This window comes from Candidatus Laterigemmans baculatus, assembly GCF_010367455.1.
GTDB classification, from domain to species: domain Bacteria; phylum Planctomycetota; class Planctomycetia; order Pirellulales; family Pirellulaceae; genus Laterigemmans; species Laterigemmans baculatus.
Genome location: NZ_WRPR01000007.1, coordinates 1 through 57671, shown reverse-complemented (window position 1 = coordinate 57671; position 57671 = coordinate 1). Strand labels below are relative to the sequence as shown.

Sequence of the window (57671 nt, the reverse complement as noted above, 5' to 3'; positions counted from 1 at the left end):
TCGGAGCGGCGGGGCTGAGCCGTGGGAGCGGGACGATTCGCCTCCGGCGGCCGCACGCCGTACCGCCGGTGGACCGCCCGGATGGATTGCCTCGAGATCATGGTGCTGCAGTGAGTGATCGATGAGAAATTCCCGCACGGTCGCTTGCTCGATCGACCGGCCAACACCAAATTGCAAAACACGGAGTCGTCGCTCGTCGGTGCCATGGATCTGGTAATTATTGTTGGCGAGGCTAATACATGGTCTCTGCCGTGACTCGCACGCTCATCCTCCCAGCCGCCACCACTGGTCGGCTTCCGAATCCTGCGAGGGCTCGCCTGCTTCTTCTCTCCGTCTCCGAATTTGACGTTGTTCCACGCGGATCGCCCACGGGAGGAGCACCACCATCACCGCCATTGGCAGAGCGAGTGACGCGAACCAGAGCGCCGGAGCGAGCCCTGCCATCTTCCACAGGTGGAACGCAGCGTAGAGCAGGAAACCGATGCAGATGGTCCCGAGGACCAAGAGTTTGCAGTAGTCATACAGCTTCACGCCGCCGCCCCTCGTGGAGAATCCCCGCCATAGCCAGCAGCCGTGGGATGTTTTCAGGACCGATCACGCGCAGAAATGGGGCAGCCATGGCGAACAGGAGTGCCGCCAAGGTGACGATCGCGAACAGGTCGCTCAGGCTCAGCTGTCGCGGACTCGTCGATGCTCCAGTTGCCGGTGGTCGTCCAGTGCTCGGCGAGCTCGTTGCCGGCGAGCAGGTCGATCCACTCCCCTTCGGCGGGCTGCTCGGCTGCGTCCGGCTCGCTGGCTGCGTCCGGCTCGCTGGCTGCTTGTGGGAACGCGGGATGCGGGGAAGCGGGCTGGGGGGGAAGCAGCGGTGGCACGGGGCAGGGCGGCGAGGCAGAGCAGCCCGGCGACCAACGCCGCGGCGACGGGTGCGAGCCGCGTCGAGGGAAGCCGCGTGGGACGATTCAGCGGAGAGCGACGCAGGAGCGGAAGCGACATCGGGAACTTTGCGACCGAAGGGAACGAGCGGAGCCTACGCAGGATCGCTCAGTTTAATCGCGGCGGGGGCTCGGGGTGGGTCCTTAAAACGGTATGATGGCCCATGTAGTTGCATCCACGCGACGGTGGCAGGAAAGTGAAGCATGGCAAAGAAACTTTGGCCCGAGGGAGAACAGACCGAAGAGCTACTTTCGGCAGCGCGCAAGGGGGACGATGCGGCGGTCAACGAGTTGCTCGAGAAACATCGCAATTCGGTGCGGCGGCTGGTCCAGGTTCGTCTCGATCGCAAAGTGCAGCGCCGCGTTGATGTCAGCGATGTCGTCCAGGAGGTGATGACCGAGGCGAGCAAGCGGCTGCAAAAGTATCTCGAGAATCCCGAGATGGCGTTCCATCTCTGGCTGCGGCAGATCGCCTGGGACCACATCATCGACACCTACCGCCGCCACCGCGTCAGCGCGAAGCGGAACATCGACCGCGAGCAATCGATGACGGCCAACGCGGGCCCGGATCGCTCGGCGGTCGAGCTGGCCGTGCAGCTTTGCGATCCCGGCATGACTCCGGCCGCCGCGGCTGCGCAGCGGGAGATCGCCCGCCGCGTCGAAGGGGCCATCGAGCGGCTCGACGATCCGGACCGCGAGGTGATCATGATGCGGCACTACGAACATCTGACCAATCTGGAAATCGCCACCGCCCTGGATCTCAACCCTCCGGCGGCCAGCATGCGGTACCTGCGGGCCGTGCGACGTTTGCGGCAGCTGCTCGAGGAAGAATACGAGGGGATTGGGGACTGAGACGAGGCTGGAGCAAGGGTTGGAAGATTGATCGGGGATCCAGAGCAGGACGAGGCGGACGAGCGGGAGCAGCGGCTGGCGATCCTGCTCTCGGAAATGGCCGATGAAGTCGCCCGCGGTCAGCCGGTCGACCTCGAACGGGTCTGCCGCGCTCAGCCGGATCTGGCGGACGATCTGCGAAATCTTTGGGGCGCCGTGCTGGTGACCGACGCGGTCGGGGTCTCGCAGGACGAAGTGCCAGCGGCTGAGGGGACCGAGCGGTGGCGGGGGCTCGAGCTGCCGATTCTGATCGGCGACTACGAGCTGCTCGAAGAGCTCGGGCGGGGGGGCATGGGGGTCGTCTTTCGAGCGCGGCAGGTCAGCTTGAACCGCGAAGTGGCGGTGAAGATGATCCTCCGCGGGCGGCTGGCCAGCGAAGCCGACCTGCAGCGTTTTTTCGCCGAGGCGACCGCCACGGCGAGGCTCGAGCATCCGAACATCGTTCCGGTCTACGACGTCGGCGACGTGGACGGCCGGCCGTACTTCAGCATGCAGATGATCCGCGGGCAAACGCTGGCCGAGCGATTGGCCGAAGGTCCGCTTCCGGAGCGGGAAGCAGCTCAGCTGGTGGCTCAGGCGGCGCGGGCAATCGGCTACGCCCACCGTCAAGGCGTCCTGCACCGGGACGTGAAGCCCTCGAATATTTTGCTCGACGAGCAGGGCATTCCGCACTTGACCGATTTCGGACTCGCCAAGCAGGGCGCCAACGACGCGCAGCTGACGCGGAGCGGGATGGTGCTGGGGACGCCGGCGTACATGGCTCCCGAGCAGGCGGCGGGAAAGCGGGGCACGGTCGGACCGGCCAGTGATATCTATGCCCTCGGATGCGTCCTCTACCATGCCTTGACCGGGCGACCGCCGCTGGCGGCCGACTCGCCGGTCGAAATGATGCTGTTGATCCTCGAGCAAGACCCGCCGCCGCCGCGAGCGCTGCGGCCGCAGCTCGATCGCGACCTGGAGATGATCGTCGTCCGCTGCCTGCAGAAGCCGGTCGACCTGCGATATGAGACGGCCGATGAACTGGCCGACGATCTGGAAGCGTTCCTCAAGGACGAGCGGGTCTCGGCTCGCTCGGGTCGCTTCAGCCAAGTTTTCGCCCGGCTGTTTCGCGAAACCCATCACGCGGCCGTGTTGGAGAATTGGGGACGGCTCTGGATGTGGAACAGCCTAGTCCTGTGGATCGTCAGCATGGCGACCTGGATTTTCGAGTACGTTGACGTGAACCACCGCGCCGTCTACGCGGCCCTCTGGACCATCGGCACCGGAGCCTGGGGAGTCGTCTTTTGGCGACAGCGACGGCGGATGGGGCCAGTGACGTTCGTCGAGCGGCAGACAGCTCATGTCTGGGCGGCCGCTCTCATTGCCATTGGGACTCTGTTTCTGCTCGAGTGGTGGTTGAGCCTCCGAGTCCTCACCCTTTCACCCTTGATCGCTGTCACCGCATCGGCGGCCTTTATCATCTCGGCCGGTATTTTCAGCGGCGCTTTCTACGCCCAGGCCGTGGCGCTGCTGGCAGCGGCGGTCGCTATGGCCGTGTTCCCCCGCTTCGACCTGCTCATCTTCGGCTTCGTGATCGCTCCCTGCCTGTTCCTTCCCGGGCTGAAGTATCATCGCCAGCGGACGCTCAATGCCTCGTAGCCGCCGCGGCGCGGTATAAAATGGCGAGCCGGGCTACCGCAGCGATGCGGCGCCGGTTCGCCTCCACCTTCGGCAGCAATCGTTCCACCGCCAGGTTCGCCCCACGTGTCGCCACCTCACCGCAAACCGCCGCAGATGAGCCTCAGCTTTATGTTGCTGATGAACGTCATCTTCTGCGTGCTCGCCGGAGCGGTTTATTGGGCGTCGCGGGTGCCGGCGGTGGCCAGTGAGGTGAGCGTGCTGCTCGGCGGAAGCGGCGGCGGCAGCGGCTCGGGGAGCCGGAAGATGCACGTCATCTTCGTGATGTTCACCTACACCGCACCGCTGCTCTTGGCCGGAGTGCTCTCGACCCTGCTCGGGTTCTGGCGGTACTTCGAACGCCGCCGCTCGGGGTGAAGCACAACTGGCAACTGGCGGGTCTTGGGCCTTCACGTCAGCCGCCGGGTGCTAGCCGAATGCCATCTACTTTTGAGCCGACGGCGCTAGCCGCGGGTTCGGTCACGCTGCTGAACGGATCGAACTCGGAGTTAAACGCCGCGGCCGAGCAACGTTTCTCCACGGCGCGGACCGCAGCGGGCCCGAGGCTAGCGCCTACGGCTCAAGCCGGGGAAACCGGACGCTAGCGCGTTGCGGCTGATGAATGATCGGACGCTAGCGCGGGGCGGCTATGGCTGCGAACGGATGATGAGGAACGTCATCGCGGTGATGTCGGTCTCTTCGCCCGAGGTCATCCCGCCCAACCCGGCCATGGCCTGGAGCGCGTCGCGGTTGAGTGGCGTAAAGCTGCGGCTGCCGGCGGTAAACCCGCCGACGCGATCGGCCAGCCCCTGCGGTGCAAGCGGTTGGGCAAGCACGCTCGCCGCGTCTCCTCGGATCTTGGTCGGGTCGACCTCGCGGAGCGAATCGATCGCCGCCATCACCGGCGGATCCATGGCCAGCGAAAAGCCGACGCTGTGGACTTCCTCGGTCGCCGCAAGCAGCGTCAGCATCAATTTTTCGAGCCGCTTCCCGGAACCCTCCAGAAACAGCACGCTGACTTCGCTGCCGTCGCTCGCCGTCTGCCTCTCTTCGATTCCTCCGATCACGCCTCCGCTACGGAGGTAGCTGACGAGCGACTCGTCGATTTCCCGCTGATCGGCGGTGCGGATCTGCGCTTCGCGAAACGCGCGGTTGACGACGTTCTGCTGGCGACCGAGCGGCGTGAGGTTCACTTCGTACACCAGCACCGCCCGCAGCGCCACTTGATCGCTCGCAATCGCCGCCGCCCGAGACGCCTCGGCCTCCGCCGTGCGGATCCCCGGAGAAGTGGCAGCCGGAGAAGTGGCCGCCGGAGCGTTTGCTGCCATCCGCGGCGCCTCGGCGGCACTCGCCGCAGGCTGCTCGGCGGCTGGTACAGGACTGGCGGCGACCGCGGAGTCGGGTCCAGCCTCGGGAAGCAGGTCCTCGGCCTCGGCGAGTTGGTCCACCGCTTCGAGCAGCGGAGCTTGAGGGAGCTGCTCGACCTCGAGCGGGCCGTGGCCCGGCACGTCAACTTTGGCAAGCGGCCGCTCGCCGTCTTGCCCCCGGTAGAAGACGGCGGCTAAGGCCAAGCTGGCAGCGATCGCCAACCCAGCGATGTAGTGCCGACGGCCGAAGGCACTGCCCCCGACGCGGCGATGCGAGGGCTCGCGGAGTCCGCCGGAGCGATCGGGGCGGCGAACCGGGAAGGAGTGCCCGGGTGCGGGTTGCTGCGGCGCCGGCTGGGCGGCCGCTTTTCGGACCGGGTGGGCCGGATCGAGCGATTGCCGCTGGGCTTCGGCGAACGTGGCCGCCAGAACTCGCTCGGAAAAGTCGCAGCCGAGCCGGGGAGCCGACTGGAGCGAGTGGCGAATCGCCTCCGCTTGCTTCTCGAGCAGCCGCAGCGATTCGCGCAGCTCCGGATCGGCCGCCAGCATCTGTTCGACGCGGGCGTGCTCGTCGGCGCTCAGCTCACCATCCATGTATGCGCTGAGCAATTCATCGAGGAGTTCCCGAGGGAGACTCATGACAGGGCTCGGTTGGCCGAAGTAGTGGAAAAGCAGCGATTCCGACCTGCGGGTCTCTACATCCCCCGATTCCCGTTCAGGAGGATCCCGCAAGTCAACAAACGGTGCAGGAAGATTTCAACTCGGTGTCGCTGTTGAATCGCTCGTCCCGATGCGGGTCCGGATCGCGACGGGACCGTGATCGATCGGTGAAAGCGAGGATTCGATGCAGTACAAGGGGGTAAAGTTCCTCCCGAAAATCTCGATTTTCCTGAGTACGAACCGGGGGCGATTCGCTTATGCCGGATTATCCGCCAGAAAGTCGCGAGGAGGGAGATCGAAGGTCCGCTCCCTGCTGCAAAGTTTTCTCACGGATTGGTCAGCCGCGGGGCGTCTGGTTCTGTCAAAAAATTATTCGTCACCATCACCCTCCCGCCGGGAGGGTCGGGCTCTCAGGCCCGGGGAGGGCTCGCTGGATCCATTCCTCTTATGTGCCCCACATCGCGAATCTCCCTCCCCGCTCGTCCCTCGCGACCCTCCCGGGGGGAGGGTGTCGCACGCAAGGAGCCCGGCGGCTGATGGATTGACCGTAGTTAGTCGAGTGATTCGTCTCCCTCGCTGGGGGCATCGATGGCTTGACCGGGGAGTTCTCCGGTGTACTCGGCAACCTCGAGGAAAGCTTCCAGTAGCACCTGGGCGGCGACGGCGTCAATCCTCTGCTTGCGGTGCTTGTGCGTCAGCTTGGAGGGGCGAAGCCGCCGCTGGGCCTGGGCGGTCGTAAACCGTTCGTCGAACAGTCGAGTCGGAAGACCGGTCAGTTCGTGCAGCCAACGGGCGAACGCGCGAGCCTCGATCGATTTTGGGCTCTCCCCTCCATCGCAGTGAATCGGCAGCCCCACGACAAACCCGGCCACCCGCTCCTCGACCGCCAAGCGGCGAAAAAACTCAGCCTCGGCTTCGGCACGACCACGGGTATGCACCGCATGCGGGCTGACCAAAATCCGCCCGGGATCGCAGATCGCGATCCCGATCCGCACCGTGCCGTAATCAACCGCGGCCAAACGTCCGCTCTCGGGAAAAGCGGCCAGCGTGCTCGGGTGCGGCGTGCTGGTGGGAGGCATATTCTCGGGAGATGTGCTCAAGGGACTCCGCTCTCAGAAGGAAACCATCAAAACGGCGGCCATGGTAACCGGCGAAGCGGTGGTCGGGTATGTTTTGAAGCTCGTTCCATCCGCCTCGCGCTTTCAGTGACGCTCGGCTTTCGTTGGGACTCGACACGAGGAACCGATATCCATCATGACGCTCCCGGGGATCCAACAGTTCGATTTGAGTGGGCGAGTGGCAGTGGTCACTGGCGGCTCGAAAGGGCTCGGGGCGGCGATGGCCGCGGGGCTCGCTTCGGCCGGCGCCCGGACGGTGCTGGTCAGCCGCAACGAAGCGGAGGTCCGCGAGACCGCACGTCAATTGGCTGCCGATTATGGCACGGAGTCGATCGGGCTCGCAGGAGACATCACCGCGGCGGAGGACGTGGAGCGGGTGGTCGAGCAATCGATCGAACGGATGGGAACGCTCGACATCCTGGTCAACAATGCCGGGATCAATCTTCGGGGAGCGATCGAGGAGCTGAGCTTTGAAGAGTTTCGCCGCGTCCAGTCGATCAACGTCGACGGGATGTGGCTGATGACCCGCGCGGCGGTGCCCCATCTGAAGCAAGCCGGCAGGGGGCGAATCATCAACATGGCCAGCACCCTCGGCTTGGTCGGGTTGGCCAACCGCACCCCCTATGCGTCGAGCAAAGGAGCGGTCGTCCAGATGACGCGGGCGCTCGCCCTGGAACTGGCTCCAGCCGGAATCAACGTCAACGCGATCTGCCCCGGCCCCTTCCTGACTCCGATGAACGAACCGATCGCCGATTCGGAAGAGGCCAAACAGTTCATCCTCGGCGCCACCGCCCTGAACCGCTGGGGTCGGATGGAGGAGATCCAAGGAGCGGCGATCTTTTTGGCGAGTGATGCGTCGAGCTATGTGACCGGAAGCATGCTGGTCGTCGACGGTGGCTGGACCGCCCGCTAGTACTACGCTGCGGGTTCGGCGATTTGGGTGGCTTCCTTGAGATCGATCGTCCCTTCATAGAGGGCGCGGCCGATGATTGCGGCGTAGGTGCCCGACTCGGCGAGCATCCGCACGTCGTCGATCGTGGTCACGCCGCCGCTGGCGATCACGGGAATATCGGTCGCCGCTTCCATCTCTCGCAGCGCTTCGACGTTCGGGCCGCTCATCATTCCGTCGCGGGCGATGTCGGTGTAGATGATCGCCGAGATCTCGCTGGTCCGCCGCCGCAAGTCGCGAGCCAGTTCGGTCGCTGGCGTGGAACTGGTCTCGAGCCAACCATCGGTCGCGACCATGCCATTGCGAGCGTCGATTCCGGCGGCCAGCTTTCCCGGATTAGCATCGCAGGCGTTGGCAAACCAGTCGGGGCGTTTGAGTGCAGCGCTACCGACAATCAACCGTTCGAGCCCGAGATTCAGCAGCGAGCGGATCGAGCCGTCGTCGCGAACGCCGCCGCCGAGCTGGCAGGGAACTCCGGCGGCTTCGACGATCGCAAGGATCGCTGCCCGATTCTCGTCGCTCGGCTCCCCGCGAGCCGCATCGAGGTCAACCAAGTGCAGACGACGCGCGCCGGCTTCGACCCAGTGCCGGGCCATCGCCGCGGGATCCTCCCCAAAAACCGTCTCGCGGTCATAGTCTCCCTGCTTCAACCGCACACAGCGACCGTGTCGCAAGTCGATGGCGGGCCACAGTTCCATAACGCGTCGCTCCGGAGTGGTTCGTAAACGGAAGCATGCAAGTCTACGAGCCTCGAGCGATCGGGGGAGGGGAGGGTGGTACGCGAATTGCCAGATTGCCCTCTGTCTAAGTGCTCCCTCCTTCCCTGTGGATACCCAGCCATGCAACGGCGAACCAGTCGTCTTCTAGCCGCAGCCTTCTGCGGATGTTTTGCCCTTCCCGCACTCGTCGGCTGCGACGCCGGGGATCAGCAAGTCCGCGACGACGTGATCCGGCCCGAAACGTTCGAGGGCGAAAACGTCGAGGTCGACGAACTCGATCCAGACGCCCCAGTGAATCTCGACGTGCAGAACCCGGACGGTGAATGAGGGGCAGGGGCTGCGTGAGCGGGTGAGCCGACGGCGCTAGCCGCGGGTTCCGTCGCGCTGCCGACCGGCTCGAGCCTTGAGGTAAAATGCCGCTGCAAGGCAAAGATTCCCCGCGCCGCGAACCGGAATGCACCCGAGGCTAGCGCCTTCGGCTCACGAATTCGATTACCGCAGCGGCGAATGCCTTCGGCTGCTCCATTGGGGAGAGATGTCCCGCTGCGGGGATGACGACCAAGCGTCCGTTGCGGGCCCGCCGCGTGAACTCGTCCATCATTCCGGGCGAAGTCAGGCTGTCGCTCTCTCCGACAATGCTCAGTAGCGGGATCGTGAGTCCTGCGACCACGTCGCTCGTATCGCGGCGGGCCGCCATTCCTCGGGAGACCGCAGCGACCGAAGCCGGATCGCTGTCTAGCATCATCTTTTGCACCGACGCGACCAGCGGCCGGTTGTCGGCGAGCGTTTCCGGAGCGACCAGTTTCTCCAGCATCGTCGCGGCCACCGGTTCCATGCCCGTTTCGCCCACCGAATCGGCGAGCGCCAGCCGACCGGCTCGCGCTTCCTCGGTATCAGCCGCTGTCTTGGTGTCGCACAGCACCAGGTGCGAGAGCCATTCCCGATGGCGGGCGGCGAATTCGAGCGCGATGTAGCCTCCCATCGACAACCCGCAGAGGATGATCGGCGAGTCGATCTCGGCCGCCGGCAGCACCCGCGCGAGCCAGTCGGCCAGCATCGGCATCGTCTCTGAGTCCGCGATCCGCGCGCTGCCACCGAACCCCGGCAGATCGAACGCGTAGACGTGGAACTGCTCCCCTAGCCGGTCCAGCGCGGGAGTCCACATCCGCCGGTCCAGCGGAAAACCGTGCAACAACACGAGCCGAGGTGCGTCGGCGCGACCGGCGATTTGGAAGCTCACCTCGAGAGAATCGACAGCGATCGTGCGGGGTTCGGTCATCGACATCAGGGTTGACTCTCCCTCGAGATCCAGCACCGGCTATGCACGGACGTCGAGCTGCCCGGCGGCCAGCTGACGACTCATTTCGACCGCTTGGCTGAGCATTTCATTGACCGCGGCGCCAGCCTGCTTGGTGGCTTCTTGCTGCTTGTTCAGCACGGCAAACGCGACCTCGTTCGCCGTCTTCTCGCGCTGCTCGACAACCTTCAGTAATCCGCTCACATTCTGGCGGACATTGCTCAGCGGTTCCATCGGTGGGGGATTCCCAAAAGCGTGGATGAATCGGGGGTTCATCCGCATTGTCGACGGCGAAAGAAGCACCACCACAGTTTTTTTTAATCCGCCGTTGTCACCGGACGCAGCATGAACCGCTGTGATCGTTTAACGGCAAGCCGAAGGCGACTGCTTTTCGAAACACAGTCGCCTTCGGCTTGCCGTTAAACGAAGGAAAGTGCCCACCACAGGAACGAGGCGGCGACGAGGGCGACTCCGATTCGCCACTCGAGTTGTCCTGTTCGCCAGACCGGCTGGCCGCGCACCGTCTGCCAGCCTTGCCACAGCCGCCAGGGAATCTGCAGCACCAGCAGTAAGAACAGCAGCGTCCCGATGGGGTGCATCGCCCACGCGCGAGCCAATTCCCCGTCCGCCGCCAACACGAAACTTCGAGTCATTCCGCACCCCGGACAGTTGATCCCCAACATCTGCTGGGCTGTGCAAGTCTCTGGCAGCGAGAATTCGAGGAGCGGAACCACGATCGTTCGCGGCGGGCGAAACTCGAGAACCGCCGCCAACAGCAAAATGCCTCCGCTGCCGACGAGCCACACGAGCCAGCCGTAGGCGAGCAGCCGATGCGCGGTCGGCGCGAGCGGATGGTCGGCACAAGCCCTCGCCGCGACGGGCTCGGCGGCCGGCTCTTCGACGAGGGCCGCTTCGACGAGGGCCGCTTCGACTCCGACATCAGAAGTCATTGCTCGACCGGCGGGGTATCGGCTTCGGGGAGATCCGCCGGTGGTGCGGCATCGTCGCCGGTCGTTTGCATTCGCTCGCGTTCACTCCGCAGCCACTCCATCTGTCGCTGCAGCGGCACCGTGTGCGGCTCGAGCCGCAGAGCCCGCTCCTGGCTGGCGATTGCTTGATCGATCTGTCCGTTGGCATAGTAGCAGCGAGCGAGCGTATCGAGGAAAGCGGCTTCGCCGGGCATCAACTCGACCGACCGCAGACTGCACTCGAGCGCTTTCTTCGCGTCTCCGTCGGTATTGCTGACCAGCCACGCGTATTGGTTGCAGGCGATCGCCAGGGCGAATCGTTCCTGGCTTCCCCCGCGGCTCTCGCGAACGACCCGCTCGAGTTGCTCGATGATCAGCTCGAACCGCCTCGTGACTTTGTCGATGGCTTGCTGGACCTCCGCCTTCCACGCTGCGTCACCCGGCTGGCGATGCATCGCGATCAGCACATCGGCATCCTCGGGACTTTGTTGCAGGGCGAGCCGGAGCGCTTCGCGGGCGGCATCCCCTTCGGCGGCCAGTCCGCGGTGGTAGAAGAGTCGGCTGCTGACGTATTCCGGGTCGAGCAAACCCTGTTGCTGGAACCGGGCGCGAAACGTCTGGTCCCGCTGCAGCCGCTCGACCAGCGGTTCCAACACCTCGACCACGTCCGCATGCCGCTCGAGGTGCCCGAGCATCGTCGCCAGTTGAGCGCGAACGACTGCCGAAGCGATTGCATCGACCGGCATCCGTTCGATGACGTGCCGGTATTCGCCTTCGGCCCAGTCGAAGCGACCGCGGGTCTCTAGCACGCGACCGATCTCCCGATGGCGGCGGGCCCGCTGTTCGATCTCATCGGCTGGCAGTTGCGAGTCGGCCGCCGCGTCGGCCAAGGGCAGGGCGTCGATCTCCAGAGCCCGTTGCCGATAGGTCTCGACCCTTTGCTCCTGCCCCATCGACTCGTAGGCTTCGGCGGCGGCATACATCAATTCGGGTTCGCTCTCGAACCGCTCGGTCTCCCGCTGCTGCAGCTCGAGCACGACTTCGTAGAGCTGGGTGTCGAGGGCCCAATCGACTGCGTCCATCAGCTCTTCGCGTCGCGGCAGCACCGAATCGAGGCTGTCGATCGCGAGCCTCAACGCCTCCTCCCGCTCCTCGTTGCCCAAGGCTCGTTCGGCCGACAACCGATAGAGTTCGAGCAAGATTTCCGCGTCGGTGTGCGTCGTGCGACGCTGCTGGTCGCTCTCGCCGACCGCCAACGCCCGCTCCGCGTCGATCAGCGCTCGCCAAGCCCGCGCGTCGTAGTCGCCGGCAGCAGCGTCGGCGGCGTACTGGGCGAGCCACTGGGACGCCGCACGTTGGCTGTCACCGATCACGTCGCGAACCACGGCCGCTTCGACTTCTCCCGGTGGAGACAGCCGAGTCCCGGGACGCATCGCCAGGAGCGCGGCGAGCCGAGAGAGCCGCAGATTCCGCTCGAAGCGAGCCAGCCGGGCCAGCGCCCGCAGCCCCTGGCGGTCGGGCAGCCCGGCCAGCTGATCCATCCGGCTCTTCCGCTCCGCGTCGGGCTGGGCTCCGTACTCGTCGAGGATCTGCCGCACCGCGAGCGGGTCGGATTCCTTCGACCAGCGGACTTCCAGGCTGCTCATCAGATAGCGAGCGGCCAAGGCGATTTCGCTGTCGGCCGAGTCCTCCGCCTCGCGAATCGCATCGAGCGCGATCAGTCCCAAGCGTTCGAGTTCCCCGCGGGCGCGAACCCGACGAGCGTAGCTGGGATGCCCGAGCTGTTCGATCAACTGGCGGATCTCAGCCGCTAACCCGGCTTCACCGCGCGCCGGCGGGTCCGCCGCCTGAGCCCGTTCGGTCGCGACCCCTACCGGCAAAACGGCCAGCGAGAGAGCGAAGCATGCGGTGCGAAAGTAGGTCGTCGTTCCCATCCAGCCCCCCACTCCATCTCGATCTGCCGCATTCTAGAAGACGCGGTCTTGCACCCCTGCGCTCCCGAGCCCACACTCCGACCGGCAGGAACCGCGCCCCATGCCGCTCGCGCCCTGTTTCAGCATAGGCCCTCGGCCGCCGGTCGGGCAACTCGGATGCCGCCGGAACCGAAGCGACGGCAGGCATGGGAGTTGCCGCCGGCGAAATCGCTTTCCAACTCCTCCCACGCCCCCGTTCGCGTGGCACTAGATTCAGCATGCGAGCTGCCTCGATGAAATTGTGGGTCGATGCCGACGCCGCACCCCGCGACGCTAAGGAGGTCATCTACCGCGCAGCCCGTCGGCTGAAGCTGGAGACGATCCTGGTGGCCAACGGCCCCTTGAGCATCCCGGCCAACGCCGACACGGTGTCGACGATTCAGGTCGCCGCCGGTGCCGATGTCGCCGATCGCTATATCGCCGAGCAGAGCGAGCGGGGAGACATCGCGGTCACCGCCGATATTCCGCTCGCTTCCAAGCTGGTGGAGAAAGGCGTCGTGGTGATCGATCCGCGGGGCGAGGAGTACACGCCGGCGAACATCCGCGGCCGGCTCGCCGCCCGCGACTTCATGGACGCGGTTCGCGGGGCAGGGATTCAGACCGGCGGAGCCGCCCCGTACGACGCGAAGGATAAAAAGGCTTTCGCCGGAGCCCTCGACCGCGCGCTCACCCGCGCCCTCAAAAACGCCAGCCGCTCGTGAAGCCGCTTGGGCCATCGTTTAACGGCAAGCCGAAGGCGTCGGTGTTTTGAAAAGCAGTCGCCTGCGGCTTGCCGTTAAACGAATTTCTCGCGAACGTTCTGCTGTGATACTGGCAGGCAGAGGCCCGCCAAAACGAACTCAGAGTGCATCGAATGGATTATCAATATTCCGACATCGCCAAAATGATCGACCACGCGTTGCTCGCTCCGACGACGACCGTCGACCAGCTCGAAGCGGGGATCGAGCTGGCGATCGCCTACGACGTGGCCAGCGTCTGCATCCTTCCCTACTACCTGAAGCGGTGCAGCGAGCGGCTCGCTGGCAGCGGAGTCTTGCCGAGCACCGTGATCGGCTTTCCGCACGGCGGACAGACCACCGCAATCAAGCTGGCCGAGGCCGAGCGGGCAATCGCCGACGGCGGCCAGGAATTGGATCTGGTCGTCAACATTTCCAAAGTCCTCAGCGGCGACTTCGCTTACGTCCGCGACGAGATCCGCGCGATCTGCGACGCCGCCCACGCGGCTGACCGGAAAGTCAAAGTCATCTTCGAGAACTGCTACTTGCAGGACTCCGACAAGCGGCGGCTGTGCGAAATCTGCAGCGAGCTGCGAGCCGACTGGGTGAAGACCTCCACGGGCTACGGCAGCGGGGGAGCGACGCTCGACGATCTGCGACTCATGCGGCAAGCGGCTGCGTCGCACGTGCAAGTCAAAGCCGCGGGCGGAATTCGCGACCTCGACGCCTTGCTCGCCGCCCGCGAGATCGGGGCGAGCCGCTGCGGAGCGAGCGCCACTGCAGCGATCCTCGACGAGGCCCGGCAACGGCTCGGCCTGCCCCCGATCCGCAGCGGCGCGGGCGAAGCGGTGGGGGGATACTGAGCATAATCAGCCGCCGGGCGCTAGCCCCCGGTTCTCGAAAATGCCGTGAGAACCGGACGCTAGCGCGTGGCGGCTGATGAATAGACACCGCTCCGATCACGCTCGCGAGAGAAACTCGCCGGTGCGGGTGTCGACTTTGATCCGTTCCCCTTCCTTGATGTATTCCGGGACTTGCACGACCAGCTTGGTCTCGAGCGTCGCCGGTTTGGTGCGGGCAGTAGCCGAGTTGCCTTTGATGCTCGGGTCGCACTGGATGATTTCCAGCTCGACCGAGGCGGGCACTTCGAGCCCCACGCAGTTGTCGTTGTAGATCAGGGCCCGCATCCCTTCGATTCCTTCGGTGATGTACGGCAGCTGCTCCTCAGCATCCTCGAGCGGCAATTCGTACTGGTTGAAGGTTTCGGCATCCATCAGGTGGAGGTGCGAGGTGTCGGTGAACATCATCGTGACCGGCCGCTTGGAGAAATCGGCCATCGGCAGCACATCGCCCCCTTTGAGGGTGATGTCGGTCTTCTGCCGGGTCAGCACGTTGCGTCCGCGAAACTTGTAGAGCGTCGCCGCTCCGCGAGCCGAGGGCGTCTGGACCGTCATTCCTTCGATCAGAATCGGCGCGCCGTCGCTGACCACGACCACACCGGGCTTAATTTCCTTAGCTTGCAGCACTTTCGCAGCTCTCCAAACGCGAGCAGAGGGGGAGGGGGGTTGGGCAGTCGCCCGGACTATCCATCAGCCGCCGGGCGCTAGCCCCCGGTTTCCCAACATGCCGCGATAACCGGACGCTAGCGCGTGGCGGCTGATTTCGAAACAACGCCGACCAGCGGTGCGCTACCAGGGGGGGCCGTCTTCTTCGGCGTCGCTATCGGGCTCGGGCCCTTCGCCGCACCACACGGTCAGCGCCTGCAGCACCTGATCTCGCTCGTCACCGTTGGCCCACAGCGACTCGTCCATCTCCAGACGAACCTCGTACTGCCCCTCACGGGCGCAGTCTTCTTCGCCGCAGAAATGGGGCGTCGCCGCGACCCACATGATGCGGTACAGCGGAACGTGCTTGTCGTCGACCAGAACGAATGGTGAATCCATCGGACTCCCGAGGGGACTGTATGGGATTGTCGCTCAACCGCCACTGAGTTCACGGCTTCGATCAGCCGAAGCTTTGACGGCATCGATCACGGCGGCTCGAAATGCATTGTGTTCGAGAGTCCGGAGAGCGGCAATGGTCGTTCCCCCCGGGCTGGCGACTGCGTCTTTGAGCTGGCCGGGGTGCTCGCCTGTTTCGGCGACCATTTGGGCTGCCCCGAGCACGGTCTGGGTGGCCAACTGCATCGCGGTCGCCCGCGGCAAACCGGCCAGGACCCCGCCGTCGGCGAGGGCTTCGATGAACAAAAAGACATACGCCGGGCCCGAGCCGCTGACGCCCGTGACGGCATCCATTTGGTATTCAGGAACCGCGACGACTTCGCCGACCGACTCGAGGATCGTCCGCAGATCGCGATCATCCGCCTCGCTGACCGCCGCGCCGCTGCAGTAGGCGCTCGCTCCAGCGCCGACCAGCGAGGGGGTATTGGGCATCACGCGGACCACCCGCTCGCTGGCGAGCAGCTCGGCCAACTGCTCCAGCCCCACGCCGGCGGCCACGGAAATCACCAGCGACTTTTGCCACACGGTCTCGTCGCTCGAGCGGATCTGCCGAATAAGCGACTCGATCCGGTTCGGCTTGACCGCCAAGAGCACGATCCGCTCTTCCGCTTTGCCGCTGTCGTCGGCAAACGCTTCGGCGGCCGACGGAACGACGGTGGCTTGGGGAACGTTTTCGGCCCACCAGCGTTGTGACTGCTGATTGTGGTCGGCCACCACGAGCCGCTCGGCAGCCAGAGCCCCGCCGCGGATCATGCCTTGGGCCAGAGCGCGGCCCATGCGGCCGCCACCGATCATCAATACGCTTCGCTCGATCATGGGCTTGTGAGAGAGGGGTTACGAGGATTGACAGCTCTCCACTCCGCTGCCTAGCTTGAGCGGTTTTTCCCGAGCCAAAGCGACCGGAGAGAGCAACCCTTGGACGAAGCGATCGCCAAAGCGAACGTCTTGATCGAAGCGATGGGATGGATCCGTCGGTTCCGCGGCAAGACGACCGTGATCAAGCTCGGAGGCAGCGTGTTGGATGACGCCGAGGCGCTCCGCCACATCTTGCTGGACGTCATCTTCTTGGAAACCGTAGGGCTCCATCCGGTGGTTGTCCATGGTGGCGGCAAAGCAATTAACCGCGCCTTGGCCGAAGAACAGATCGAGCCGCAGTTCATTCGCGGCCGGCGGGTCACCGACGCCGCCACGCTGAAAGTCGTCGAACGCGTCTTGGCGACCGAGCTCAATGCGGCCCTGACGGCGGAGATCGAGGCGCTCGGCGGGCGGGCGATGAATCTCAACTTCGCCAACGGCAACAACATCCTGTTCGGCGAAAAGCTCCGCACCGACGGCGACGACCTGGGCTTCGTCGGCGAAGTCACCCGCGTCGACCGCCAACCGATTGAGAGCCTCTCCTACACCAATCAAGTCCCGATCATCCCCTCGATGTGCGAAGACCCGACGGGGCAAAAGCTGAACGTCAACGCCGACACCGCGGCGATGGCGGTCGCCCAGGCACTCGGGGCCGAGAAGCTGGTCTTCCTGAGCGACGTCAATGGCGTTCGCCGCAATCCGGAAGATCCCACCTCGATCATCCACTCGCTCTCGGCCGCTCAGTCCCGCGAGCTGATCGCCGAAGGAGTGATCGCCGGGGGGATGATCCCCAAAGTCGAAGCCTGTCTCGAGACCCTCGACCGGGGCGTCGGCAAAGTGCATATCATCGATGGCCGGCTGCGGCACTCGCTGCTGCTGGAAATCTTTACCACCGAAGGCGTCGGCACCGAGATCGTCCGCGACACTTCCGTGGCCTCACAACCATCAGCCGCCGGGCGCTAGCCCCGCTCAGAAAAGGTAAAACGACACCCTCCCCCCGGGAGGGTCGCGAGGAACGAGCGGGGAGGGAGATCCGCACCGTCGAGCCCTCTGCGAAATGAATTCAGCTAGCCCTCCCCGGGCCTAAGAGCCCGACCCTCCCGGGGGGAGGGTAATGATGAAGAAACCATCAGCCGCCGGGCGCTAGCCCCCGGTTCCCGAAAACACAACGACAACCGGACGCAAGAAGCGTGGCGGCTGAATCGACACACTGCTTCGCTGACTCCATCCCACAGCCCTCTGCTCCCGACCGCCCATGCCCGCTTCGACCGACACCGCTCCGCTTTCGACCGACGCCACCATCGAGTTATTCGATGACTACGTGATCGCCAACTACCGTCGCTTTCCGGTCAGCCTCGTGCGGGGCGAGGGCTCGCGGGTCTGGGACAGCGAGGGCCGGGAATACCTCGATCTGTTCCCCGGCTGGGGCTGCAATCTGCTCGGCCACTGCCCGCCGCGCGTGGTCGAGGCGGTCCAGCGACAAGCCGCGACGCTGATCCACGTCCCCAACACCTGGTACACCGAGCAGCAGGGACGCTGGGCGGAGATGCTCAGCACGCGGACCGCGTTTGGCGGCCAAGCGTTCTTTTGCAACAGCGGCACCGAAGCCAACGAGGCGGCGATCAAACTCGCTCGCCTGGCCACTCCGCCAGAGCGGTACAAGATCATCACCTTCACCGGCGGATTCCACGGTCGCACCCTCGGCAGCCTGACGGCGACCGCCCAGCCCAAATATCACGAGGGGCTCGGCCCGCTCGTGGCCGGCTTTACCTACTGCCCGTTCGGCGACATCGAAGCGGTGCGGGCCGCTGTCGACGAGAGCACCGCGGCGATCCTGCTCGAGCCGATCCAAGGCGAAGGGGGCGTGCGGATTCCGCCCGAAGGTTTCTTGGCCGAACTCCGGGAGATCGCCGACCAGAACGAACTGCTGCTGATCTTCGACGAAGTCCAAACCGGCTGCGGGCGGACCGGCCAGTGGTTTGGCCACCAGTACTTCAACGTCACTCCCGATATCATCACGCTCGCGAAATCGCTCTGCGCGGGGGTGGCTGGTGGCGCGATGCTGGCTCGCCCCGAAGTCGCCACCAGTTTGCGCCCGGGGACCCACGCGGCGACCTTTGGCGGCAACCCGATCGCCGCGGCGGCGGGAATCGCAATGATCGAAACGATCGAGGCGGAAGGCTTGCTCGAGCGAGCCCAACAGATCAGCCAACGGCTGGTCGAAGGGCTGCAGGCAATGGCTGAGCAGTTCGAGTTCGTTCGCGAAGTCCGCGCGGTTGGATTGATGCTCGGATTAGAGTTGGAGATCGAAGGCAGCTCGATCGTGGAGGAGTGCATGCGGCAGGGCCTGTTGCTCAACTGCACCCAACAGACGACGCTCCGGCTGCTGCCGGCGATGAACTTGAGCGACGAAGAGGCGGATCGCGGATTGGAAATTCTGCGAGGCGTGCTCGAGAGGGCCGAAGGCGAACCGGCCGAAGTCTAAACCCCTGCTTTTCTTATAATCTTGGAAGCGACGCCGATGAACGGCATGCGTCATCTACTGACCCTGTTCGACCTGACTCCGAGCGAGACCCGACAGATCTTGGCCACCGGCCAACGGCTTTGCGATTTGCACACTGCCGGCGAGCGTCCTTCGATCCTCGAGCGGCGGTGCATCGGGCTGCTGTTCGAAAAGCCGAGCCTGCGGACGCGCGTCAGTTTCGAAGCAGGAATGGTGCATCTCGGCGGCAGCAGCCTGTTCCTCGGCGAAGACGTCGGCTGGGGCAAGCGCGAATCGCCGGCCGATTTCACCCACGTGCTCGGCCAGTTCCTGGACGCCGTCGTGTGTCGCGCCAAATCGCACCAGCGAGTCGAGGAGCTCGCGCAGTTCAACGCGTTGCCCGTGATCAATGGACTGACCGACCTCAGCCACCCCTGCCAATCGCTGGCCGACGTGCTGACGATCCGCCAATCGTTTGGCGACGTCACGGGTCGGCATGTCGTATTCGTTGGCGATGGCAACAACGTCGCCCGCAGCATGGCGCTGGCCTGCGCGATGCTCGACATGCGCTTCACCCTGGCCTGCCCGAGCGGTTATGAGATCGACCAGGCGTGGCTGGACCGAATCCACCAGCAGTACCCCAACGCCAAAATCGAACGCGCGTGCGATCCTCGCGACGCCGTGCGAGATGCCGACGCGATCTACACCGATGTCTGGACCAGCATGGGGCAGGAGGCGGAGCGCGAAGCGCGGCGGAAAATCTTCTGCAACTTTAAAGTCGACCAGCCGCTGATGAAGCTCGCACCGAAGCACGCCATCGTGCTCCACTGCTTGCCCGCGGTCCGCGGAGAAGAGATCGCCGCCGCCGTGATCGACGGCCCGCAAAGCGCCGTGATCCGCCAAGCGGCCAATCGGATGCACGCTCAAAAAGGCCTGCTAGCGTGGCTCTTGAATCGCAACTGGGTCGAACAAAATGTGCCAGAGTACTGAGAATTTTAAATCTCATCCCTCATCCCTGCTCCCTGCTCCCTGCTCCCTGCTCCCTGAAACCTCGCATGCTTGATCCTCGTGCTGCCAACGCTCTTCGTCCGGTTCAGATCGAGCGAAACTATTTGGGCAATGCGGCTGCTAACGTGCTCTATCGCAGCGGCGAGACGGTTGTCCTCTGCACGGCCAGCGTGGAAGAAAAAGTCCCGCCGTGGATGGAGGGCAAGGGCAAGGGCTGGGTGACTGCCGAGTACAACATGCTGCCCGGCAGCACGCCGACTCGCAAACGCCGCGACCGAGACGGCAAAGTCGACGGCCGGACGACCGAGATCCAGCGGCTGATCGGCCGCAGCCTGCGGGCAGTCGTCAATCTGTTCGCGCTCGGCGAGCGGACGGTGACGGTCGACTGCGACGTGCTGCAAGCCGACGGCGGGACGCGGACCGCAGCGATCACCGGCGGCTTCATCGCCCTGGCCGAAGCGATTCGCACGCTCGCCCCGCCGGAGGCTTACGCCAGCGGCTCGCCCGGGGCTAGCGCCCACGGCTCACTCGGGGCTAGCGCCCACGGCTCACCCGGGGCTAGCGCCCACGGCTCACCCGGGGCTAGCGCCCACGGCTCATGGGGCGAGATCGGGCATGGTCCGCTGGTCGATAGCGTGGCCGCGATCAGCGTGGGGGTGGTCGACGGCAGCGTCCGGCTCGACCTCGACTATGCCTTGGACGTGGCGGCCGACGTCGACATGAACATTGTGATGACCGGCAGCGGACGGTTTGTGGAAATCCAAGGCACCGGCGAAGAGGCGACGTTCGACGACCAGCAACTGAGCGAGATGTTGGCCCTCGGCCGCAAAGGGATCGCCGAGCTGACCGCACTCCAACGCAAAGCCCTCGGCCGCTAGAGGCGGCCTGAAAAAGAGTCGCCTCTCGCTCCGTCATAGTCGCCTTTCGCTCCGCGAAAGTAGCGTGCTGACACAACTTTCGCGGAGCGAAAGGCGACTATGCTTGCGCTACTTTCGCGGAGCGAAAGGCGACTATGGTCCGCCGCTAGGCGCGGCCGATGACCAGCGTGGCATTGTGGCCGCCGAACCCAAAACTGTTGGACATCACGGTGCGGAGCGCCATCGGCCGTGCAGTTCCAGCCACATAGTCGAGATCGCAGCCTTCGCCCGGGTTCTCGAGGTTGATCGTGGGGGGGGCGATCTGGTGCCGGAGGGCTTCGATGCAGGCGACCAGTTCGACCGCTCCACTGGCTCCGAGCAAATGCCCCACCTGGCTCTTCGTGCTACTGACCGCCAATCGCCGGGCGTGCTCACCAAACACGCGGTGAATCGCCCGCGTTTCGGCTAAATCGCCCATTGGCGTGCTGGTGCCGTGGGCGTTGACGTAGTCGATCGCCTCGGGGGCAAGCCCGGCACAGCGGAGCGCCAACTGCATCGCCGCCGCGGCCCCTTCGCCGCCGGCCAAGGGGGAAGTGATGTGGTACCCGTCGCTGCTGATCCCGCTGCCGAGCAACCGGGCGATCGGCTGCCGACCGTGGGTGCGGGCGTGCTCGGCCGTCTCGAGAATGAACGCGGCAGAACCTTCGGCCATCACGAAACCATCACGCGCCTGATCCCAGGGACGCGAGGCGGCGGCCGGATTCTCGTGGTGCGTCGAGAGGGCCTGCATCCGGGCAAACCCGCTGATCGCCGACGGCACGATCGCCGCTTCGGCACCGCCGGCAATCATCACGTCAGCCATTCCACTGCGGATCATCTGAAACGCGTCGGCGATCGACTGGTTGGCCGAGGCACAGGCCGTGGCGACGCAAGTCGTCGGCCCTTGCAGCCCGTAGCGGATCGAAACCAAGCCGCTCGCGCTATTGGCCAAGAGCTTGGGGATCATGTAGGGAGAAACCTTCCGCGGCCCCCCGTCGAGCAGCCGCGTGTGCTGCTCCTCGAACTCTTCCATCCCCCCGATCGCGCTGCCGATCGCGACCCCACACCGCGTGCGGTCGACGGCGGCAAAGTCGATCCCCGCGTGGGCGACCGCGCGATCGGCCGCCCAGAGGGCAAACTGGCAAAAGCGGTCGAGCCGCTTGCGTTCCTTGCTGTCGAAAAACTGGTCGCTGACCCCCTCCCAGTCCTTCACCTCGCCAGCGAATCGGACCGGCAACCCGGCGGCGTCAAAGCGAGTGATCTCCGCGACGCCACTTTCACCGGCGGCAATCGCCTTCCAAAACGCTCCCAGCTCACAACCGAGCGGGCTGGCCAGCCCCATTCCAGTGATCACGACGTCGCGGTTGCTTGGCATTGCGGGTGGAGCCTGAAGGATTCGAGGGAGCGAAAAGCGGAGACGGAAAAGTCTGAGGCAATCGTAGAGGAGAGGAGGAGCGGCGAGAAGCGAGCGGCGAGTGGAAGGGGGGCCACGGAAGGACACGGAAGCGAGGGCTGGTGGGGGAAGGGGGGCCACGGAAGGACACGGAAAAGCACGGAAGCGAGGGCTGGTGGGGGACGGGGGGAGGGGAAATCCTTTCGTACTCGTACTCGTACTCGTACTCGTACTCGTACTCGTACTCGGATCGCCGGCGCTGGATTCGAGTACGAGTACGAGTACCGCTTCGCTGAGTACGAGTACGAGTAGGAGATAGGAGTGAAGGGCACTCGCCTCACCCCGGGTGACAAAAATTGGGGAGGGCGGTCACAATCGACCTCGTGGATGGCCGCCCCGCGTCCGCCAGTCCAGAGTTATGAGCACGCCCATGTGAAGCAGGTAACCGCCGATGAGTGCCAGGCCCAACCGCGTGACCACCCGCACGCTGGCCGCGATGCGTCTGGAGAACCAGCCGATCAGCATGCTGACCGCCTACGACTATCCCACCGCGCGGCTACTCGATGCGGCTGGCGTCGATGTGCTGCTGGTGGGCGATTCGTTGGCGATGGTCGTCCAGGGGCATTCGACGACGTTGCCGGTCACGCTCGACCAGATGATCTATCACGCCGAGATGGTCGCGCGGGCAGCGGAGCGGGCGATGGTCCTGGTCGATCTGCCGTTCCCCGAAGGCCAGTTGTCGATCGAACGAACCGTCGAAGCGGCAGCTCGGGTCCTCAAGGAAACGCGGGCGACGGCGGTGAAACTCGAAGGGGGAGCGGAGCAGGCCCAGCGGATCGAAGCCCTGGCGGCCGCGGGCATCCCTGTGATGGCGCACGTCGGCCTGCGTCCCCAAAACGTCCACGTCGATGGCGGCTACCGCGTGCAGCGGGATGCCCAGAAGTTGATCACCGACGCCCGCGTGGCCGAAGCCTCGGGCGCTTTCGCGGTGCTCATCGAGTGCGTCCCGGCGAAGGTGGGCGAAGAGATCACCCGGGCGATCGAGATTCCGACGATCGGGATCGGCGCCGGACCGGACACCAGCGGTCAGGTACTGGTCTTCCACGACCTGGTCGGACTCAGCGAGGGCTATTTGCCGCGGTTCGTCAAACCCTACGCGGCCACCGGAGCGACGATCACCGAAGCCGCCAAGAATTACTGCGAAGACGTCCGCTCCCGCCGTTATCCGGGCCCCGAACACACTTTCAAGTGATCGACATACCTGCAAGTGATCGACACACCTTCAAGTGACGCACACTCTTTCAGGTGATCGACACTCCTTCAAGTGATCCGAATTTCTCCTTCGCGATGGGAACGATTCATGCAACCTTCGGTCGGCACGCTGCACACTTACGACGCTCCGCACTCGATGCTCGACGCGATCCACCGCGAGCTGGTGGCGCTGATCGAGAAGACGGTCGAGGCGCAGGGCGTGTGCCGAATCTCGCTCTCCGGCGGCTCGACCCCCAAACAACTCTACCAGCGGCTCGGCGCGAGCGAGCTTCCTTGGGACCGGATCGAGTGGTACTGGGGGGATGAGCGAAACGTGCCGCCGGGGGATGCTGAGAGCAATTACCGGATGGTCCGCGAAGCGATGCTCGACCAGGCCAGCGTCCCTGCCTCCCAAGTCTTCCCGGTGCCGATCCAAATCGAGGACCCCGCCGCCGCGGCCCGGCAGTACGAGGCGACGCTGCGGGAGCAGTTCGGCGATGGTTCGTGGCCGCGGTTCGACCTGATCTTGCTCGGGATGGGAGACGACGCCCACACCGCATCGCTGTTCCCCGAAACCGACGCCTTGAGTGCCGACGGCCGCTGGTTTGTGGAGAACTGGGTGCCGAAGTTCGACGCCTACCGGCTGACGATGACCGCCCCGGTGATCAACGCCGCGGCGAACGTGTGGTTCTTGATCACCGGCGAGAACAAACGCACGGCACTCGCTCAGGTGTGGGGCAGCGAGCGGAACCCAGAACAGTACCCGTCGCAGCTGGTCGCCCCGAGCGACGGCGAACTCCGCTGGTTCGTCGGCCGCGAAGCGGTGCCAGAGTAGCTTAGGTTTGGCAACGTCAGCCGCCACGCGCTAGCGTCCGGTTTCCGCGGCGATTTGGGGAACCGGCGGCTAGCGCCGTCGGCTCAGGATTCACAGAAACGCTACTTTCGCGGAGCGAAAGGCGACTATGTGACCGCTACTTTCGCGGAGCGAAAGGCGACTATCGTTAAGCAATCTTTCCGCGGCCGGTCAATTCATTAGCCACGGACCCGAGCTCACGCGAACCTCCAAAACCCGGAAGCTGATGACTTTGCTGTACGAATCCCACAGCCATACGCCTCTCTGCAAACACGCCCAAGGCCTGCCGATCGAGTACGGTCTGGCAGCCAAGCGAGCCGGGCTCGCGGGGATCACGATCACTTGCCACAACCCGATGCCCGACGGCTTTTCGGCCCATGTCCGGATGGATCCCGAGGAGTGGGACGAGTACCAGCGGATCGTGGCCGAAGCGACCGACCACTGGCGGGACGAGGTCGATGTGCGGCTGGGGCTGGAAGCCGATTTTTTTCCGGGGTACGAACCGTGGCTGGAGCAGCAAATCGCTTCGGCGCCGCTGAGCTACGTGATCGGCTCGGTGCATCCGCAGATTGCCGAGTATCGCGAGCGGTTTGGCAGCCCCGATCCGGTTGAACACCAGCGGACCTATTTTCGGATGTTGGCCGAGGCCGCCGAGACGGGTCTGTTCGATGCGATCTCCCATCCCGACTTGATCAAGAACGAGACGGCCGACGCCTGGGAACCGGAGCGGGTTTTGGACGTGATTGCCGAAGCGCTCGACCGGATCGCCGCGAGCGGCACCGCGATGGAGCTGAATACCAGCGGGCGGCTGAAGCGCATTCCGGAGATGAATCCCTTCCCCGAGATGCTGCGGATGATGCGGGAGCGGAACATTCCGGTCGTCATCGGGGCCGACGCGCACGTCCCGCACCGCGTCGGTGAGGGTTATCCGGAAGCTCTGGCGCTGCTCGCGGATGCTGGCTTCGAGCACGTCACCTACTTTGTCGACCGCCAGCCGCGGCAGGTTCCGATCGCAGCGGCCGCGGCCAGCCTCAGCGACGCGGCGCGGCGCTGAACCGGCGGGGACAATCCTCCCTTGCCCAGAGCTTTAAAAAGCCGACAATTCACCCTCAACCGCCCGCACCCTCCGTCGCTCTAGGTAGCCATGAGTATTCTGCAGAGCCAAGATCCCCAGATCTGGGAAGCGATCGCCTCTGAAGCCGTCCGTCAGCAGGAAGGCTTGGAAATGATCGCCAGTGAAAACTACACCAGTCCGGCGATCATGGAAGCGGCGGGCAGCATCCTGACGAACAAGTACGCCGAAGGCTATCCCGGCCGTCGCTACTACGGTGGCTGCGAGTTCGTCGACGTCATCGAGCGACTGGCGATCGAGCGGGCCTGCAGCCTGTTTGGTGCCGACGCGGCCAACGTCCAACCCCACTCGGGCTCGCAGGCCAACACGGCGGTCTACCTGGCGGCTTTGGAAGTCGGCGACACGGTGCTCGGATTGGACTTGGCTCAGGGCGGGCACCTGACGCACGGGATGAAGCTGAACATCAGCGGCCGGCTGTACAACTTCATCAGCTACGGCGTCGATCCCGAGACGCACCGACTCGACTTCGACCAGATCGCGCGGCTGGCTCGCGAGCACAAACCGAAGCTGATCGTCGCCGGAGCGAGCGCTTACCCGCGGGAAATCCCGCACGACCGGTTTGCCGAAATCGCCGCCGACGTCGGGGCGAAGTTGATGGTCGACATGGCGCACTACGCGGGGCTGGTCGCCGCCAAAGTGCACAACAACCCGGTGCCGTATGCCGATTACGTCACCACCACCACCCACAAGACTCTCCGCGGGCCCCGCAGCGGCTTGATCCTCTGCCGCGACGAGCACCTGAAACTGGTCAACCGCAACGTCTTCCCGGGAACCCAGGGAGGGCCGTTGATGCACATCGTCGCCGCCAAGGCGGTCTGCTTTGCCGAAGCGGCCAGCGAAAAGTTCCAGGCCTACGGACGAGCGGTCGTGGAAAATGCCCGCACGCTGGCCGAAGCGCTCAGCACCCGCGGACTGCGGCTGATCAGCGGCGGCACCGACAACCATCTGCTGCTGATCGACGTGACCCCGCTCGGGATCGGCGGCAAAACGGCCGAGTCGACCCTCGGTCGCTGCGGGATCACGGTCAACATGAACATGATTCCCTTCGACACGCGCAAACCGATGGATCCTTCGGGGATTCGCATCGGCACCGCCGCCCTCACGACGCGCGGCATGGGGACCGACGAGATGCGGCAGATCGGCGACTGGATCCACACCGCGCTGTCGCACCCGGATGACGAGAGCGTGCTCGGCGAGATCCACGGCCGCGTCCGCGAACTCTGCCAAAGCTTCCCGGTCCCCGCCAACCAGGCCCCGACGGTGGCCAGCGTCTGAGCACTCAGTACTTTGTACTCAGTACTTCCTTCGCTTGTCGGCGGGCGGCCCGGGCCCGGAGCAGCTCGTAGATGAAGAGCACCGGGACGGCGATCAGCAACGGCGCGACGTAGTACATCAGCCGGAAGATCAGCAGCGAGCCGATCACCGCTTTGCCGACCGAGTCTTCGAGCAGCTTGAGCAGAATCAGCTCGAGGACGACCAGCCCGCCGGGAATCTGCGTCAGCAGCGAAGCGGCGATGCCGACCAAGTAGGCGGCGAGCACGAGTGCGAACGGGACGGTCGCCGTCGGCGGCAGGACCAGGTACAGGGCGGTCGCCGAGATCGTCAAATCGAGCATCGCCACCGAGGTCTGCAGCCCCATCAAACTCGGCCTCGGCGGCCGCACGTGCAGCGTGCGGATCGGCAGCGGACGTTGCCAAAAGATGCAGACCGCAGCGTAGAAAATGCCGAGCGAAAGCAGGCAGCCCCCCAGCACGCGAGTCGAAACCGGCAGATCGATTCCCGCCGGCAGCTCCAGAGGAACCGCCAGCAGCACGATCCCGCCGAGCCAACTCACGCCGCTCCAGAAGGTCAGCCCGAGCAGGATGCAGATCGCCATCACCTGCCGCGGCGGCACCCCCCAGGAAGAATAAAAGCGAAACCGCAAGGGAGTCGCGGCAATCAGGGTGCCCAGATTGTTTCCGAGGGCATAGCCGAGAAAGCCCACCAGCGCCACTCGACGCAGCGGCAGCGCTCGCCGCACATAGCGGAGCGCCAGCAAGTCGTAGGTCATCAGCAGGCAGTAGTTCAGCGCGATCAGCAGCGCGGCGAAGGCCAGATAGATTCGCGGCACGCCGGTCAGCCCGGCCACGAAATCTTCCCACTCGATCTCCTGAGCTTCGCGGACCAGCAGCACGATCGCCGCGGCAAACAGGATCAAGCCGAGCAGAGGTCCGGCGATGGCGCGGAGGCGTTGGAACACTCGCGAATTGCTTTCGGCGGAAAAAAGGCTGGGGAAAGAGGGCGCTCCTCCCAAACGCGCGCCCCGCGAGGCACGCGAGGCACGCGAGGCACGGCGAGGCACGCGAGGCACGCGAGGCACCGCGGGGCACGCCAGCGGCGCGCGAAGCGATGGGCGTGGGAGGCGGTCGGTTATAGCGACCGTGGAGTGCGAGCGAGAGGGGCACTGGGGCTCTCCCGGGGGGCACTGGGGCTCTAGCCTGCACGTTGGGGCTCTCCCGGTGTGCGCCTCGCGCCCCTCGCGCTAAACTTTACCAAACCCGCGATCGTTGGTTCTCCGCCCCCGTTATCTCCGCTCCTCTGTTTTCGCCTCGAAGGTCGGTTTCCGCATGAAGACTGTTCGCCATGATCTCGTTGTGCTCGGTGGTGGCCCGGCCGGTTATGTCGCCGCGATTCGAGCCGCTCAGCTCGGCATCAATACCGCTGTGATCGACGAGAATAGTCGGCTCGGCGGCACCTGCGTCCGGGTCGGCTGCATTCCCAGCAAAGCGCTGCTCGAATCGAGCCACCTCTATCACGAAGCGAAAACCAAATTCGGCGAGCACGGGCTGTCGGTCGGCGAAGTCACGCTCGACGTGTCGCAGATGCTGGCCCGCAAGGAAGCGATCGTCGACACGCTGACCGGCGGCATCGACATGCTCTTCAAAAAACACAAGATCTCGTTCTACCGTGGCCGCGGTCGGATGCGAGACGCCGAATCGATCGAGGTCGAGCCGACGGTCGACGAGTCGACTGGCCCGATGCTGGTCCAGGGCGATCGAATCCTGCTGGCCCTCGGCAGCCGTCCGGCCCGGCTTCGCGGAGTCGAGGAGGATGGACGGCGGATCGGCAACAGCACCTCAGCGCTCTCCTACAGCGAAGTTCCCGAGCGGCTGATCGTGATCGGCGGCGGCTACATCGGGCTCGAGCTCGGCAGCGTCTGGAACCGGCTCGGCAGCGAAGTGATCACGCTCGAAGCGCTCGACCGGATCCTGCCGGGGATGGATACCGAGATCGGCCAGATCGCCCACCGGACGTTCAAGAAGCAGGGGATCGAGTTCCGCACCGGGACGTTCGTCGATTCGGCGAAAGTCGAAGGCGAGCGGTGCGTCGTCAAAATCAAAGACGGCGAGACGCTCGAAGCCGACCGCGTGCTGGTCGCCACCGGGCGCGTCCCGGCGACCTTCGAAGCGGGACTCGAACAGGCCGGGCTGCAGACCGACGGCCGCGGTTTCCTGTCGGTCGACAAGAACTACTGGACGGGTGTCAAAAACATCTACGCCATCGGGGACTGCATCGGCGGAATGATGCTCGCCCACAAAGCGATGGAAGAGGGCGTGGTCTGCGTCGAACGCATGATCGGGATGCAAAGCCACTGCAACTACGACGTCATCCCAGCGATCGTCTACACCCATCCGGAAATCGCCAGCGTCGGCAAGACCGAGGACCAGTTGAAAGAGGCGGGCGTAAAATATCGCAAGGGAGTCTGCCCCTTCGGTGCCAACGGCCGCGCTCGCACGCTCGGCGATCCCGAAGGGCGGGTGAAGATCCTGGCCGACGCGGATACCGATCGCGTGCTCGGGGTCCACATCATCGGGGCGCGGGCCGGCGACCTGATTGCCGAAGCGGCCGCGGCGATGGAGTTCGGTGCCAGCAGCGAAGATATCGCCCGCACCTGCCACGCCCACCCGACGCTCGCCGAAGCGGTCCACGAAGCGGCCCTGGCCGTCGACGACCGAGCGATCCACACCGCGTAAAGGGGAAGTGGATGCGGCGCCAGCCTTCCCTGTCACCCGCCCGCTTGCGGGAGGGTCGGGCTCTTAGGCCCGGGGAGGGTCTCCCGTCCGGCGTTTCCCCGCGAACTGAGCGAACTTCACCCCGCAGCACATTGCCCCTCCCCGCTCGTTCCTCGCGACCCTCCCGGGGGGAGGGTGAGAGTTAGGGGGGAGGCAATCTCCTTATGAGGATGCTCCACGATGCTCCGCCATCTCGTGCTGATCGGGCTCTGCTTGTGGGCGACTAGCCTGCAGGGGCAAACTTCCGCGCAGACCCCACCAGCCACGGCGGAGCGCGCACCAGCGGAGCAAGTCCCGCCGCTCTCGGTGCGGACGCTGTTTCATCCCGACGACCGCTTCAATTACTTCAGCAGCCCACCTCCGGCGACGCAGTGGACGGCCGATTCCCAGCTGGCGATCCGCGGCCGCGACCAGTGGCGAGTGATGGATCCGGGCAGCGGTGAGACGCGGCCCTGGGATCTGCCGGAGCGGCTCCGCGAAGAGCTTGCGAAGATCAGTGGCCTCTCGGCGACCGCGATTGAGGCCGCGGTCCGCGCGGCCGCTCAGCAGATCAGCCGCATCGACCGCCCGGTGATGATCGAGGTCGGCGGCGGGCTGGCGGTCGTCGGTGGCGGCAAGGCTCCGCGGCTGGTCACGCGCGATGCGGCGAGCTGGCAAACGCCCACGCTCAGCCCGGACGGATCGGCCGTGGCCTTCGTCCGCGAAAACGACCTGTACGTCGTCCGCGTCGAGACTGGCGAAAGCCTGCGGCTGACCCACGACGGTTCGCCAACCCGGCTCAATGGTCGCCTCGACTGGACGTACCAAGAAGAGATCTACGGCCGCGGCAACTTCAAAGGCTTTTGGTGGAGCCCCGACAGCCGGCGGATCGCGCTGCTGCGAATCGACACGAGCGACGTGCTCTCGTTCACCGTGACCGGGAGCGAGACGCCGCGCGGCAGCACCCACGTCGTGGCCTATCCCAAAGCGGGCGATCCGATTCCCCGCGCCGGGCTGTGGGTCGTCGGCCTCGACTCGCTGCAGCTGACGCCGATCCACCAGCCGCGAGGCGACGAAGCCGAGACGTTGGTGGTGCGGGTCACCTGGCGGCCCGACGGCGATGCCCTGACTTACCAGATTCAGAACCGCATCCAGACGTGGCTGGAGCTTCGCGAGGCCGATCCGGCGAGCGGCTCGCGACGCGTGCTGCTCCGCGAGCAAGGTCCGGCGTGGATCGAGATCCTCGGCGAACCGCGCTGGTTGCCCGGCGGCGATTTCCTCTGGCTGAGCGACCTCCCCGCTGGCCGTCGCCATCTCTGGAAAGTATCCGCCGACGGCAGCCGCCGGACGCCGGTGACCAGCGGCGACTGGGACATTCGCGAGCTGGTCGCGGTCGTGCCCGAACAACAGGAAGCCTTTGTCACCGGCGATCGCCAGCGGGGCGTCCGCGGCCAGCAGCTGTACCGCGTCCACTGGCGCGACGCGGCGGAAGGGCAGGGCTCCCGCCGAGGGCCAGCACTGCCGCTCGGCGAAGTCACTCCCCTGACCACTGCCCCCGGCTGGCACGCCGTCGACGTCTCACCCGATGGCGCGTGGTTCACCGATACGTTCAGCACGCTGCGGAGTGAACCCGACAAGACGCTCGTCGGCGTCGACAGCGACGTTCGCCGCCCACTCCAGAACGCCACCCGGGAACCGCAGCCGACCGACCCCCATGCGGCAACCGAAGAGACGCCCACCGAAGAGACACCCACCGAAGAGACACCCACCGAAGAGACACCCACCGAAGAGACACCCACCGAGGAGACGAGCCCGAGTGCGGCGGCTTCGGGCGGCGCCGACGAGCCTGCCGCGGCGACCGATAAGGCGGCGACCGATGAGGCGACCGACGAGGCGGAGGCCGACGCGCCCGCTCCTTGGCAGACGCTGGAGCTTCCCCAGCCCCAGTGGGTGGAGATCACGACCCGCGACGGCGTTCCCTTGCCCGCTTACCTGATCCCTCCGAGCCCGCTGGCGGAGGCTGGAGGGGGTGAAGCGGCATTGGGCGAGGACTCGGATCGCGAAAGCCCCGGCGGCGATTCGGAGCGCCGCTATCCGGTGCTGGTCTACACCTACGGCGGCCCGCAAGCGCCCGCGGCGGTCGATCGCTGGAACGGCCGCAATGGGCTGTACCACCAATTCTTGGCGTCGCGGGGGATCGGGGTGTTGGTCGTCGACAACCGCAGCAGTGGAGGGCGGGGGATCGCCGACACGTGGAGCATTCACCGGCGGTTGGGCGTGCAGGAGTTGGCCGATCTGCTCGACGCAGTCGCGTGGCTCAAGTCGCAGCGGTGGGTCGATGGCGAGCGATTGGCGATCCGCGGCTGGAGCTACGGTGGGTACTACACGGCATACGCCCTGACGCACAGCGACGCCTTTGCGGCGGGGATTGCCGGTGGCAGCGTGACCGATTGGCGGAACTACGATGCGTTCTACACCGAGCGGTACATGGACACGCCGCAGAACAATGAAGCGGGGTATCGCGACGCGAGCGTCACGGCCAGCGCGGCCGATCTGCACGGCCGGTTGCTGCTGATCCATGGCGAGCTCGACGACAACGTCCACCTCGGCAACACCTTGCAGCTGGTCGCCGCGCTGCAGCGAGCGGGCAAGCAGTTCGACCTGATGCTCTACCCGGGAGAGACGCACGGGGTGGCCGACGCCAAGCAGCTGTACCACCTGTACGAGCTGATGACGCAGTTCCTCGAGCGGGAGCTGCTCCGGACTGGTCTTTCCTCGACTTCCGCCTCCGGCATACCCTCGGCGGCCGTCTCGCGCTTTGCGGGTTTCTCCCCGAGTTCGTTCAAGGATGAATGACCATGATGTTCCGTCTGATCGCCATCGTGCTCCCGCTGTCGATCGCCGCTTCGCTGGGCTCGCTGCCGTCGGCCTCGGCCGCCACCCCGGCCGTGGCCTCCCCCGCTGCGTCGAAAGAGATCGTTCGCTACCGGCTGGCCGACTGGCGGGCGGTGCATACCAGCAACGAAGCGCAGGCAAAGAAACTGGCCGCGACGCTGAGCCAACTCAAATGCGAAGTCCAGCAGTCAAGCCACGGCAACCACATCGACGTCCGCTACCGCTGCAAAGGGTGGCAGGAGCTGCAACTGAAGGATCACGCTTCGGCCCACCAGTGGGAACAGTGGCTCAAGAAGTACGGTTTCGAAACCACTCACCATCACTGAAGTCGCCGCGCGATTCCGCGAGCTAGGTTATCTGTGCGGGCCCTTTGAGCCGAAGGCGCTAGCCTCGGGCCCAATCCGGTCCGCGCCGTGGAAGAACGTTGCGCCGCAGCGGCGTTCCACCACAAGCTCGATCCGCTCGGCAGCGCGTCGGAACCCGCGGCTAGCGCCGTCGGCTCAAGAGTTGATGAGGTTGATGGTGGGCGCAGGTCCGCTGGGTCCGCGCGACGGAACCCGCGGCTAGCGCCGTCGGCTGAAGGCGTGGCGCTCGTGCGCTACAATGGAGCCCTTCCTGCTTCCACCTCTCGAGCCGACGAGCGAACCGATGCAACAGATCGAGCAACTGAAGAACCTGGTCGTGATGGCGGTCGCCGATGGCTCGCTCGGCGAACCCGAGTTGGCTTTGCTGGCCGAGCGATGCTGCGAGCTGGGGCTCGACGAGAACCAATTGCAAACGGCGATCGCGTTCGGGTTATCGAACCAGGCTGCAATCCAGTTACCACAGGAGCCGGCGGAGCAAGAAGCACTGCTCGCCGACTTGATGCGGATGATGGCGGCCGATGGACGCCTGAGCGAACCGGAAAAGCGGTTGTTCTCGGTAGCGGCTGCGAAAATGAATTTTGATGCCTCGCGTGTGAATGAGCTGATCGACCGGCTGACCCATTGCCCATGACTGTTCCCTGTAGCGATCGAGACCTTTTCCGGAGTACCGAAGATCACCGCCTTGCGCTGAGCGAGCACCGCGAGGAGAACTGGCAGCGGTGGGGCCCCTACCTCTCGGAGCGGCAGTGGGGAACGGTTCGCGAGGACTATTCTCCCCACGGTGATAGCTGGAACTATTTTCCGCACGACCATGCCCGCAGCCGCGCGTACCGCTGGGGCGAAGACGGGTTGCTCGGCTGGAGCGACCGCGAGTGCCGGCTGTGCGTCTCGCTGGCCCTCTGGAACGGTCGCGATCCGATCCTCAAGGAGCGGCTGTTCGGGCTCAATGGTCCCGAGGGAAACCACGGCGAGGACGTCAAGGAATGCTACTACTACCTCGATAGCACTCCCACCCACTCCTACGCCCGCGGGCTCTACAAATACCCGCAAGCTCGGTTCCCCTATGAAGATCTGACCGAGATGAATCGGGCGCGAGACCGGAGCGACCCGGAGTACGAGCTGACCGACACCGGGCTCTTCGATGGCGATCGCTACTTCGACGTGCTGATCGAGTACGCCAAGGCGGCGCCAAACGATATTCTCTTCCGCTACACGATCACCAACGCGGGACCGCAGGCCGCGATCCTCCACGTCTTGCCGCAGGTCTGGTTTCGCAACACCTGGACCTGGGAGTGCACCGAGGAGGGCCGCCACGAGCGGCCCCGGATGTGGCTCGACGGTGACGTGGTGCGGGGCGAGCACCAAACGCTTGGCGGCTTCGAAGTTTTTGCCGAACCGCCCGGCGGTGCCAGCAGCACCGAGTGGATCTTCACCGACAATGACACCAACCCGCACCGCCATCCAGGGCTGCCGAGCGGTTCGGAGTATTTTAAGGACGCCTTCCACCAGTACGTGATTCGCGGCAACACGGCGGCCGTGAATCCGCATCGCCGGGGCACCAAAGCCGCCGCGTACAGCCTGCTGGTGATCCCCGCTGGCGAGCGGCGTCAGATTCGGCTGCGGCTGCGGGCCCAGGAGTCGCTCCCCAGCGAAGCGCCCAAACCGAGCGGCGAACCGAACGGCGAACCGGCCCTCCACGTCCCCGCGATCGAACGCGAACTGGACCACGAGCCCTCAGCGGAAACGGCTGTGAAAACGGCTGTGAAAACGGCCACTCCAACGGCTGCCCAAGCCTCTGCGGTGAAGTCCTCGTTGGGGCCGCTCTTTGGAGCCGAATTCGAACAAGTTTTCACGCTTCGGCAGCGAGAGGCGGATGAGTTTTATGCGCTGCGAATTCCGGAGACGCTCGACGAAGAATCGCGGCGGACGATGCGGCAAGCGTATGCCGGGATGCTGTGGAGCAAGCAGTTTTATTACTACAGCATCGAGCCCTGGCTGGAGGGGGATCCGGCGGGTCCCGAGCCGCCGCCGGAGCGAAAGCATGTCCGCAACTCCGACTGGCGGCACCTCTTCAACCGCGATTTGCTGGCGATGCCCGACAAGTGGGAGTATCCCTGGTACGCGGCCTGGGACAGCGCTTTTCACATGGTGCCGATGGCCGACCTCGATACGCACTTTGCCAAGGAGCAGCTGATTCTGTTCCTTCGCGAATGGTACATGCACCCCAACGGTCAGATCCCGGCGTACGAGTGGAAGCTCTCGGACGTGAATCCGCCGGTGCATGCTTGGGCGTGCTGGCAGGTTTACAAGATGACCGGGCCTCCCAAGCAGCGCGACACGCTGTTCCTGGCCCGGGTGTTTCAGAAGCTGCTGCTGAACTTCACCTGGTGGGTCAACCGCAAGGATCCTCGCGGGCGGCACGTCTTCACCGGCGGCTTCCTGGGGCTCGACAACATCGGGATTTTCGACCGCAGCAAACCGCTCCCAGGCGGCTATTTGGAGCAGGCGGACGGCACGGCGTGGATGGCGTTTTACTGCGGCTCGATGCTGCGGATCGCCCTCGAGCTGGCCGACGGCAACCCGGCGTACGGCGACATGGCGAGCAAATTTTTCGAGCACTACATCGCGATTGCCGAGGCGATGAATTCGCTCGACGGGACCGGATTGTGGGACGAAGAAGATGGTTTTTACTACGACCATCTGTATTTGGAGGACCACGGGATCCCGATGCGGATCCGCTCGCTGGTCGGGCTGATTCCGCTGCTCACGTCGGTGATCATCGAAGACGCGGTGATCGAGCAATTGCCCGGCTTCAACCGCCGCACCGAGTGGTTCGTCGCCAATCGCGGGCATCGCACCCAACATATGACTTACATGGAGAGCGAGGACGCAGGCCGCGAGGGGTTCCCGCGGCGGCGGTTGCTCGCGATTCCCTCGGAGGATCGCTTCCGGCGGTTGCTCGCAGTGATGCTCGACGAAGCCGAGTTCCTCTCGCCCCACGGGATCCGCAGCCTTTCGGCGGCCCATTTGCACGAGCCGTTCGTGTTCGAGCTCGGCGGCCAGCGGCACGAGGTGCGGTACGTTCCGGGGGAGAGCGACAGCGGGATGTTCGGCGGTAACAGCAACTGGCGAGGGCCGGTTTGGTTCCCGCTGAATTATCTGATCGTCCAGTCGCTCCGCCGCTACCACAGCTTCTACGGCGACAGCTTCCAGGTCGAATGCCCGACTGGCAGCGGCAACATGATGACGCTGCTGGAGGTGGCTCACGAGCTGGAACGGCGGCTGATCTCGATCTTCCAGCCGAACGCCGAGGGAGATCGTCCGGCGCATGGCGGCGATCCGCGGTATCGCGACGATCCGCGGTGGAAGGATTTAATTTTGTTCTACGAGTACTTCCACGGCGACGACGGTCGGGGGTTGGGGGCGAGCCACCAAACGGGGTGGACGGCGCTGGTCGCGACGCTCCTGCGAAGCCAGGGAGCGGTGATGAGTTCGCACGACCATATTCGGCCGACACCTCCGCCGCGGCGGCGAAAGTCGGACCGCGTGGCGGGTGCGAATCGGGGATAACTGCCTCGCCCCGTCTCGCCAATCACCCTCGGCTACCGTAAAACAAAGGCTATTCGTCGCACTCACTCAATTGACGACTGGCTAATGGACAAACCCGCCGGACCAGAACCGACGCGGTTCGCGGACCTCGATCTTTCGCCGATCATGCTCAAGGCCCTCGCGCGAGCGGGCTTCGAGACGGCCACGCCCATTCAAGCGGGGCTGATCCCCCTTGCGCTCGAAGGCTACGACGTGATCGGCCAAGCGCGGACCGGGACGGGCAAGACGGCTGCGTTCGGGATTCCGATCCTCGAGCAGCTCGATCCGCTCGAGGAATGCCACGATCCGCAAGCCTTGATCTTGGTTCCGACCCGCGAGCTGGCCGACCAGGTGGGCCGCGAGCTGGAACGGCTGGCCTGGGGCGTGCCGACGCGGATCACCGTCCTCGCGGGCGGCAAAAACATGAACAGCCAACTCCGCGAGCTGAAGGCGGGAGTGCAAATCGCAGTCGGGACGCCCGGCCGCGTTGCCGACCACCTCTCGCGGCGGACGCTGCGGACCGACTCGCTGTGGTGCTTGGTCCTCGACGAAGCCGACCGGATGCTCGACATCGGGTTTCGGCCGCAGATCGAAAAAATCCTCCGCCAATGCCCGTCGGATCGCCAGACCTTGCTGCTCTCCGCCACGCTTCCGCCGACGGTGCGGAAACTGGCCGAGCGGTACATGACCGAGCCCGAAGTGATCGACTGTTCGACCACCGGAATGTCGGTCGCCACGATCGAGCAGCACTACTTCACGGTCGCTCCGGATCGCAAGTTTGAGCTGCTCGAGCGGCTGCTCGAACGCGACCAGCCCGAGCAGGCGATCATCTTCTGCCGCACCAAGCGGGGCACCGATAAACTGCAGCGAAAGCTGAGCAGCCGCTGGAAACGCTGCGATTGCATCCATGGCGACATGAACCAACGCGATCGCGACCGCGTGATGCAGAGCGTCCGCGACCGCAAGCTGCAGATCCTCGTCGCCACCGACGTCGTCGGCCGCGGGATCGACGTGAGCACGATCTCGCACATCATCAACTACGACGTGCCGCAAGACTCCGACGACTATGTCCACCGCGTCGGACGCACCGGGCGGATGGGACGCGAGGGGGTGGCCTACACCTTCATCGCTCCCGGCGAAGGGGACTTTTTGACTGGCATCGAAGCCCGGATCGATAAACTGCTGATCAAAGATTCGATCGAGGGCTTCGATCCGCTCCCCGAAGTGACGGCCCGGCGGCAAGCCGAGGCCGAGCGGCAGGCGTCTGCAGACTCCGAGAGCGCGACGCCAACCCGGCGGACGCTCAATCCGATGATGCGGAAAAGCACCCGGCGACGCCGCTAAAGTAAGCTTCACCCCACGGCGGCGGCACCGCGTGCTGCCGCCAGAGTCATTTGTTTAACGGCAAGCCGCAGGCGACTGCTTTTCAAAACACAGTCGCCTGCGGCTTGCCGTTAAACGACTTTTCCGCGTGAGCAAGTGTCGCGGGCCTGCTACCGCAGCTCGAAAATGGCTTCGATCTCGACGGCGATTCCGCCGGGAAGGGCGTTGGTGCCGATGGCGCTCCGAGCGGCCACGCCTGCGTCCTCGCCGAAGACTTCGCGGAACAGCTCGCTGCAGCCGTTGATGACTGCCGGCTGGGCATCGAACTCGTCGGTCGAGCGGACCAGGCCGAGCACTTTCACGAGCCGGGCGACGCGATCGAGGCTGCCGAGATTTTCGCGAAGCGTGGCGAGCAGCGCCAACCCGGTGGCGCGTGCCGCTTGATAGCCAGCTTCGACATCCATGTCTTCGCCGAGCCGCCCGGTGATCAACGTCTTGTCGGGCTTCAGCGGTCCGTGGCCAGAGAGATAGGCGAGGTTCCCGATGATCACGATCGGCTTGTACACACCCATCGCCTTCGGGGCTGGCGGCAGCTCGAGCTGGAGAGCGGCAAGTTTGGCTTCGGCAGACATGGCATCCCACGAGTAGGAAGAAGCAAGGGGGAAATCAGGCGAATCGCCTCCGAGCCTGGTGTTGTCGTCGAAATGAGCCGCCCTGCAAGGGGGAGCTCGCTCTCAAGCCGAGCCGCTCAGCCGCGGCTGATTGATGACGACCGTTCCGTCGCTGTCGATCGTTCGAAAGAAGCAACTGCGGTAGTTCTCATGGCAAGCCGCACCGGTCTGCTCGACGCGCAGCAGGATCGCATCGGCATCGCAGTCGATCCGGGCCTCGATGACTTGTTGCGCATGGCCGCTGGTGTCCCCTTTTCGCCACAACCCATTCCGGCTGCGGCTGAAATAGGTCGCCCGGCCAGTGCGGAGCGTCGCCTCCCAAGCCTCGCGATTCATCCACGCCAGCATCAGGACAGTGCCATCGGTCGCATCTTGAGCGACCGCTGGCAAAAGCCCCTCGACGCCGCGAGAAAAGTCGGGAACCGAGACGGTAGCAGGATCTAAATTCGAAGCAGGCATAGCCACGGGCTGGAATGGAATGAGCTGGAATGGAATGGAATGGAATGGGAGGTGTCAGGGGTCGCCCCAGATCGGTCGCTTCCGGATAGATCGATTATAGGGCAAGGCCGCGCGAACCATACGACGGGTATAGGCAGTCACCGCTCGCCCCGCACTGCAGCCGATGGCGCTGGCGGGCCGAACGAAAAGGAGATCGCGGAAAGCGAGCACCTCCCCCCGCTGCGTCCCCCGTTCCAGGAAACCACTCTATGAGCCGCACCGCCAAATTGAGCGTCGTGCTTCCAGTCCACAACGCCCAAAGTCGGATCGCAGCCGAAGTCGAGCGGGTTTTGGAAGCCCTGTCCGAGCTGACGCATGGTGCGGTGGAGATCATCCTCGTCGACGATGGCAGCCGCGATGCCACGGCCGAAGTGCTCGACGAACTTCGCACGCGCTATCCCCAAGTCCGGATCGCAAGGCACAATCGGCGTCTCGGCATGGAAGCGGCCGGCCAGACCGGGCTGGAACGGGCCACCGGCGACTTGGTCTTCATTCAAGAAGACGACAGCCCGGTGCGGCTTGCCGACCTCCGTCAGCTGTACCACGTCGGGCGGGACGAAACGGTGGTCGCCGCGAGAGCCCAAAGTCAGCTCCAACCGTCGCAGGGACCGCTCCTCCGGCGGCTGAAAGCGTGGGGCGCCGCTGCCGCCGAATCGCTCCGGCAGGACGCAGCCGCCGAACCGATCGCCGCCTCCTCCACGCGCGGACTGCAGATGGTGCGGCGGCCCCATCTGCAGCTGCTCGCCAGCCGCTCGGGCTCCCATCTCCGCCTCGAAGCCGAGCACCTCACCACCTCCCAGTGCTTGACTCCGGCCACCTAGGATTTGCTAGCAAAGCAACGGCTCGCCGAAAAATCATTTAACGGCAAGCCGAAGGCGACTGTGTTTTAGAAAGCAGTCGCCTTCGGCTTGCCGTTAAACGACTTGGTAGCCAACTGCTGGGCACGACTGACGTTATGGCAATTCAGCGTGAGAATTTCTCATCTCATCAGCCGCCACGCGCTAGCGTCCGGTTCCCACGGCGTTTTCGAGAACCGGGGGCTAGCGCCCGGCGGCTGATGAATAATCCGGGCTAGCGTCCGGTTCTTGCGGCGTTTTTCAGAACCGGGGGCTGATGAATAATCTACCTCGGCTCTGTCAGACAACGCGCAACGACACCCTCCCCCCGGGAGGGTCGCGAGGAACGACCGGGGAGGGTAATGCGCAACGTAGAGCCTCCATGCGGCGCGATGCAGCAGGCCCTCCCCGGGCCTAAGATCCCGGCCCTCCCGGGGGGAGGATGATACTGAGAGGGGGTTTGCTAACAGAGCTAGCCCTCGGTTTCGTCCAGCACCCCTGACACAGCTCCCGTGGCTTTCTCCTGCGTGCTTCTCTCAATCCGCCTCTGGGGCTCCCCGGCGCGATTTTTGCCCCCAGCTTTTTTTCGAACCATTGAGGGCGTTTGCACAGTAATAACGTCTGATCTAGCGAACTAGAGTACGTCTGTTTTGCGGCCCCTGGGGTTGGGAGAGGTTTGATGCGAAGACAATGGAACTTTCTGAGCGTGGCACTTGCTGCAATGCTGACTGGCTCGCTGCTGACCGGCGTCGTCCTGAGTCTGCCCGAAGGGCTGCGGAGCAGTGACGCCTACGCCGTCCAAGTCGCTGCGGCGGAGGAGGCCCGAGGCAATCTGCAAACCGCGCAGGATCTATCGTCAGCTTTCCGCAACGTCTCCAATGCCCTTCGACCGAGCGTCGTGAGCGTGCAGATGACCCGCCGAGCCCGCGCGATTCGTGGCGGTGGGGGGACGAATGGGCTCGAGGGAATCCCTCCACAGATGCGGCGGTTCTTCGAGGACAACGGCATCGATCCGTTTGGCGGCCGGCAAGGCGGAGGGATGCAGCGTCCCGAGCAGTCGGGCATCGGCAGTGGAGTCATCATCCGCGACGACGGCTACATTCTGACCAACAATCACGTGGTCGAAGGTGCCGATGAGCTGGTGGTGCAACTGAGCGACGGCCGAGAATTCGAAGCCGAGACCGTGGGCACGGACCCCGAAACGGATCTGGCCGTCCTCAAGATTGAAGCCGAAAATCTGGAAGCGGCGGTCCTTGGCGACAGCGATGCCATTCAGGTCGGCGATTGGGTGCTGGCGATGGGCAGCCCCTTCGAGCTCGAACAGACGGTGACGGCCGGGATCATCAGCGCCAAGAACCGCGTGCAGGGGATCGTGGGCGGCGGCGGCGGGTTTGAAGACTTCCTGCAAACCGATGCCGCCATCAATCCCGGCAACAGCGGCGGTCCGCTGGTGAACCTCCAGGGCGAGGTCGTCGGGATCAACACGGCCATTCTCTCGCGGAGCGGAGGCTACAACGGGATTGGTTTCGCAATCCCCTCGGGACTCGCTCGCCCGGTGATGGAGAGCATTATTGAATCCGGGAGCGTGCGGCGAGGATTCCTCGGCGCTCAGCTGAGTGAGATCCCCAATGAAGTCGCCGAGAAGCTCGACCTCAGCGCCCGCAGCGGTGCTTACATTCGAGACGTGCTTCCCGGACAGCCCGCGGCCCAAGGGGGTCTGCAGGCCGGCGACATCGTCCAATCGATCAACGGCCGCTCGATCCGCAATTGGTCGCAGTTCCGCAACTTGATCGCTTCGCAAGGGCCTGGTGCACGTGTGCAAATGGAGGTCCTCCGCGACGGCAAAACCGTGGATCTGGAAATCACGCTCGGTGAACGGACCGAAGCTGCCTTGGCACAGTTTGCCCCGGGAGAGCCAGGCATCTTCCTGAATGCTCGCGTTCAGCCGCTCAATCCCGAGTTGGCCAAACGCATGGGCTTTGAAGGCATCGACGCCGGACTGCTGGTGACGCAGGTTGCTCGCGGACCGGAACGCTCTCCGCTGCGGGCCGGGGATGTCATTATCGCTGCTCAGGGACAGCCGGTTTCGACCGTTGCAGAGCTCCTCGCCGCCAAGACCAAGGCGGATCAGGAGGAGGTGGCTCTTCGCCTGACCGTTCTGCGAGGCGATGAGCAAGAGCTGGTGATCATCGAGTAGAAGCCTCTCCGCAACTCATCCCCGAGTTGCCATCCAAGCGTCGCAACACGCCATCGAACCCGCGGGTGCCCATGCGGCTCCCGCGGGTTTTTCCATTTCCCGCTACAATTGCCGCCTTGGGTCCGCTCCTCTCAAGGTGCTTTCGATGCCTGATCTTCAACGGCTTCGCCGCTGCGCGTTTTTGCAAATTGCTCTCGTCCTCGCCACCACCGCCGCCCTGAGCTCACCTGCCTTCGCCCAAACCCGCGCAGACGCCGCTGAGCAAGGCCTCGAAAAAGTCTCTCAGAAAGCCTCCGAGGCGAGCCCGGCTCGCCTGCCGACGCGCTTCATTCCTGATTCCGCCCTGAGCTGCGCTTTCCTCTTCCCCGGTCCGCTGCTCGGCGCTGAAGAGCTGAAGCTGATGCCGACCGAGATCGTCCGGGCCTGGGGCGTGGAGAATATTGGAATCGACTTCGCCGACGTGGACTATGTCGTGGCCGTGGCGGGAGCGCCGAGCCTGCAACAGGTCGACTTTGGCTTCGCCGTTCGGCTCACCAAAGATTTCGAAGTCCAGCAGCTCAATTCCAGCCTGTTCGCAGGCCCCGCCATCGAAATCGATGGCTATCGGGCACTGCCCCTGGCCCACACCCCAGATCTGTACCTGCACCAGAACGGACCCCGCACCGCGGTGGTTGCGACCCGCAACTATCTGATGCCGATGATCGCTGCCAACGAAGGGCAGGGCCCCCTTCCGCGGCTGGTCGCCGACCTGCCTCAGCTTTCCCCCGTGATGGCGGCGGCGGTCGTCGAGCCGGTCCGTGAGCAGCTGAACGCGATGGCCGTCCAAGTGGCTGACCAGCTGCCCCCACCGCTGGCCGGCGCCACCCAAATCCCCAAGCTGCTCGACGCGATCGTCGTCGCCGCCGATGTTCGCCCAAGCGGGAAGCTGCGAGTGATGCTGCTCGGCCGCAATGAAGATGCAGCGATCGAGCTGGAGAAAGTCGTCGGCGAGGCGCTTCAGTACGCTCGCGAAGCGGCGACCGCCGAGAGCCTGCAGCGAATCGACGGAAGCGACCCGATCACCGAAGCCACCCGCCGCTACATCCAGCGGCTCGCCGGTGAAATCGTCGCGATGTTGAAACCTCGCCGCAGCGGCCGGCGGCTGACAATCGAGGTGGACAACCAAGGGCTCGCGACCACCGGCATCGTCGTCAGCTTGCTCTTACCCACCATCCAGGCCAGCCGTGAGGCGGCACTGCGGAGGAGCTCAGCAGACAACCTCAAGCAGATCCTGCTGGCGCTGCACAACTACCACAACGCCTTTGAACAGCTTCCCCAACCGGCTTCCCGCAACGCCGAAGGTCAACCGCTGCTCAGCTGGCGAGTCGCCATCCTTCCCTTCGTCGGCGAGGCACAGCTGTACCAAGAGTTCCACCTCAACGAGCCATGGAACAGCGAGCACAACGCGGCGCTGATTCCCCGCATGCCGGCGATTTTTAAACATCCCGGCCAGACGCTTCCTCCGGGTAAAACGGTCTACCAAGCTGTCGTGGGCGAGGGGCTCGGCTTCGAACCGGACGGCGTGACCCGATTCAGCGACTTTACCGACGGCCTGAGCAACACGCTCGCCCTGGTCGAAGTCGATGCCGACCACGCCGTTCCGTGGACCCAGCCCGCCGATGCGGTCATCGATTTCGATGCCCCGCTCGCGAAGATGAACAAGGCGAATCCGCGAGGATTCAACGCCGCCTTTATGGACGGAGCTGTCCGCTTGATCACTCACACGATCGAGCCCGCGCTGTTCGCCGCTATGCTGACTCGCGCCGGCGGCGAACGGCTCCACCGCTGAGCGGCCATTCGCAGCCGACCGGCAGCGGACTCGGCTCGTTTGACCGCCCAAACCGGCCAGTCCTAAAATGCGATCCCTGCCTGCCAGTCCCCTGCCACCGACGGCAGCCGCCCTCGAACGGTTGCTGGACATCCACCATGCCCGCGCTCCCAGGTTTACCGCCGCTCTCGCTTCGACGGGCGGTCTCGTTTCTCGTGGTGTTCGCTAGTCTCGTGTTCGCGGTTCTCGCGTTCTCGGGTCTCATGTTCGCGGGTCTCGTGCTCTCGGATCTGCTGGGGGGCGAGCTGAGCTCACTTCGAAGCGCGGCTGCGGCCGAGCCCCGAGCGTCGCAATCGTCTGACGAAGTGCTCGACCGCGGCGAAGCGATCTACCGCTCCCAGTGTGCTGCCTGCCACGGCGCGGAAGGCGAAGGCTCTGAAGCCTCCGGCGGCGAACCGCTCCATGGAGACCATCCGCTTCCCGAGCTCGCGAAAATCATCACCGACACGATGCCCGAAGACGATCCCGCAGCAATCGTCGATGCCGACGCGGAGGCCGTTGCCGCGTACATCCATCAAGCCTTCTATTCGCCCGCCGCCCAACTCCGCAATGCACCGCCGCGGATCGAACTCACGCGACTGACGGTCAAGCAGTATCGCACGAGCGTCGCGGATATCGTCGCCGGTTTCCGAGGCCGCGGAGTCTGGAAAGGGGGCGGTGGTTTGGACGGGGAGTATTACAACGGCAAAAACTTCCGGAGCAATAAACTGCGTCTGGAGCGGAAAGATGCAGAGATCGACTTCGACTTCGAAACCGCCAGTCCGCTGCCGGACAAGATCAGCGACAAAGAATTTGCCATCCGCTGGCGGGGCGGTCTCTTCGCCCCGCAGACCGGATTCTATGAATTCATCGTCGAATCGGACTGCGGATTTAAATTGTCGATCAATGACACGCGAACACCGCTGATCGATCGATGGGTCAAGTCGGGTGACGCGACCGAGTTTCGCAGCACCCTGTTTTTGATCGGCGGCCGACCTTATCCAATCGAACTCGAAACTTTCAAATACAGTCAGAAGACGGCTCGAATTGCATTGCGATGGAAGCCCCCCGAGGGAACCGAGGAAGTCATTCCCCGCCTCTATCTCGGCTCTGGATCCTATCCCGAAACACTCGCCGTAGCGACGAAGTTTCCACCGGACGATGAGAGCACCGGCTACGCGCGAGGCACATCGATCTCCCGCGAATGGGACGAAGCGGCGACCTTGGCTGCGATCGAAGTCGCGGACAAAGTCATCGCCGATCTCGACCGTCTGGCGAATCTCAAAGCAAAGCAAGGAGGGTCGCAGGAGGAGCGACTACGACGATTCGCCCAAACGTTCGCCAAACGCGCCTTCCGTCGGCCGCTGAGTGATTCTGAGAAAGCCTTCTTCGTCGATGCTTCGTTCGAGGCCTCCGAGGATGACCTGACCGCCGTCCGCCGCAGCATCTTATTGACGCTCAAATCACCGCGGTTCCTCTATCCTGGGCTCAGCACCCATCGGCCCTCCAATCCAGAATCCTCCGCATCCTTGGAGCCGACCAGCGAGAGCGCACCGCAGCTCGACGGCTATGCGGTGATGTCTCGGCTTGCCCTGACGCTGTGGGATTCGATTCCCGATGATGCAATGCTCGAAGCGGCGGCCGAAGGCTCAGTCGATTCTCCCGAAGCGGTTTCCGAGTGGGCCGAGCGGATGCTCGACGATCCCCGGACTCGCGCCAAGACCCGGGAATTTTTTGAGTGGTGGTTGATGTTCGATCACTTCGCGGAACTGCCCAAGGACCGCGACAAGTTTGGCGAATTCAACGCTGCGGTCGCGACCGATCTCAAGCGTTCTCTCGAACTCCACCTGGACGATTTAGTTTGGGAAGGGGACGCTGACTTTCGCAAATTACTGACAAGCGATGAATTGTATGTGAATGATCGCTTGGCCAAGCTCTACGGCATCGAACTCTCCGAGAATGCGGGATTTGAGAAACGAGAGGTCGATCCCCAGCAGCGCGCCGGGATTCTCTCCCACCCCTTGCTGATGGCCGGTTTTGCCTATCAAGACGACACCTCGCCGATCCACCGCGGCGTTTTTCTCACTCGCAACGTGATCGGCCGCACGCTCCGCTCGCCGCCGCAGGACTTTACTCCCCTGCCGGCCGAGTTGCACGCGGACCTGAGCACCCGCGAGCGAGTTGCATTGCAAACCGAACCGGCTGAGTGCCAAAAATGCCACGCGATCATTAACCCGCTCGGCTTCGCGCTCGAAAATTACGACGCGATCGGCCGGTATCGCACCTCAGCCGGCGACAAGCCGATCGACGCGTCGGGCTGGTACCAAACGCTCGACGGAAAGAAGGAGACGTTCACCGGGGTGCGGCCGCTGGCCGAGTTCCTGGCGAACCACCAGGAAGTGCATGACACTTTTATCCATCGCGTCTTCCAGCACTTTGTCAAACAACCCCTTCCGGCCTACGGGAAGGAGAGCTTTGACCGATTGCGAAACGAATTCGCCGCGAGCGACTTCAATATTCGGCAATTGTTGATCGAAGTAGCTACGGTGTCGGCAACCGAACCCTCAGAAATGGAGTCCCTGCGTTGATGAATACTTTGCGAGTTCTGGTTGTGATGACATGCTGCCTTACCGGATCCCTGAATCTTCCACGCATCAGCCAAGCAGACGAAGGGATGTGGTTGTTCAATGAGCTACCACGGCAACTCTTGAAAGAGCGGCATGATTTCGACGCCACGGAACCCTGGGCTCAGAATCTGATGCTGGCCTCGGTGCGTTTCAACTCCGGCGGCTCGGGGTCGTTTGTCTCGAGCGACGGACTGGTGCTCACCAATCACCACGTCGCCTCCGACACTCTGTTCAAGCTGAGCACTCCCGAACGGAACATCATGGAGGAGGGGTATTTGGCACGAACTCGGGAAGAGGAGCTCAAGGCTCCCGATCTAGAGCTGAATCAATTGGTGGAAATCATCGACGTCACCGAGCGGGTTGCCGAAGCGGTCACCGGTGAGATGGAAGTCGAGGAGGCCGCCAAGGCCCGCCGCGGCCGGATCGCGGAGATCGAAAAAGAATCGCTTGACCAGACGGGACTGCGAAGCGACGTGATCACGCTGTACGGCGGCGCTCGCTACCACCTCTATCGCTACAAAAAGTTCACCGACGTCCGACTCGTTTGGGCTCCGGAGACGAAGGCGGCATTTTTTGGCGGCGATGCCGATAACTTTGAGTACCCGCGTTACAACCTCGATGCGACGCTGGTGCGAGTTTATGAGGACGGCGAGCCGGCAAAGATCGAGCATTTCCTCAAGTGGAGCGACACCCCGGCCACCGATGGAGATCTGGTATTCGTCTCGGGCAACCCGGGGCGGACGCAACGCATTTTCACTGTCGCGGCTCTCAAGTACCTGCGAGACCATCGGCTCCCCTATGTGCTCGATTACCTCCGCCGCAAAGAAATCATGCTCCAGCAGTTCGGACTCGAAGGCCCCGAGCAGAAGCGACGCGCCCGCGATGAATTGTTTGGGATCCAGAATTCGCGAAAAGCCTACACGGGAATGCTGGCCGGACTACAGGCACCGGTCACGTTCGAGGTGAAGCAGCGCCGCGAGAAAACCATCTTGGAAAGAATCGCCGCCGATCCCGAACTCAAAGATTTGGCATCCGCTTGGGAGACGGTCGCGAGCCTGCAGGACGAACAGCGCGCAATGCTCGGCGAGGTGACATCGTTCCGAAGTCGGCTTTATGAGATCGCCCAGACGCTGAACCTGATGGCCGCCGAAGACGCCAAGCCCAACAACGAACGGCTGCGAGAGTTCGGGCAAGCCGGACGCGAGTCGCTGATGCAAGATCTGTTGAGCGAGGCTCCGATCTACGAGGATTTGGAACAGGCCAAGCTGGCCGATGAGATCGCCTACCTCGTCGAGCGCCGCGGTGGAGATGACCCGTTGGTCGCCAAAGTCCTCGAAGGCAAGGGCCCCGCCGAGCGGGCTGCGGAGCTGGTTGAAAAGACGAACCTGGCGGACGTCGCGGTTCGCAAGCAGTTGGCCGAAGGTGGAGCGACCGCGATCGAGGCTTCGGACGATCCGCTGATCGCCCTGGCGAAGATCATGGAGCCGGCCTACCGCGAGGCCCGCCAGCGACGAGAACGCGTCGAAGAGGAACTCCGCCAAGCCTACGCGAAGATCACCGAGGCGACCGTGGCCGTCGAGGGAACCGGAAATTACCCTGACGCGACGTTCACGCTCCGTTTGGCGTTCGGACTCGTCAGCGGGTACCAGGAAGACGGCCGGCAGATTCCGCCCTCGACCGATTTCGAAGGCGCCTTTGCCCATGCCGCGGGGCATGACAACGAAGGGGACTGGGAGTTGCCCCAGAGCTGGTACCGGGCCAAGGACGAGCTCGATCTGTCGACGCAGCTGAATTTTGTCTGCACCGCCGACATCATCGGGGGCAACAGCGGCAGTCCGGTCGTCGACCGTGAGGGAGCGCTCGTGGGGCTGATCTTCGACGGAAACATCCAGAGCCTGTCGTCAGACTATCTCTACAGCGATGTCCAGGCGCGAGCGGTCTCGGTCTCCGGCGTCGGGATCCGCGAAGCGATCAAGACGATCTACAACGCCCCCGAACTGGCCGCGTCGCTCGGGAAGTGAGCAAGGCGTTGCCAGAAAACCGCTCTTCGACGCCACCCTCCCGGGGGACATTAGTCTCTACACAAGTCGCACAACCTGACCTCGACCCTCCCCCCGGGAGGGTCGAGCGTCAGCGAGGCGAGGGAGAGCAATCCCTGACGATAGCCCCAAATGAAACTCACCGTTGCGGAAACCCTCCCCGCTCGTTCCTCGCGACCCTCCCGGGGGGAGGGTATTGGCTGTGCCTTTCGTAGCCCTTGGACTTGTGTAGAGGCCAACGCCCGGGGGGAGGGTATCGAGCTAGTTTTCTGACAAAGCGCCAGCCTCAGGCCTCGCAGCGCCGGGATTTCCGCTGCGGCACCCGCGGCTAACGCCGTCGGCTCGAGTGGGCGAAGAGACCGCCGTGAAGAAGTTTCTCGTGAGTCGCCGCGGCGAAAGGTATATACTGGAAAGGACTTTTTCCCGCCGACGATCCCCGTCTCCTACCCGCCAAAGTCCGATGCCGCGCACTTCGCTGTCGATCTGGATGCTGCTGTTCTCGGCCAGCCTTTGCTTCGGGCCCGCGATGGCGGCTTGGGGGGCCGAGCCCGAACCGGCCGCTTCGAGCACCCCAAAGCCCACGGCCGAGGAGCTCGCCGAAATCGATTTCAATAGCGACATTCGACCGATCCTTTCGGACCACTGCTTCGCCTGTCATGGTCCGGACGAGGCCGAGCGGCAGGGGGGCCTGCGGCTCGATCAGGCCGAGAGTGCTTTTGCCGAAGCCGACAGTGGCGAGCCAGCGATCGTTCCGCGGGATGTCGAAGCCAGCCCCCTGGTCGCGCGGATCCGCGCAACCGAGCCCTACGAGATGATGCCGCCGCCGGAGGCGAACAAGCCGCTGAGCGAAGCCCAAAAGGTACTGCTCGAGCGGTGGATCGAGGGGGGAGCGCCGTACGCCGCCCACTGGTCCTTCGTGCCACCGGTACGGCACGAACCGCCTCCCAGTGACGCGCCCCCCAGCGAACTGGACGCAGCGACCTCTTCCGCGACCGATCCGCCCGACCCGATCGATCCAGCTGACCCGATCGACGGGTTCATCCTGGCCAAACTCCGCAAGGCGGGGCTGACCGCAGCCGGACCGGCCGATCGGGAAGCATTGCTGCGGCGGGTTACGTTCGACCTGACGGGGCTGCCCCCGACGCCCGGCGAACTCGACGCGTTTCTCGCGGATGACTCCCCCGAGGCGTACGAGCGGGTCGTCGACCGGTTGCTGCAATCGCCCCGCTACGGCGAGCACATGGCCCGCTTTTGGTTGGACCTGGTTCGCTACGGCGACACGCACGGGCTGCACCTGGACAACTACCGCGAGATGTGGCCCTACCGCGACTGGGTCATCGCCGCTTTCAACGACAACAAATCGTTCGACGCCTTTGTGACCGAGCAGCTGGCCGGCGACCTGCTTCCCGATGCGACCCTGGCCGACCAGATTGCCAGCGGCTTCAATCGCTTGAACGTGACGACCAGCGAGGGTGGCTCGATCTACGAAGAGGTCTTTGCCCGCAACGTGACCGACCGCACCGACGCGTTTGGGACCGTATTCCTTGGATTGACCACCGGTTGCGCCGTCTGTCACGACCACAAATTCGATCCCATCTCGCAGCGCGAGTTCTATTCGCTCTCGGCTTTCTTCAACAGCCTCGACGGCAAAGCGCTCGACGGCAACGTTAAGGACCATCCGCCGGTCGCCCAGGTCCCCTCGGAGCAGCACCTCCAGCAGTTGGCCGAAGTCGACGCGATGCGGGCGGATTTGGAGAAGGAGATGAACGGACCGCTCCCGGCGGTCGATGAAGCGGAGCAGGCGTGGGCGGCGCGACTCACCAACCGCGAATCGGCCACCACGACCGAGTGGATTCCGCTGGTTCCCGAGAAGGCCACCAGCAGCGGCGAAAGCACTCAGGAAATCCTCGCAGACGGCGCGGTCCGCGCCGGCGGCGAGCTGCCCGCCAAAGAGGCGCTCACGATCGAGGGGACGCTGCCGAGCGGCGGGCCGTACCAGTTGATCCGCCTGGAGGCGCTGACCGAGAAGGGAGACGAACCGGCCGGCCGAGCCGAAAATGGGAACGCCGTGCTGAGCGAAATCGAAGTCGCCGTCCGCCCCTCTGACAGCGAGGGAGACTTCCTGCCGGTCCGCCTGATCTACGGGGAAGCCGATCACGAGCAACCCGACAGCCCCAAATTCGCCCTGAGTTACGCGATCGACGGGAAAGTCGAAGCCGACGCGGGTTGGGCGATCGGGGGCCATCAGAAACCGGGCCCGCGAAGCGCCTGGTTCGTCGCCGATAGCCTGCTCGGCAGCCCCGACCGTGAGACGCAGTTCCGCGTCACGCTCAAGTACGAATCGCAGTACGCCGGGCACGCATTCAAGCAAGTCCGGCTGGCGGTCTCGAGCGATCTGCCGCTCGCCTCGCCCGAACGCCAGCTGAAACTCGGACCGTGGCACCAAGTCGGGCCGTTCGAAGTCGAGAACGCGGCGACGGGCTACTACCGCGAATTCGCCTCCCAAAGCCGGGCATTTCAAGCGGACGAAAAATTCACCTACCAGGAAAAAGAGTTCCAGTGGAAAGCCCTTGAGGACTTCCAGCCGACGGCGGTCCACGAACTGCCGACGGTCGCTGATCGTTCGTCGGTGATGCTGCTGCATCGTCGGATCACTGCGGCGACTCCGCAGAAGCTGACCGTGCTGCTCGGGACCGAAGACGGGGTGCAGGTTTGGCTCGGCGGCAAGAAAGTCGCGGAGTCGAGTGGGGAGCGGGGAATGATTCCGCTCGGTGATGAAATTACGGTCGACCTGAAGCAAGGGGATAACGACCTTTACATCAAGACGATCAACCACGAAGGACCGGCTGCCTTCGCCGTCGCCTTCCGCTCTCCCTCGGCTCCGCTTCCAGAAGCGATTGGCGAGATCGCCGCCAAGCCCCCAGCGGAGCGCACCGACACGGAGGCCAAAACCCTCCGCGACTACTACCGCCGCGTCGTCACGCTTCACCCCGATTGGTTGGTGCTGCAGGACATGGTGCAGGGACTTCGCAAGCGTCGAGACGAGATCCTCGCCACGGTGCCGACGACGCTGGTGTGGCGCGAGCTGGAGACGCCGCGGACCGCTCACGTGCTGATTCGCGGCGAATACGACAAACCGGGCGAAGCGGTCTCCCGCGGAGTCCCCGCGTCGCTCCCGCCGATGGCCGAAGAGATGCCCCGCAATCGCCTCGGATTGGCGCAGTGGCTGACCGCTCCGGAGCACCCGCTGACGGCCCGCGTCGCCGTCAATCGCTTCTGGCAACAGCTGTTCGGCACTGGACTGGTCAAGACGAGCGAAGATTTTGGTGCTCAGGGAACGCCACCCTCGCACCCCCAGCTGCTCGACACCCTCGCGGTCGATTTCCGCGAGGGAGGCTGGAACGTCAAGCAGTTGCTCAAGCGGCTGGTGATGACCGATGCCTATCGCCGCACCGCCGTGGCCACGCCCGAAATGCTCGCCAAGGATCCGGCCAATCGGCTCCTGGCCCGCGGCCCCCGGTTCCGCCTCGATGGCGAAATGCTCCGCGACCAAGCCTTGTTCGTCAGCGGCCAACTGGTGGAAAAGCTCGGCGGCCCGAGCGTCAAACCTCCCCAGCCGAAGGGGCTGTGGTCGGCCGTCGGGTACAGCGGCAGCAACACGGTTCGCTTCGTCCCCGACGAGGGGGAGAAGATTTATCGACGGAGCCTGTACACGTTCTGGAAGCGGACCAGCCCGCCGCCTCAGATGACGACTTTCGACGCACCGAGCCGGGAGAGCTGCACGGCGCGGCGCGAGCGGACTAACACGCCCATGCAGGCCCTGCTGCTGATGAACGAGCCGCAGTACGTCGAGGCCGCCAAGGGACTTGCTCGAGAGGCGGCCGAGGCGGCCGGCAGTGACGAAGCGGAGCAGATCCGCTGGGCCTTCAAAGCCGTCCTCTCGCGAGCTCCGGACGCGTCGGAGCTGGAGGAACTGCAAACGCTGCGGCGAGACGCCGAGCAACTCTACGCGGCGGAGCCCGAGCTGACCGAAGCGCTCGGCGTCGACTCCCCGGCCGCGGCGGCCGAGACGATCGTGGCCTCGACGATCCTCAATCTCGACGCCGCCCTGAATAAGTAGAAAGCTCGAACGAGTAGAAAGCTCACTTTCACAGGACCCCCTTTCGATGAATCCTCTGACCCGACGCCACTTTTTCGCTGGGACTTCGGCGGGTCTTGGCTGCGCGGCCCTGGCCGCGCTCGACGCCCAGCACGCTCCGGCCGCATCGGCCCCGGCACGGGTCGGTGGACTGCCGTCGCTGCCCCACCATGAACCCCAAGCCAAACGCGCGATCTACCTGTTCATGTCCGGCGGTCCGAGCCAAATGGACATGTGGGACCCCAAACCCGAAATGGGCGAGTGGTTCGACAAAGACCTGCCCGACTCGATTCGCCAAGGCCAGCGTTTGACGACGATGACCAGCGGCCAAGCTCGGTTTCCGATCGCCCCGAGCATGTACAAGTTCGCCCCCCACGGCGACAACGGGACGATGGTCTCCGAGCTGCTGCCGCACACGGCCAAGAAAGTCGACGAGTTGGCGGTCGTCAAATCGATGTGGACCGAGGCGATCAACCACGACCCGGCGATCACCTACATCTGCACCGGCAATCAGCTGCCGGGCAAAGCGAGCCTCGGATCGTGGCTCTCCTACGGCCTCGGAACCGAGAACGAGGACCTCCCCGCGTTCCTCGTGATGACCGCCTCCTGGACCGGACGCCAACAGGCCCAGGCGCTCTACAACCGCCTGTGGGGGAGCGGGTTCTTGCCGAGCAAGTATCAAGGCGTGGCGCTCCGCAGCAGCGGCGACCCCGTGCTGTACTTGTCGAACCCCGAGGGAATCGATCCGAAGATCCGTCGCCGGATGCTCGACTCCCTCTCGCGGCTGAACCAAGAAACCTACGACCGGACGAACGATCCGGAAACGGCCGCGCGGATCGCCCAGTACGAGATGGCGTTCCGGATGCAAACGAGCGTCCCGGAGCTGAGCAATATCGCCGACGAACCGCAGCATGTGCTGGATCTGTACGGTCCCGATGTCGAGACTCCCGGAACGTTTGCCAACTGCTGCCTGATGGCGCGGCGAATGGCCGAACGGGGCGTGCGGTTCACGCAGATCTTCCATCGCGGCTGGGACCAGCACGGAAACCTGCCCGGCGACCTTCCCAAACAATGCCGCGACGTCGACCAACCCTCGGCCGGCCTGCTGACCGACCTGCGGCAGCGCGGCATGCTCGACGACACGCTCGTCGTGTGGGGAGGAGAGTTCGGGCGGACGATCTACTGCCAAGGGAAACTCAGCAAGACCATGTACGGCCGCGACCACCATCCGAAGTGCTTTACGATGTGGATGGCCGGAGCCGGCATTAAAGGAGCGACGGTGCATGGCGAAACGGACGAGTTTTCGTACAACATCACCAAAGATCCCGTCCACATCCGCGATCTGAATGCCACCATCCTGCACTTGATGGGGATCGATCACGACCGGTTCGTCTACCCCTTCCAGGGCCTCGATCAAAAACTCACCGGCGTCGAGCCAGCCCATTTGATCAAGCCGATCTTGGCGTGAGGGGGAATAGCCCAGCCGCGTAGCGGCGAAATAAAATAGCCAGGGGCGTGAGCCCCTGGTCTCGGGGCAAGGGCCCCCCGCGAAGCCCCAGCGGGGCGACAGAGCATTCCGCAATAAATCGATGTCGCCCCTCCGGGGCTTGCCCGCATGATTTGTTGCATTCCTGGGGCTCGCGCCCCAGGCTACTGTATGTCGCCGCTACGCGGCTGGAGCTCCCCCCAAGCGACAACCTCAATGCCCTTCCTCGCCTCTGACGCCGATGTGGAGACGTTTGCCCGCGACGGGTTTTTGCTCGTACCGGGTTTGCTCGACGCCGCCGAGACCGAACGGCTGGCGGTGACCGCGCGTCGCGACCGCTCGATGGAGCAGGGGGCCACGACGCGGAGCGACGCTGCCGGCGGCAAAACCATCCTGGCGGTTCGCGACTCGCTCAGCGACGACATCTATTCGCGGCTCGTCCGCAGCCGCCGGATCGCCGAGTCGATGTCTCGGCTGCTCGGCGATGAGGTGTATCACTACCACCACAAATTGATGCTCAAAGAGCCGCGCGTCGGCGGTGCGTGGGAATGGCACCAGGATTACGGCTATTGGTATTCCTACGGATGCCTCTATCCTGCCATGGGATCGTGCTACATCGCCATCGACCGAGCTACCCAGGCGAATGGCTGCCTGCAGATCGTCCCGGGGTCGCATCATTTCGGCCGCCTCGAGCACGGCAAAGTGGGAGGGCAGACCGGGGCCGATCCCGAGCGGGTAGCGGCTGTCCTCAACCGTTTGCCGTTGATGTACGTCGAGATGCAGCCGGGCGATGGATTGTTCTTTCACAGCAATCTGCTGCACCGCAGCGATGCGAACACCAGCCCCGATCCGCGGTGGTCGTTGATCGCCTGTTACAACACTCGGGGCAACGACCCTTATGAATTGAAACGCCACAACCGTTATCAGCCGCTCGACCTATTGCCGGACGATGCCCAGCTGTAGGCGAGACTGTTACCTGCTAGCAATCGTTTAACGGCAAGCCGAAGGCGACTGCTTTTCGTAGGATCGCCCTCCGGTTCGTCCACTGTAGTGATTCGACGGAAGAGGACTCCGTCTTCCGGTAGAAAACACCGTCGCCTGCGGCTTGCCGTTAAACGAATCAACCCACGTCCCTATTGCACTGAAAGCACTGAACCGAATGTCGACCGCGACTTTCTCGACTCTCCGCACCCAATTCGCTGGCCTTCCGATCGCCGACTTGGCCCGACAGTTTGGAACGCCCACCTATCTGTACGACGCTAAGGTAATCGCCGAAAAAGTTGCCGACTTGGCGGCTTTCGATGTGGTCCGTTATGCCCAGAAGGCGTGCAGCAATCTGGCGATTCTCGACCGCGTGCGCCGCGCCGGGGCGTTGGTCGACGCCGTCAGCGCGGGAGAAATCCGCCGAGCCCTGGCCGCCGGCTATCAGCCGGAGGAGATCGTTTATACCGCGGACATCTTCGACGCTGCCGCCCTGGAGTTGGCCGTCGAGCACAAGCTGCACGTGAACTGCGGCTCGCCCGAAATGATCGACCAATTGGGCGACGTGCGGCCGGGGGCCGATGTCACCCTCCGCGTGAACCCTGGCTTTGGGCACGGCCATAGCCAGAAGACGAACACCGGCGGACCTCAAAGCAAGCACGGCATCTGGCACGATCAAGTCGACGACTGTTTGCGCCGAGCCGACCAGTATGGGATCACGGTCACTGGGCTGCACATGCACATCGGCTCGGGGACCGACCTGGAGCATTTGGCTCAGGTCTGCGAGGCGATGGAGCGGATTGCCCAGGTCGTCGGTCGCACGCTGACGACGATCAGCGCCGGCGGAGGTCTCCCCGTCCCGTACCGGTCGACCGAGACGTATGTGAACATCGAAGACTACTTCCGCTTGTGGGACGCGACTCGCAACCGCTTGGCCGAGTCCTTTGGGCACGCGCTCCGTCTGGAGATCGAGCCGGGCCGGTACCTGGCTGCCGAGGCGGGGTGTTTGGTCGCCGAAGTCCGCGCGGTCAAAAAGATGGGAGACAATCTGTTCTTCCTAGTCGATGCCGGGTTCAACGACTTGGCGCGGCCGGTGATGTACGGGGCCTATCACCCGATCGCAATCGCCCCTCGCGATGGTGCGACCGATCGCCCGGAAGTCGACGCCGTGGTCGGTGGCCCGCTGTGCGAATCGGGAGATATCTTTACGCAGAAGGAAGGGGGCTACGTCGATTCGCGGCGGCTGCCGATCGCTCGCGTGGGCGACTATCTGCTGCTCGAGAATGCCGGCGCTTATGGCTTCGTGATGGCCAGCAACTACAACAGTAAGACGCGTCCGGCCGAAGTCCTGATCGAAGACGGCGAAGCGAAACTGATCCGCCGCCGAGAGACGTTCGAAGATCTGATCCGCGGCGAAATCATTCCTGAGTGAGAACGCGAGGTTCGCGCCGCTTTCCGCTGTGTCCGGTTTTTAGGGAAATGAGTCTATGACGGTCCGCCTCATCCATCGGCTGTCCGCGCTGGCGGTCGCCTCGCTCCTAGTTGCCGGTGCGACGTCGCGGGCGGCTGAGCCGCGCAGCCGCGACGCGACCGAGCAGGAAGCGGCGGCGGTCGAGGATGGCTTCGAGTTCCCCACGACCGACTGGCCGTGGTGGCGAGGGCCTCAGCGGAACGGCCACGCGGCAGCCGATCAATCGGTCCCGCTCGAGTGGAGTGAGACGAAGAACGTGGCCTGGAAGGCGGAGATTCCTGGCCGCGGCCACGGCTCGCCCACGGTCGTCGGCGAGCGGATTTTCCTGGCAACCTCCGACGAGACGAGCGGTTCGCAGTCGGTCCTGTGCTTCGACCGCGGCAGCGGCCAACGGCTCTGGCAGACCGAGGTGCATGCCTCCGGCGGAATGCAGAAGAACGTCAAATCGTCCAATGCCTCGAGCACCGTGGCCTGCGACGGCGAACGGATCTTCATCAATTTTCCCAACAGCCAAGCCGTCTACACGACGGCCCTCAGCCTCGATGGCAAGGTGCTGTGGCAAACAAAAGTCACCGACTACCAAATCCACCAAGGCTACGGATCTTCGCCGGCCCTCTACCAGTCGCTGGTTCTCGTCTCGGCCGACACCAAGGCAGGCGGAGCGATCGCCGCTCTCGATCGGCAGTCGGGGGAAGTCGTCTGGAAACGCGAGCGAGCGGAAAAGCCGAACTATCCCTCGCCGATCATCCTCCACACCGCTGGCCGCGACCAGCTGCTGATGACCGGGACCGATCTGGCCACGAGCCTCGACCCGCGGACCGGCAAGACGCTGTGGGAAATTGACGGGGCGACGACCGAATGCGTGACCTCCACGGTCACCATCGGCGAGCTGATGTTCACCAGCGGCGGCTATCCCGAGAGCCACATGTCGGCGATCCGCACCGACGGCTCGGGAGAAACGCTGTGGCGAACCAACACGCGGGTCTACGTGCCATCGTTGCTGGCGGTCGACGGCGTGCTGTTTGGCGTCATGGACGCCGGTGTCGCCGCGTGCTGGGATCCGCAGACCGGTGAAGAGCTCTGGAAAGAGCGGCTTGGCGGCACGTTCACCGCCTCGCCGGTCCTAGTTGGCGACAAGATCTTTGCGACCAACGAAGCGGGCGAAACGTTCATCTTCCGCGCCGATCCACAAAAGTTCGAGCTGATCGGCAAGAACCAGCTGGGAAACAACGAAGTCTTCGCCACTCCGACCTTCTGCGGAGGTCGGATCTACATGCGGGTCAGCGAGCGCGAGGGCGATCAGAACCGCCAGAGGCTCTACTGCCTAGCCGAGCAGCCGTAGGTAGGGATGCCGATCGTCGATTCCATCAGCCGCCACGCGCTAGCGTCCGGTTTCCCCGGCATGTTTAGCAACCGGGGGCTAGCTGGACAGCGCTACTTTGGATTGGCTCGGAGCAGGACGGCTCGCTGAAAAATCGTTTAACGGCAAGCCGAAGGCGACTGCTTTTTAAAACACAGTCGCCTTCGGCTTGCCGTTAAACGACTTGGTAGCCAACTGCTGGG

48 protein-coding genes (1 of these 48 running past the window's edge) are annotated in these 57671 nt (G+C 64.4%); 32 read left to right on the top strand and 16 right to left on the bottom strand.

All coding sequences use genetic code 11. The features are described from left to right. A protein-coding gene (dinB, locus tag GNK13_RS01180; RefSeq protein ID WP_164100623.1) for a DNA polymerase IV crosses the window boundary here: on the top strand, positions 1–125 show its final stretch. The gene continues 1222 nt to the left of window position 1, outside the view; only the last 125 of its 1347 coding nucleotides appear in the window; its start codon lies beyond the left edge, outside the window; its stop codon occupies positions 123–125. Between the two features lie 139 nt (positions 126–264). On the opposite strand, the gene GNK13_RS01175 is transcribed toward dinB, so the two are convergent. Next, entirely contained in the window at positions 265–531 is a 267-nt protein-coding gene (locus tag GNK13_RS01175) for a hypothetical protein (protein WP_164100598.1), read from the bottom strand. Positions 532–669: 138 nt separating this feature from the next. Beyond that, entirely contained in the window at positions 670–993 is a 324-nt protein-coding gene (locus GNK13_RS01170; RefSeq protein WP_164100597.1) for a hypothetical protein, read from the bottom strand. 143 nt (positions 994–1136) lie between these two features. Between GNK13_RS01170 and GNK13_RS01165 the strand changes: the two genes are divergently transcribed. From GNK13_RS01165 to GNK13_RS01155, 3 genes are all read left to right on the top strand, one after another. Continuing rightward, positions 1137–1784, top strand: a complete 648-nt coding sequence (locus GNK13_RS01165; protein ID WP_164100596.1) for a sigma-70 family RNA polymerase sigma factor — start codon at positions 1137–1139, stop codon at positions 1782–1784. Between the two features lie 96 nt (positions 1785–1880). Then, positions 1881–3461 carry a serine/threonine-protein kinase gene (locus GNK13_RS01160; protein WP_164100622.1) on the top strand — a complete coding sequence of 527 codons (1581 nt, stop codon included), beginning with the start codon at positions 1881–1883 and terminating at the stop codon, positions 3459–3461. 105 nt (positions 3462–3566) lie between these two features. Continuing rightward, positions 3567–3857 (top strand): hypothetical protein, encoded by a 291-nt coding sequence (locus GNK13_RS01155; protein ID WP_164100595.1) that lies wholly within the window; start codon positions 3567–3569, stop codon positions 3855–3857. A 269-nt stretch (positions 3858–4126) separates the two neighbouring features. On the opposite strand, the gene GNK13_RS01150 is transcribed toward GNK13_RS01155, so the two are convergent. Then, complete coding sequence (locus tag GNK13_RS01150; RefSeq protein WP_164100594.1) at positions 4127–5485, bottom strand: anti-sigma factor family protein; 1359 nt, start codon at positions 5483–5485, stop codon at positions 4127–4129. Between the two features lie 572 nt (positions 5486–6057). Beyond that, on the bottom strand, positions 6058–6606 hold the full coding sequence (gene ruvX, locus GNK13_RS01145; protein ID WP_390622477.1) for a Holliday junction resolvase RuvX: 549 nt from the start codon (positions 6604–6606) through the stop codon (positions 6058–6060). A gap of 154 nt (positions 6607–6760) precedes the next feature. On the opposite strand from ruvX, the gene GNK13_RS01140 reads away from it, so the two are divergent. Further along, a complete protein-coding gene (locus GNK13_RS01140) occupies positions 6761–7537 on the top strand; it encodes an SDR family NAD(P)-dependent oxidoreductase (RefSeq protein WP_235934704.1) in 777 nt (258 codons plus the stop codon). A 2-nt stretch (positions 7538–7539) separates the two neighbouring features. Here GNK13_RS01140 and hisA read toward each other — a convergent pair whose 3' ends face one another. Next, positions 7540–8271, bottom strand: coding sequence for a 1-(5-phosphoribosyl)-5-[(5-phosphoribosylamino)methylideneamino]imidazole-4-carboxamide isomerase (hisA, locus tag GNK13_RS01135; protein ID WP_164100593.1), 732 nt, complete (start codon positions 8269–8271; stop codon positions 7540–7542). A 141-nt stretch (positions 8272–8412) separates the two neighbouring features. Between hisA and GNK13_RS01130 the strand changes: the two genes are divergently transcribed. Then, on the top strand, positions 8413–8619 hold the full coding sequence (locus GNK13_RS01130; RefSeq protein ID WP_164100592.1) for a hypothetical protein: 207 nt from the start codon (positions 8413–8415) through the stop codon (positions 8617–8619). 139 nt (positions 8620–8758) lie between these two features. Here GNK13_RS01130 and GNK13_RS01125 read toward each other — a convergent pair whose 3' ends face one another. From GNK13_RS01125 to GNK13_RS01110, 4 genes are all read right to left on the bottom strand, one after another. Continuing rightward, positions 8759–9577 (bottom strand): alpha/beta fold hydrolase, encoded by an 819-nt coding sequence (locus GNK13_RS01125; protein ID WP_164100591.1) that lies wholly within the window; start codon positions 9575–9577, stop codon positions 8759–8761. Between the two features lie 33 nt (positions 9578–9610). Beyond that, the gene (locus GNK13_RS01120) at positions 9611–9871 is read right to left on the bottom strand and encodes a hypothetical protein (protein WP_164100590.1); all 261 of its coding nucleotides are present in this window, start codon (positions 9869–9871) and stop codon (positions 9611–9613) included. A 137-nt stretch (positions 9872–10008) separates the two neighbouring features. Beyond that, positions 10009–10539, bottom strand: a complete 531-nt coding sequence (locus GNK13_RS21375; RefSeq protein WP_203328866.1) for a DUF2752 domain-containing protein — start codon at positions 10537–10539, stop codon at positions 10009–10011. Next, positions 10536–12491 (bottom strand): tetratricopeptide repeat protein, encoded by a 1956-nt coding sequence (locus GNK13_RS01110; RefSeq protein WP_164100589.1) that lies wholly within the window; start codon positions 12489–12491, stop codon positions 10536–10538. The genes GNK13_RS21375 and GNK13_RS01110 overlap by 4 nt, the downstream gene beginning before the upstream one ends. 272 nt (positions 12492–12763) lie before the next feature. Between GNK13_RS01110 and GNK13_RS01105 the strand changes: the two genes are divergently transcribed. Together GNK13_RS01105 and deoC are read left to right on the top strand one after the other, a co-directional pair. After that, positions 12764–13231, top strand: a complete 468-nt coding sequence (locus GNK13_RS01105; protein ID WP_164100588.1) for a YaiI/YqxD family protein — start codon at positions 12764–12766, stop codon at positions 13229–13231. A gap of 152 nt (positions 13232–13383) precedes the next feature. Further along, the gene (deoC, locus tag GNK13_RS01100; RefSeq protein WP_164100587.1) at positions 13384–14109 is read left to right on the top strand and encodes a deoxyribose-phosphate aldolase; all 726 of its coding nucleotides are present in this window, start codon (positions 13384–13386) and stop codon (positions 14107–14109) included. Positions 14110–14205: 96 nt separating this feature from the next. Here the strand turns inward: deoC and GNK13_RS01095 are convergent, their stop codons facing one another. The 3 genes from GNK13_RS01095 to proC all read right to left on the bottom strand — a co-directional run bounded on the left by GNK13_RS01095 (position 14206) and on the right by proC (position 16062). Then, positions 14206–14772, bottom strand: a complete 567-nt coding sequence (locus tag GNK13_RS01095; RefSeq protein WP_235934703.1) for a translation elongation factor EF-P — start codon at positions 14770–14772, stop codon at positions 14206–14208. A 162-nt stretch (positions 14773–14934) separates the two neighbouring features. After that, positions 14935–15189, bottom strand: coding sequence for a hypothetical protein (locus GNK13_RS01090; protein ID WP_164100586.1), 255 nt, complete (start codon positions 15187–15189; stop codon positions 14935–14937). A 33-nt stretch (positions 15190–15222) separates the two neighbouring features. Next, entirely contained in the window at positions 15223–16062 is an 840-nt protein-coding gene (gene proC, locus GNK13_RS01085) for a pyrroline-5-carboxylate reductase (RefSeq protein WP_164100585.1), read from the bottom strand. A 99-nt stretch (positions 16063–16161) separates the two neighbouring features. On the opposite strand from proC, the gene argB reads away from it, so the two are divergent. From argB to rph, 4 genes are all read left to right on the top strand, one after another. After that, positions 16162–17064, top strand: coding sequence for an acetylglutamate kinase (gene argB, locus GNK13_RS01080; RefSeq protein WP_164100584.1), 903 nt, complete (start codon positions 16162–16164; stop codon positions 17062–17064). Positions 17065–17356: 292 nt separating this feature from the next. Continuing rightward, a complete protein-coding gene (locus tag GNK13_RS01075; RefSeq protein ID WP_164100583.1) occupies positions 17357–18586 on the top strand; it encodes an aspartate aminotransferase family protein in 1230 nt (409 codons plus the stop codon). Between the two features lie 45 nt (positions 18587–18631). After that, entirely contained in the window at positions 18632–19573 is a 942-nt protein-coding gene (argF, locus tag GNK13_RS01070) for an ornithine carbamoyltransferase (RefSeq protein ID WP_164100617.1), read from the top strand. Positions 19574–19638: 65 nt separating this feature from the next. Next, positions 19639–20469: a ribonuclease PH gene (gene rph / locus GNK13_RS01065; RefSeq protein WP_164100582.1), complete on the top strand. Its 831-nt coding sequence runs from the start codon at positions 19639–19641 to the stop codon at positions 20467–20469. A gap of 145 nt (positions 20470–20614) precedes the next feature. Here rph and fabF read toward each other — a convergent pair whose 3' ends face one another. Next, the gene (fabF, locus tag GNK13_RS01060) at positions 20615–21862 is read right to left on the bottom strand and encodes a beta-ketoacyl-ACP synthase II (protein WP_164100581.1); all 1248 of its coding nucleotides are present in this window, start codon (positions 21860–21862) and stop codon (positions 20615–20617) included. Between the two features lie 469 nt (positions 21863–22331). On the opposite strand from fabF, the gene panB reads away from it, so the two are divergent. The 4 genes from panB to GNK13_RS01040 all read left to right on the top strand — a co-directional run bounded on the left by panB (position 22332) and on the right by GNK13_RS01040 (position 26391). After that, a complete protein-coding gene (gene panB, locus GNK13_RS01055) occupies positions 22332–23132 on the top strand; it encodes a 3-methyl-2-oxobutanoate hydroxymethyltransferase (protein ID WP_164100580.1) in 801 nt (266 codons plus the stop codon). A gap of 108 nt (positions 23133–23240) precedes the next feature. Next, positions 23241–23966: a 6-phosphogluconolactonase gene (pgl, locus tag GNK13_RS01050; protein WP_164100579.1), complete on the top strand. Its 726-nt coding sequence runs from the start codon at positions 23241–23243 to the stop codon at positions 23964–23966. Positions 23967–24210: 244 nt separating this feature from the next. Continuing rightward, the gene (locus tag GNK13_RS01045; RefSeq protein WP_164100578.1) at positions 24211–25038 is read left to right on the top strand and encodes a histidinol-phosphatase; all 828 of its coding nucleotides are present in this window, start codon (positions 24211–24213) and stop codon (positions 25036–25038) included. 90 nt (positions 25039–25128) lie between these two features. Further along, positions 25129–26391, top strand: coding sequence for a serine hydroxymethyltransferase (locus GNK13_RS01040; RefSeq protein ID WP_164100577.1), 1263 nt, complete (start codon positions 25129–25131; stop codon positions 26389–26391). Between the two features lie 4 nt (positions 26392–26395). Here the strand turns inward: GNK13_RS01040 and GNK13_RS01035 are convergent, their stop codons facing one another. Further along, positions 26396–27355 carry a lysylphosphatidylglycerol synthase transmembrane domain-containing protein gene (locus tag GNK13_RS01035; RefSeq protein WP_164100576.1) on the bottom strand — a complete coding sequence of 320 codons (960 nt, stop codon included), beginning with the start codon at positions 27353–27355 and terminating at the stop codon, positions 26396–26398. 367 nt (positions 27356–27722) lie between these two features. Here GNK13_RS01035 and lpdA point away from each other — a divergent pair, with 367 nt between their 5' ends. From lpdA to GNK13_RS01005, 6 genes are all read left to right on the top strand, one after another. After that, positions 27723–29129, top strand: coding sequence for a dihydrolipoyl dehydrogenase (gene lpdA / locus GNK13_RS01030; protein WP_164100575.1), 1407 nt, complete (start codon positions 27723–27725; stop codon positions 29127–29129). A 219-nt stretch (positions 29130–29348) separates the two neighbouring features. Then, positions 29349–32003 carry a S9 family peptidase gene (locus tag GNK13_RS01025; RefSeq protein ID WP_164100574.1) on the top strand — a complete coding sequence of 885 codons (2655 nt, stop codon included), beginning with the start codon at positions 29349–29351 and terminating at the stop codon, positions 32001–32003. 5 nt (positions 32004–32008) lie between these two features. After that, the gene (locus tag GNK13_RS01020) at positions 32009–32368 is read left to right on the top strand and encodes a hypothetical protein (RefSeq protein ID WP_235934702.1); all 360 of its coding nucleotides are present in this window, start codon (positions 32009–32011) and stop codon (positions 32366–32368) included. Positions 32369–32690: 322 nt separating this feature from the next. Continuing rightward, entirely contained in the window at positions 32691–33038 is a 348-nt protein-coding gene (locus GNK13_RS01015; protein ID WP_164100573.1) for a tellurite resistance TerB family protein, read from the top strand. After that, on the top strand, positions 33035–35977 hold the full coding sequence (locus GNK13_RS21370; RefSeq protein WP_203328864.1) for an MGH1-like glycoside hydrolase domain-containing protein: 2943 nt from the start codon (positions 33035–33037) through the stop codon (positions 35975–35977). The genes GNK13_RS01015 and GNK13_RS21370 overlap by 4 nt, the downstream gene beginning before the upstream one ends. Before the next feature lie 84 nt (positions 35978–36061). After that, positions 36062–37339: a DEAD/DEAH box helicase gene (locus GNK13_RS01005; RefSeq protein ID WP_164100572.1), complete on the top strand. Its 1278-nt coding sequence runs from the start codon at positions 36062–36064 to the stop codon at positions 37337–37339. A gap of 149 nt (positions 37340–37488) precedes the next feature. Here the strand turns inward: GNK13_RS01005 and GNK13_RS01000 are convergent, their stop codons facing one another. Beyond that, on the bottom strand, positions 37489–37950 hold the full coding sequence (locus GNK13_RS01000) for a RidA family protein (RefSeq protein WP_164100571.1): 462 nt from the start codon (positions 37948–37950) through the stop codon (positions 37489–37491). 102 nt (positions 37951–38052) lie between these two features. Next, positions 38053–38448 (bottom strand): phosphoribosyl-AMP cyclohydrolase, encoded by a 396-nt coding sequence (gene hisI, locus GNK13_RS00995; RefSeq protein WP_164100570.1) that lies wholly within the window; start codon positions 38446–38448, stop codon positions 38053–38055. A gap of 248 nt (positions 38449–38696) precedes the next feature. Between hisI and GNK13_RS00990 the strand changes: the two genes are divergently transcribed. From GNK13_RS00990 to GNK13_RS00945, 10 genes are all read left to right on the top strand, one after another. After that, entirely contained in the window at positions 38697–39308 is a 612-nt protein-coding gene (locus GNK13_RS00990) for a glycosyltransferase family 2 protein (protein WP_164100569.1), read from the top strand. Between the two features lie 694 nt (positions 39309–40002). Further along, a complete protein-coding gene (locus GNK13_RS00985; protein ID WP_164100568.1) occupies positions 40003–41520 on the top strand; it encodes a Do family serine endopeptidase in 1518 nt (505 codons plus the stop codon). 145 nt (positions 41521–41665) lie between these two features. Further along, positions 41666–43348 carry a DUF1559 family PulG-like putative transporter gene (locus tag GNK13_RS00980; RefSeq protein ID WP_164100567.1) on the top strand — a complete coding sequence of 561 codons (1683 nt, stop codon included), beginning with the start codon at positions 41666–41668 and terminating at the stop codon, positions 43346–43348. 242 nt (positions 43349–43590) lie between these two features. Beyond that, entirely contained in the window at positions 43591–45954 is a 2364-nt protein-coding gene (locus GNK13_RS00975; protein ID WP_164100566.1) for a DUF1592 domain-containing protein, read from the top strand. Positions 45955–45980: 26 nt separating this feature from the next. Further along, positions 45981–48014, top strand: a complete 2034-nt coding sequence (locus GNK13_RS00970) for a S46 family peptidase (protein ID WP_164100565.1) — start codon at positions 45981–45983, stop codon at positions 48012–48014. Positions 48015–48492: 478 nt separating this feature from the next. Continuing rightward, entirely contained in the window at positions 48493–52152 is a 3660-nt protein-coding gene (locus tag GNK13_RS00965; protein ID WP_164100564.1) for a PSD1 and planctomycete cytochrome C domain-containing protein, read from the top strand. Positions 52153–52198: 46 nt separating this feature from the next. Continuing rightward, positions 52199–53638 carry a DUF1501 domain-containing protein gene (locus GNK13_RS00960; RefSeq protein WP_164100563.1) on the top strand — a complete coding sequence of 480 codons (1440 nt, stop codon included), beginning with the start codon at positions 52199–52201 and terminating at the stop codon, positions 53636–53638. A 234-nt stretch (positions 53639–53872) separates the two neighbouring features. Continuing rightward, complete coding sequence (locus tag GNK13_RS00955) at positions 53873–54619, top strand: phytanoyl-CoA dioxygenase family protein (protein ID WP_164100562.1); 747 nt, start codon at positions 53873–53875, stop codon at positions 54617–54619. Positions 54620–54815: 196 nt separating this feature from the next. Next, positions 54816–56069, top strand: coding sequence for a diaminopimelate decarboxylase (lysA, locus tag GNK13_RS00950; protein WP_164100561.1), 1254 nt, complete (start codon positions 54816–54818; stop codon positions 56067–56069). Between the two features lie 55 nt (positions 56070–56124). Further along, positions 56125–57450 carry an outer membrane protein assembly factor BamB family protein gene (locus tag GNK13_RS00945; RefSeq protein ID WP_164100560.1) on the top strand — a complete coding sequence of 442 codons (1326 nt, stop codon included), beginning with the start codon at positions 56125–56127 and terminating at the stop codon, positions 57448–57450. The last annotated feature ends 221 nt before the right edge of the window (positions 57451–57671 follow it).

Coding starts and splice junctions, on each gene's coding strand:
- GNK13_RS01170 (WP_164100597.1), bottom strand. CDS start 993: ATGTCGCTTCCGCTCCTGCGTCGCTCTCCGCTGAATCGTCCCACGCGG.
- GNK13_RS01165 (WP_164100596.1), top strand. CDS start 1,137: ATGGCAAAGAAACTTTGGCCCGAGGGAGAACAGACCGAAGAGCTACTT.
- GNK13_RS01160 (WP_164100622.1), top strand. CDS start 1,881: ATGGCCGATGAAGTCGCCCGCGGTCAGCCGGTCGACCTCGAACGGGTC.
- GNK13_RS01150 (WP_164100594.1), bottom strand. CDS start 5,485: ATGAGTCTCCCTCGGGAACTCCTCGATGAATTGCTCAGCGCATACATG.
- GNK13_RS01140 (WP_235934704.1), top strand. CDS start 6,761: ATGACGCTCCCGGGGATCCAACAGTTCGATTTGAGTGGGCGAGTGGCA.
- hisA (WP_164100593.1), bottom strand. CDS start 8,271: ATGGAACTGTGGCCCGCCATCGACTTGCGACACGGTCGCTGTGTGCGG.
- GNK13_RS01130 (WP_164100592.1), top strand. CDS start 8,413: ATGCAACGGCGAACCAGTCGTCTTCTAGCCGCAGCCTTCTGCGGATGT.
- GNK13_RS01125 (WP_164100591.1), bottom strand. CDS start 9,577: ATGTCGATGACCGAACCCCGCACGATCGCTGTCGATTCTCTCGAGGTG.
- GNK13_RS01120 (WP_164100590.1), bottom strand. CDS start 9,871: ATGCGGATGAACCCCCGATTCATCCACGCTTTTGGGAATCCCCCACCG.
- GNK13_RS21375 (WP_203328866.1), bottom strand. CDS start 10,539: ATGACTTCTGATGTCGGAGTCGAAGCGGCCCTCGTCGAAGCGGCCCTC.
- GNK13_RS01110 (WP_164100589.1), bottom strand. CDS start 12,491: ATGGGAACGACGACCTACTTTCGCACCGCATGCTTCGCTCTCTCGCTG.
- GNK13_RS01105 (WP_164100588.1), top strand. CDS start 12,764: ATGAAATTGTGGGTCGATGCCGACGCCGCACCCCGCGACGCTAAGGAG.
- deoC (WP_164100587.1), top strand. CDS start 13,384: ATGGATTATCAATATTCCGACATCGCCAAAATGATCGACCACGCGTTG.
- GNK13_RS01090 (WP_164100586.1), bottom strand. CDS start 15,189: ATGGATTCACCATTCGTTCTGGTCGACGACAAGCACGTTCCGCTGTAC.
- proC (WP_164100585.1), bottom strand. CDS start 16,062: ATGATCGAGCGAAGCGTATTGATGATCGGTGGCGGCCGCATGGGCCGC.
- GNK13_RS01075 (WP_164100583.1), top strand. CDS start 17,357: ATGCCCGCTTCGACCGACACCGCTCCGCTTTCGACCGACGCCACCATC.
- argF (WP_164100617.1), top strand. CDS start 18,632: ATGCGTCATCTACTGACCCTGTTCGACCTGACTCCGAGCGAGACCCGA.
- rph (WP_164100582.1), top strand. CDS start 19,639: ATGCTTGATCCTCGTGCTGCCAACGCTCTTCGTCCGGTTCAGATCGAG.
- fabF (WP_164100581.1), bottom strand. CDS start 21,862: ATGCCAAGCAACCGCGACGTCGTGATCACTGGAATGGGGCTGGCCAGC.
- panB (WP_164100580.1), top strand. CDS start 22,332: ATGAGTGCCAGGCCCAACCGCGTGACCACCCGCACGCTGGCCGCGATG.
- pgl (WP_164100579.1), top strand. CDS start 23,241: ATGCAACCTTCGGTCGGCACGCTGCACACTTACGACGCTCCGCACTCG.
- GNK13_RS01045 (WP_164100578.1), top strand. CDS start 24,211: ATGACTTTGCTGTACGAATCCCACAGCCATACGCCTCTCTGCAAACAC.
- GNK13_RS01040 (WP_164100577.1), top strand. CDS start 25,129: ATGAGTATTCTGCAGAGCCAAGATCCCCAGATCTGGGAAGCGATCGCC.
- lpdA (WP_164100575.1), top strand. CDS start 27,723: ATGAAGACTGTTCGCCATGATCTCGTTGTGCTCGGTGGTGGCCCGGCC.
- GNK13_RS01025 (WP_164100574.1), top strand. CDS start 29,349: ATGCTCCGCCATCTCGTGCTGATCGGGCTCTGCTTGTGGGCGACTAGC.
- GNK13_RS01020 (WP_235934702.1), top strand. CDS start 32,009: ATGTTCCGTCTGATCGCCATCGTGCTCCCGCTGTCGATCGCCGCTTCG.
- GNK13_RS01015 (WP_164100573.1), top strand. CDS start 32,691: ATGCAACAGATCGAGCAACTGAAGAACCTGGTCGTGATGGCGGTCGCC.
- GNK13_RS21370 (WP_203328864.1), top strand. CDS start 33,035: ATGACTGTTCCCTGTAGCGATCGAGACCTTTTCCGGAGTACCGAAGAT.
- GNK13_RS01005 (WP_164100572.1), top strand. CDS start 36,062: ATGGACAAACCCGCCGGACCAGAACCGACGCGGTTCGCGGACCTCGAT.
- GNK13_RS01000 (WP_164100571.1), bottom strand. CDS start 37,950: ATGTCTGCCGAAGCCAAACTTGCCGCTCTCCAGCTCGAGCTGCCGCCA.
- hisI (WP_164100570.1), bottom strand. CDS start 38,448: ATGCCTGCTTCGAATTTAGATCCTGCTACCGTCTCGGTTCCCGACTTT.
- GNK13_RS00990 (WP_164100569.1), top strand. CDS start 38,697: ATGAGCCGCACCGCCAAATTGAGCGTCGTGCTTCCAGTCCACAACGCC.
- GNK13_RS00985 (WP_164100568.1), top strand. CDS start 40,003: ATGCGAAGACAATGGAACTTTCTGAGCGTGGCACTTGCTGCAATGCTG.
- GNK13_RS00980 (WP_164100567.1), top strand. CDS start 41,666: ATGCCTGATCTTCAACGGCTTCGCCGCTGCGCGTTTTTGCAAATTGCT.
- GNK13_RS00975 (WP_164100566.1), top strand. CDS start 43,591: ATGTTCGCGGGTCTCGTGCTCTCGGATCTGCTGGGGGGCGAGCTGAGC.
- GNK13_RS00970 (WP_164100565.1), top strand. CDS start 45,981: ATGACATGCTGCCTTACCGGATCCCTGAATCTTCCACGCATCAGCCAA.
- GNK13_RS00965 (WP_164100564.1), top strand. CDS start 48,493: ATGCCGCGCACTTCGCTGTCGATCTGGATGCTGCTGTTCTCGGCCAGC.
- GNK13_RS00960 (WP_164100563.1), top strand. CDS start 52,199: ATGAATCCTCTGACCCGACGCCACTTTTTCGCTGGGACTTCGGCGGGT.
- GNK13_RS00955 (WP_164100562.1), top strand. CDS start 53,873: ATGCCCTTCCTCGCCTCTGACGCCGATGTGGAGACGTTTGCCCGCGAC.
- lysA (WP_164100561.1), top strand. CDS start 54,816: ATGTCGACCGCGACTTTCTCGACTCTCCGCACCCAATTCGCTGGCCTT.
- GNK13_RS00945 (WP_164100560.1), top strand. CDS start 56,125: ATGACGGTCCGCCTCATCCATCGGCTGTCCGCGCTGGCGGTCGCCTCG.